The following is a 56,266-nucleotide window of genomic DNA, read 5'->3' on the forward strand; positions in this document are numbered from 1 at the left end:
GCGGCGGGCGACGACGGCGCGGCGGGCGAGACCGCCGCCGACGCGACGGGCGCCCCCGATTCTGCCCACTCCCCCCGAACTGCGGCCGCGCCGGATGCTCCCGGCGCGCCCGCTCACCACGTTCACCATCCACCCCGGGAGCGCGAATGAGCCGCGTGACTTTGCGCGACGTCGCCGAGCGCGCCGGCGTGTCGACCGCGGCGATCAGTCAGGCGCTCAACGACCGCGGCAACCTGCGCCCCGAAACGCGTGAGCGCATCAAGGCGATCGCCGCCGAGCTCGGCTACTCCCCCAACAAGCACGCCGCGGCGCTCCGCAGCGGCCGCACCATGTCGATCGGGTTCGTCATGCCCGCCGACCTCGACGACGAGGCCGCCAAGAGCTGGGCGTTCGCGCACAACCTGCAGCTGAACGCGCTCGTGCGCGCATCGGCCGAGCACGGCTTCACCGTGACGGTGCTGCCCGCTTCGCGCCCCGACCTGCTCGCCACCGCGCAGCTCGACGCCCTCTACCTCGCCGACGCCCGCACCGGCAAAGATCTGCTGCGCGCCGCCGCCGCGCGCGGCCTGCCCGTGATCGCTCGCGACCTGTACGTCGACGTCGACCGCGCCCTCAGCATCCGCACCGGCTACGACGCGGCGCTGCGCGCCTCGCTCGAACACCTCGCGTCGTCGGGGGCGCAGCGCGTCGCACTGCTCGTCGACGAGGGCGACCACCCGCGCGACGAGATCGCCCGCGCCGGCTACTCGGCGTGGTCGACCGTGCACGCCGTCGAACCGCTCGTCTTCGAGGTCGATGCGGCGCATCGCACGCTGGCCCGCCGCGTACGCGATGCGTTGGATGCCGGGGCCGACGCGCTCCTCGCCTTCTGCGAAGACGGCCCCGAGGTCTACCTGCAGCTCGAGGCGATGCCCCTCGTCATCCCCCGCGATGTGCAACTGGTCGCGCTGTGCGCGACCGACTGCGCGCTCAACGACCGCCTCGGCGTCACGCACGTGTGCGTGCATCCCGAGCTCGCCGCCGACGCCGTTTTCCCCTCGCTCGGCGCCCTCGTGCCCGGCCCCGGCGGCGACCCCCTCGTCATCGACCTGCCCTGGGAGCTGGTGCGCGGCTCGACGACCCGCTGACGGAGGCCGGTGCCGTCGCCCCGTTCTAGGATGGCGGGATGCCTTCGCTCGGTGAACTCGTCGCGCCGCGGCGCCTCGGCACGAGCTTCCGGTGGCTGCTCGGCTCGTCGTGGACGAGCAATCTGGGCGACGGCATCGCCCTGTCGGCCGCGCCGCTGCTGATCGCCTCGATGACGTCGTCGCCGGTTCTCGTCGCGGCGGGCGCGATGATGCAGTACCTCCCCTGGCTGCTGTTCGGCCTGTTCGCAGGCTCGGTCGTCGATCACCACGACCGTCGCCGACTCGTGATGATCGCCAACGGGTCGCGCGCCGTCGTCGTCGCCGCGCTCGTGGTGTTCCTCGTGACCGGGCACGCCACGGTCGTGATCGTGCTGGCCACGGCATTCGTCTACGGCACGGCCGAGGTGTTCGCCGACACGGCCGGGTCGACCCTGCTGCCCATGCTCGTGCGCCCCGCCGATCTCGGCATCGGCAACGCGCGCCTGCAGGCCGGATACCTCGTGGCGAACCAGCTCGCCGGGCCGCCGCTGGGCGCCTTCCTCTTCGCGATCGGGTCGTTCTGGCCGTTCCTCGTGCAGATCCTCTGCGTGAGCCTCGCCGTCGTGCTCATCTCGCGGATCGCGCGCACCCCGGTGCCCGAACGCGACGCGGCGGCAGACGCCGCGTCGGTGCCCACGAGCACGCATCCGATCCGCGAAGGACTGCGGTGGCTACGGCACAACCCGCCGGTGCGCACCCTGGTGCTCATCATTCTGGTGTTCAACGTGACGTGGGCGGCGCCGTGGAGCATCCTCGTGCTCTACGCCACCGAGCACTTGGGCATGGGCCCCGTCGGCTACGGGGCGCTCACGACGGCCTCCGCGCTCGGAGGCCTCGTCGGCATCGCGGCCTTCGGCTGGCTAGAGAAGCACGTCTCGTTCTCGACGCTCATGCGCGTGTGTTTGACGCTCGAGGTGCTCATGCACCTGGCCTTCGCCCTGACGACGGCTCCCGCGATCGCCTTCGCGATCATGTTCGGCTTCGGCGCGTACGCCTTCGTGTGGGGCACGATCTCGACCACTGTGCGCCAACGGCTCGTGCCGATGCATCTGCAGGGGCGCATCGCATCGGTGAACATGGTCGGCGTCTTCGGCGGGCTCGTGATCGGTCAGGCGCTCGGCGGCGTCATCGCGCAGACGTGGGGCCTCACGGCGCCCTGGTGGTTCGCCTTCGGCGGGTCGCTCGTGACCCTCGTGATCGTGTGGCGCTCGCTCTCGCTCATCGCCGCCGCGAAACCCGTGCTCGACACCGCCGACGATCCCGACCCCTCCCTCGGCGACCACGAGACCGCCTGACAGCCGGGCATCCTGCCCCGCGCGCGCCGCCGGGATGCCTCGCGTCCCCCGGATGCCTCGCGCCCGCGCCTCGCACACCCGCGGAGATCCGCACAACTGCGGACCCACGGCGCGCGCCGATCCGCAGAACCGCAGATCTCCGCCACAGCGCACGCCCCGATTCCGCCGCCGACGCCCGCGCGGGCGCCGGAGAAGATGGATGCCACACCGAGCAACTCCCCGAGGCGCCACCCCGCCCCGGGCTCAGTCCTCGAACGCTCCGTAGACGTCGAGGGTGTTCGCGGCGAGCTGGGCGCAGAACGCGTCGAGGTCGATGCCGAGCTCCGCGGCCATGAACCGCACGGTCACCGGCACGAGGTAGGGCGCGTTCGGGCGGCCTCGGAACGGCGTGGGCGTCAGGAACGGGGCATCCGTCTCGACGAGAATCCGCTCGAGGGGGGTGACCGCGAGCGCGTCGCGCAGATTCTGCGCGTTCTTGAACGTGACGTTGCCCGCAAAGCTCAGCCAATAACCGCGATCGGCGGCCACACGCGCCATCGCCTCGTCGCCCGAGAAGCAGTGGAACACCGTCCGGTCGGGCGCACCCACGCGTGCGAGGGTCTCGAGCACCTCGTCATGGGCGTCGCGATCGTGGATCTGCATCGCGATGTCGTGCTTCTTCGCGAGGGCGATGTGCGCCTCGAAGCTGAAGAACTGCGCCGGCAGGCCGTCGCCCTCGGTGCGGAAGAAGTCGAGCCCGGTCTCGCCGATCGCGCGCACGCGCGGCTGCGCCGCGAGCTCGTCGATCACCGCGATCGCCTCGTCGAGCATTCCCTGCGCGGCATATACCGGCGCCTCGTTGGGATGGATCGCCACCGCGGCGAGCACGCGGGGGTGGGATGCCGCGGCCCAGGCCGACCAGCGACTCGACTCGATGTCACCGCCGGCCTGCACGACGCCCGTGACCCCGACCTCGCCGGCGCGCAGCAGCTGCTCGTCGAGAGACATCCCGTCGCCGTCCTCGATCTCGAGATGGCAGTGGTTGTCGTAGACCGCGACGGGCAGCGGCTCGGGTGACGCCGGATACGACACGTCGCGTGCACCCTTCTCGCGCTGCCGCACGTACTGCGACGGATCGGTCACTGCTCGACGCGGGGGAAGAGCGGCGCGAGACCGTTGACGCTCGATCCGGCGGCGAGCTGGCCCCAGCTGCCGGCATCGCGCAGCGGCTGGTCCTGCAGACGACCCGCGTGGCCGAGCGCGACCCAGAGCTTCTCGGTCGCTTCGGGCATGAACGGGCTCAGCAGCACGGCGAGGGCGCGGAGCCCCTCGGCGGCGGTGTAGAGCACCGTGCCCAGGCGCGCGCGCTGCGCGTCGTCTTTGGCGAGCGCCCACGGCTCGTTGTCGGTGATGTAGCCGTTGAGGGCATCGACGATCGTCCAGATCGCCGCGATCGCCTCGTCGGGCCGGAATCGCTCCATCGCCGCATCGGCGTTGGCCGCGGCATCCGCCACCGTCTTCTGAATCCGCAGGTCGCCGTCGGTGTAGGTGGATGCCGGGGGCACGATCCCCTCGAAGTACTTCTCGATCATCGCGGTCGTCCGCGACGCGAGATTGCCGAAGCCGTTGGCGAGCTCGGCCTGGTAGCGCGCCGACAGGTCTTCCCACGAGAACGAGCCGTCCTGACCGAACGCGATCGCCGACAGGAAGTAGAAGCGGTAGGCATCCGACCCGAACACGTCGGTGATCTCGGTGGGCGCGATGCCGGTGAGCTTCGACTTCGACATCTTCTCGCCGCCGACCAGCAGCCAGCCGTGTGCGAACACGCCGCGGGGCACGTCGAGTCCGGCGGCCATGAGCATGGCCGGCCAGATGACGGCGTGGAAGCGCAGGATGTCCTTTCCGACCACGTGGAAAGCCGGCCAACGGCGCTCGAACTGGGCCGGGTCGGTGCCGAAACCGACGGCCGTCGCATAGTTCAGCAGGGCGTCCACCCACACGTAGATGACGTGCGACGGGTCCCACGGCACGGTGATGCCCCAGTCGAACGCCGAGCGCGAGATCGAGAGGTCTTTGAGCCCCGACCGCACGAACGAGACGACCTCGTTGCGCGCCGATTCGGGCCGCACGAAGTCGGGCTCGGTCTTGTAGAGCTCGAGCAGCCGGTCTTGGAACTCGCTGAGCTTGAAGAAGTAGTTCTTCTCCTGCAGCAGCTCGAGGGGCTTCGAGTGGATCGCGCAGACCTTGAGACCTTCGAACGCGCCCGTGCCGTCGACGATCTCGGCTTCGGGTTTGAACTCCTCGCAGCCCACGCAGTACAGCGCCTCGTACTCGCCCGCGTAGATGTAGCCGCGGTCGTAGAGCGTCTGCACGAACTGCTGCACGCGCTCCTCGTGGCGCGGCTGCGTCGTGCGGATGAAGTCGTCGTTGGCGACGTCGAGCGTCTCGAGCAGCGGGAACCACGACTCGGTCACGAGCTTGTCGACCCACTCCTGCGGCGTCACGCCGTTGGCGGCGGCGGCGCGGAGCATCTTCTGGCCGTGCTCGTCGGTGCCGGTGAGCATCCAGGTGTCGTCACCCGACTGGCGGTGCCACCGGGCGAGCGCATCGACGGCCACCGTCGTGTACCCGTGGCCGATGTGCGGCAGATCGCTCGGGTAGTAGATCGGGGTCGTGATGTAGAAGGACTGACCGGTGCTCACCCGTCGATTCTAGTTGGGGCTCCGGAACTCGATCGGCGTGTGACGGCGCTCAAGCGCTCTCGCGCACGACGAGGCTCGTCGGCAGCACGACGGGCTCGCGGGGTGTGCCATTGATGATGTCGAGCACCATGTCGACCATCGTCGAGCTGATCTGCGACCAGGGCTGGCGCACCGTGGTGAGCGGAGGGCGGTGGGTCTCGGCGAGCCCCGAGTCGTCGAAGCCCGCGACGGCGACGTCCTCGGGCACGCGGCGCCCGGCACGGCGAAGGGCCTCGATCGCGCCGACGGCCATCACGTCGCTCGCCGCGAAGACCGCGTCGATGTCGGGTGCGCGTTCGAGCAGGCGCTCCATCGCGGCGTCGCCGCTCGCCGCCTCGTAGCTGCCTGTTTCGACGAGCTCCGGGTCGAAACGATCGCCGAGCTCCTCTCGGAACCCTTCCAGACGCAGACGTCCGCCCGGCGTGTCGAGGGGTCCGGTGATGAGCGCGATCCGGCGGTGTCCACGCTCGATGAGATGACGCGTCATCGTCCGCGCCGCCTCGATCTCGTCGATGGCGACGTGCGGCACGACGACATCGCCCTGCTGGGGAATCCCCGAGCACACGGTCGGAACACCGGTGGCGACGAGCGTGGCAAGGAGCGAGTCGGATGCGTGCGACGACACCAGCAGCACACCGTCGACGTGTCCCGCGCTCACGTACCGCTCGACGCTGAGCTGCTCCTGCGCGGTGTCGGCGATGAGCAGCACGAGCGTCATCGACCGCTCGGCGAGCGCCGCCGTCGCGCCGCGGAGAAGGAGCGCGAACGTCGGGTCGGAGAAGAGGAGTTGCTGCGACTCGGTCAACAAGAACGCGAGCGAGTTCGATTTGCCCGTCGCGAGGGTGCGTGCCGCGTGGTTGGCGGTGTACCCCGTGGTGCGGATCGCCTCTTCGACGGCGGCGCGCGCTTCGGGAGAAACCCAGTGCCCGCCGTTGATGACCCGAGAGACCGTGCCGTGCGACACGCCCGCGACCGCCGCCACGTCGCGGATCGTGGGTTTTCTCGCACTGCCGATCGAGCTCACGACAGCCGACTATACCCTCCGCTACGGCGTGCTATCTTGGTCAGACCACAAAACCTGTGACCGGTCACAGTTCGATAACGAACACCTCACCGACGGGCTCACGGAGCGCACAATGGCACTGCGCGCGTTCAGCGCGGTGACAGCACCAGGCGACGGGGCCGACGCACGATCGGCCTCACGCCGCAATGAAGAGAGGCACACCGATGAAGGTGAAGAAGAAGGGCATGCTCGCCACGGGCATGGTCGTCGCGGCGAGCATCCTCGCCCTGGCGGGCTGCTCGAGCAGCGGGACGACGGCCACGCCGACCGACGACGGCACCGCCGCAAGCGGAACGCTGACCGTCTGGGTCGACGCCGACCGCGCCCGCGCGCTCGAAGACGTCGCGAAGACGTTCGAGCAGGAGAAGGGCGTCAAGGTCAACCTGGTCGTCAAGGACTACGGCAAGATCCGCGACGAGTTCACGGCGCAGGTTCCCTCCGGCAAGGGCCCCGACATCACGATCGGCGGCCACGACTGGATCGGCGCGTTCGTCAAGGACGGCATCGTCGCCCCCGTCGAGCTCGGCGACAAGTCCGCCGACTTCGAGAAGGTCGCCGTCGAGGCGGTCACCTACGACGGCAAGACCTATGGACTGCCGTACGCGATCGAGAACATCGCCATCCTCCGCAACACCGCGCTGGCGTCGTCGACCCCGGCCACCTACGACGAGATGATCGCCGCCGGCCGTGCCGCGGGCACCGAGTACCCGTTCGTCGTGGGCCTCGACCCCCAGGCATCCGACCCCTACCACCTCTACCCGTTCCAGACCTCCTTCGGGAGCTCGGTCTTCGCTCGCAACGCCGACGGCTCGTACGACGCGTCGAAGCTGACGATCGGTGACGAGTCCGGCCAGGGCTTCGCCGCGTGGCTCACCGCGCAGGGCGACACCGGCACGAAGGTGCTGAACCTCAACCTGTCGGGCGACCTCGCCAAAGAGGCCTTCAACGCCGGAAAGTCGCCGTACTTCCTGACGGGTCCGTGGAACGTCGCCGACGCTCAGAAGGCCGGCATCGACGTCTCCGTCGATGCCATCCCGAGCGCGGGCGGGCAGACGGCCCAGCCGTTCGCCGGCGTGCAGGCGTTCTTCCTGTCGGCCAAGAGCAACAACGCGCTCATCGCCAACGAGTTCCTCGTGAACTACATCGCGACCGCCGACGTGCAGACGAAGCTGTTCGAGGCGGGCGGGCGTCCGCCCGCGCTGACCGAGTCGTTCAAGGCGGCGCAGTCCGACCCGATCGTCGCCGGTTTCGCGGCCGTCGGCCAGAACGCCGTGCCGATGCCGAGCATCCCCGAGATGGGTTCGGTGTGGGATGACTGGGGCAAGACCGAGGCCGCGCTCATCAAGGGCTCGTCCGACCCGGCCGGTGACTGGGTCAAGATGGCTGATTCCATCCAGGCGAAGCTCGGCTGACCCTGACCGGGGGCGGCGTCCCTTGCGGACGCCGCCCCTCCTCTTGCATTCTTTCCCCAGGCCCGCGGCAGCCCCGCGCCCCCTCATCCGATAGGAGTCGACGATGACCGGCCCCACGCTCGACATCGAGCGCCCCCATATCACTGCTGAAGAGCGCGCCGCCCGACGCAAGCGCAAGCGTGCCGAGGCCTGGGCCGAAGCCGCCGGAGCGGGGTGGAAGGTCTGGCTCGTCAAGATCGTCTGCCTCGGCATCATCGACGCGATGGGGATCTACGCGATCCTCGTCCTCATCGGCAGCGGCTTCCTCGTGCCGCTGCTGATCGCCGCCGCGATCCTCCTCATCAACGTCATCTATCTGAAGCCAGGACTCCTGCCGGCGAAGTACCTCACCCCCGGCCTCGTCTTCCTCTTCGTCTTCCAGATCTTCGTGGTGCTCTTCTGCATCTACATCGCGTTCACCAACTACAGGTCGGGCCACGTCTCGACGAAGGACGACGCCGTCAACGCGCTGCTCATCCAGAACCAGCAGCGCGTCGACGACTCCCCCACCTACCCGCTCTCGATCGTCGAGCAGAACGGCTCCTACTTCTTCCTCGTGACCGATCCCGACGGCGACGCGCTCGTCGGCGGCGCGGATCGGCCGCTCGAGCCGGCTGACGACGCGCAGTTCAGCGGAGACCGGGCCATCTCGCTCCCGGGCTACACCACCCTGAACTTCGCGCAGATCGTCGCCAACCAGTCGGCCATCACCGCGCTGGCCGTCCCGTTCTCCGACGATCCGAACGACGGCACCCTGCAGACCCGCGACGGGTCGGTCGCCTACCAATACACCTCGACCCTCGCCTGGGATGCGACGGCCGACACCATGACGAACACCGAGACGGGTGTCGTCTACAAAGACAACGGCAACGGCTCGTTCGTGTCGGATGACGGACAGACCCTTGCGACGGGATGGCAGGTGTGGGTCGGCCTCGACAACTTCGTCCGCGCCTTCACCACCGAGTCCATCCGCGGTCCGTTCATCGCGGTGACGATCTGGACGTTCGCTTTCGCGATCCTGTCGGTCGCGACCACTTTCGCCCTCGGCCTCTTCCTCGCGATCGTCTTCAACGACCCCCGCATGAAGAGCAAGAAGTACTACCGCGTGGTGATGATCCTCCCCTACGCGTTCCCCGCGTTCCTGTCGGCACTCGTCTGGGCGGGCATGTTCAACCAGGACTTCGGGTTCATCAACCAGACGCTGCTCGGCGGGGCATCCATCCCCTGGCTGCAGGACCCGTTCCTCGCGAAGGTCTCGATCCTCATCGTGAACCTGTGGCTCGGGTACCCGTACATGTTCCTCGTCACCACGGGAGCGATCCAATCGATCCCCGAAGACATCCAAGAGGCGGGCAAGGTCGACGGCGCGGGCGTGTGGCAGATCTTCCGCTACATCAAGTTCCCGCTGTTGCTCGTGGCCGTCGCACCGCTGCTGATCTCGTCGTTCGCGTTCAACTTCAACAACTTCAACCTGATCTACATGCTCACCGGCGGCGGACCCCGCATTCCCGACGCGTCGATCAACGTCGGGCACAGCGACATCTTGATCTCGATGGTCTACAAGGTCGCGTTCGTGGGAGCCGAGCGCGATTACGGTCTGGCGAGCGCCTTCTCGATCATCATCTTCGTGCTGGTCGCCGTCATCTCGTACCTGAGCTTCCGCCAGACCAAGGTCCTCGAGGAGTTGAACTGACATGAGCATCCAAGAAGCGGTTCCCGCGGCATCCGTCGCGTCCTCGTCCGGCGACGGCGGCAGCACCGGCAAGAAGTGGGGCGACGCCGGCGTCCCCGGCGCCAAAGAGCCGCGCCGGCCCTTCGGCCGCTGGTTCCGCGAGACGGGATGGCGGCACCTGGTCGGCATCGTCATGATCGTCTTCTCGGCGTTCCCGCTCGTGTACGTGCTGTCGGCCTCCCTCAACCCCGGGGGCACCCTGCTGACGGCCAACAGCCTGTTCTCGAACTTCGACATCGGCAGCTACATCGCGCTGTTCCAAGACCCGCTCCGGCCCTACGGGGCGTGGTTCGTCAACTCGATCTTCATCGGGCTCACCACGTCGTTCTTCACGGTGGTGCTCTGCGCCCTGGCCGCCTATGCGTTCTCGCGGATGCGTTTCCGTGGCCGGCGCGCGGGGCTTCTGACGCTGTTGCTCGTGCAGATGTTCCCGCAGCTGCTCGCGGTCGTGGCGATCTTCCTGCTGATGTCGGCGATCAGCGACGTGTTCCCGGCGCTGGGTCTGAACTCCCAGATCGGCCTCATCATGGTCTACCTCGGTGGCGCGCTGGGTGTGAACACGTTCCTCATGTACGGGTTCTTCAACACCGTCCCGGCATCGATCGACGAGGCCGCGAAGATCGACGGCGCCGGTCACGCGCGCATTTTCTTCACGATCATCCTGCGCCTGGTCGCCCCCGTCCTGGCCGTGATCGGCCTCCTCTCATTCATCGGCACGATGAACGACTTCCTCATCGCGTCGGTCATCTTGGTCGACCCCGAGAAGCAGACGCTCGCCGTCGGGCTCTACCAGTTCGTCTCGCAAGAGACCGCGCGCAACTGGAGCGTCTTCGCCGCCGGTGCGGTCCTCGCCGCGATCCTGCCGATGGCGCTGTTCCTGTCGCTCCAGCGGTTCATCGTCGGCGGACTGACGGCGGGTTCGGTGAAGTGACCCACTGAGCGCGCCGTGGCCACATCGGATGGCACTCGGTAGACTGACAACACAACTGAGGGGCTCTGTCACGCGCTCGCGTGCAACCACGTCGCATCTCGCCGACGTCGGAGTCGGTACCCAACCGGAGGTCCTCATGATGGATGCCGCACGCCGCCCGCACCACGACGGCTCGCCCCTGTACGTCTCGCACTCTGCACCCGCCCTCGGCGACGAGGTCGCCGTACGACTTCGCGTGCCGGAGGGCTACGACGCGGTGGGGCGGGTGCTCGTCCGCTCCAACCCCGACCACGAACCGGTCTGGGTCGAGGCCTCACGCGACGGCGCGGCCGACGGATGGGAGTGGTGGACCGCGCACATCGTCGTCGCGAACCCTCGGCACGGCTACCGTTTCCATCTGGTGCTCGCCGACGGACGGGTGGAGATCCTCAACCAGGGCGGCCTCACCGATGTCGACGCCCTCGACGGGCAGGACTTCGCCCTCGTCGCCGAGAATCCGCCGCCGGCATGGATGGACGACACCGTCCTCTATCAGATCTTCCCCGACCGGTTCGCCCGCTCACAGGCCGCCGATGCGCGACCCGCGCCGCACTGGGCGATCCCCGCGGCATGGGACGAACCGCTCGACCCGGTGCACCCGGGGCGCGGGCGCCAGTTCTACGGCGGCGATCTCGACGGCGCCGCCGAGAAGCTCGACCATCTCTCCGACCTCGGGGTCACGGCGCTGTACCACACGCCGATCTTCCCGGCGGAGTCCAACCACCGGTACGACGCCTCGCGTTTCGACGCCGTCGATCCGCTCGTCGGCGGAGACGACGCCTACCTCCGCCTGATCGAGGCGTCGCACGCGCGCGGCATCCGCATCATCGGCGACCTCACGACCAACCACTCGGGCATCGCGCACGACTGGTTCCGTGCCGCTGTCGGGCACCCCGAGGCGCCGGAGAGCGCGTTCTACTACTTTCACGACGAGGCGAACGAGACCTACGAGACGTGGCTCGACGCCGACACCCTGCCGAAGTTCGACTGGTCGAGCGCCGAGCTTCGCCGCCGCTTCATCGAGGGCCCGGACTCCGTCGTCGCGCAGTGGCTGCGTGCCCCGTACGGAATCGACGGCTGGCGGATCGACGTCGCGAACATGACCGGCCGGCTCGGCCGAGTCGATCTGAACGCCGAGGTACGGCAGACGCTTCGCCGCACCATGATCGACGTGAACCCCGACACGCTCCTGCTCGCCGAGTCGACCAACGACGCGGCATCCGATCTGCAGGGCGACGCCTGGCACGGCGGCATGACCTACCCGGCGTTCACCCGCGGCGTGTGGGCGTGGCTGGCCGACCCGCGGCGCATCCCGCACTACGGGTTCCACGGCGAGCTGAGCGACGACATGTGGTTCTTCGGGCTGCCGACGGGTATGCCGCGATACAGCGCACGCCAGTTCGTCGAGCAGTTCCAACGCTTCACCAGCCAGATCCCGTGGCGAGTGCAGCGCGGCACGATGTCGGCGCTCGACACGCACGACACGGCACGCTTCGCGACGTACGCCTCGCCCGGCGCGGTGCCGGTGGCGCTCGGGCTGTCGATGACTCTCCCCGGCATTCCCGTGGTCTATGCCGGGGATGAGTTCGGGCTCGAGGGCGTGGACGGCGAGATGAGCCGCACGCCGATGCCGTGGGATCGCATGGCCGAGCCCGAGATCGCAGCGCGCATCGCGCTCTACCGCGAACTCATCGCGCTGCGCCGCACGCACCCTGCACTGTCGACCGGCGGGCTGCGCTGGCTGCACGTCGACGACGCCGGTGTCGTGTTCGTACGTGAGAGCGCGGCCGAGAGCGTGCTCGTCGTCGCGACGCGCGGCGGTGTGGATGCCCGGGTCGAGGCCCCTCTCATCGTCGGTGCCGCCGCGGCGAAGCGCCTCTACGGCGACGCGGCGCTCGACGTCGACGCGGACGGAGCGGTGCGCGTCCGCGCCGAGGGGACGTCGTTCGCCGCCTTCGCCCTGCCCGGCGTCACCGCACCGCCGATCTCTGCGGCCTCACCGGCTCTCGAAGAGATCGACCCCGAGGCGTTCGTCCAATTGGGGGCACCGCCCGAGTGACCGCGCCGCGCCGCGCTCAGCGCGCGGCGAGCGCCGCCTGGTAGAGCTCGCGCGAGCTGAGCCCGGTCTGCGCGGCGACTTCGGCCGCGGCATCCTTCAGGCGCGTGCCCGCTGCGACGAGCGCCTGCACCTGCGCGAGGGCGTCGCCTCGCGACACCTCGCGCTCGGGGGCGCCGCCGACGACGACCACGATCTCGCCGCGCACCCCGTCTTCGGCCCAGGCGGCGAGGTCGCCGAGGCCGCCCCGCACGACCTCTTCGTGCAGTTTGGTCAGCTCGCGGCAGACGGCGGCGGGGCGACCGGGGCCGAAGGCATCCGCCATCGCGGCGAGCGTCTCGGCGAGGCGCGACGGGGCTTCGAAGAACACCATCGTGCGCGCTTCACCCGAAAGCCCCGCGAGCGCGCGGCGGCGGTCGCCGGTCTTGCGGGGCAGGAACCCCTCGAACGTGAACCGGTCGGTCGGCAGTCCCGCAACGGCGAGCGCGGTCACGACGGCGCTCGGTCCCGGGATCGCCGTGACGGTCACGTCTTCCGCCGCGGCGAGCGCGACGAGCGCGTAGCCGGGGTCGCTGACGGTCGGCATGCCGGCGTCGCTCAGCACGAGCAGGTCTTCGTCACGCGCGCGCGCGACGAGCTCGGCGGCACGCTGGCGCTCGTTGTGATCGTGCAGCGCGACGAGCTTCGGCCGGTTGGCGACCCCGAGGGCCTGCAGCAACCGCTGCGCCGTGCGGGTGTCTTCGGCGGCGATGACGGTGGCGGCTTCGAGCGCCGCGATGAGGCGCGCCGACGCGTCGCCGAGGTTCCCGATGGGCGTCGCGGCGAGGATGATCACCGCCCCAGCATAGGCTGGTGCCCGTGACCACGACGGAGGTGCCGCTGCTGCCGGCCACGAGCGACGGGCGACCGTCGCGTTACGACGCGTGGCGCACGCGCGTCGCCGGCGATCCGCGCCTGCAGCGGCTGTACAGCTGCCTCGCGCCGCTGCTGATCACCGTGCTCGCCGCCGTGCTGCGCCTGTGGAACCTGGGGCATCCGCACGCCCTCGTCTTCGACGAGACGTATTACGTGAAGGATGCCTGGAGTCAGTGGAACCTCGGCTACGCCGCGACGTGGCCCGAGGGCGCCGACGCGAGGTTCGCGGCCGGCGAGACCGACATCTTCACGACGACCGCGAGCTTCGTCGTGCACCCGCCGCTCGGCAAGTACCTGATCGGCGTGGGCATGTGGTTGTTCGGCCCCGACAACTCGTTCGGCTGGCGCATTTCGACCGCCCTCGCGGGCACGGCCCTCGTGCTGGTGCTGTTCCTGCTGGCCAAGACGCTGACGAACTCGACGGTGTTCGCGAGTGTCGCGGCGTTCCTGCTCGCGATCGACGGACTCGGCATCGTGATGAGCCGCGTGGCCCTGCTCGACGTCTTCCTCGCCCTGTTCATCCTGCTGGCGTTCTGGTTCGTCGCACTCGACCGGGCGCGCATGCTCGATCGGCTCGCGGCGCGCACGGCGCGGCGGGAGCGCACGGCCGCCGACGGCGGGGTCGAGCCGCCGATGTGGGGCGCGATCATCTGGAACCGGCCCTGGATCGTCGCGGCGGGAGCGGCGGCGGGAGCGGCGACCGCGGTCAAGTGGTCGGGCGTGTGGGTGCTCGCCGCGATCGGCCTCTACCTCGTCGTCACCGACGCGCTCGAGCGTCGACGGCTCGGCGTCGTGTTCTGGCCGACCGACGCGGTGCGTCAGGGACTGGCATCCTTCGTGCTGCTCGTGCCGGTCGCGTTCGTCGTCTACCTCGCCTCGTGGACGGGGTGGCTGCTCAGCGACGGCGGCTACGACCGGCACGCCGCCGACGCGAACCCCGCGACGGGCTTCTTCTCGTGGGTCCCGCTCAGCCTGCAGAGCCTCTGGAAGTACCACGAGACCATCTATCACTCGATGACCGGCATGACCTCGCCGCACAGCTACGCGAGCCCCGCCTGGCAGTGGGCGCTGCTGCTGCGCCCCACCTCGATGTACGCGCAGGCCACGCAGGGCGGCCAGTCGGGGTGCACGGGCGGCGACGCCGGATGCCTCGACATCCTTTACAGCATGCCGAACCCGCTGCTCTGGTATGCGAGCATCGCCGCAGCGATTCACCTGGTTTACCGCTTCACGCTCGAGCGCGACTGGCGGCAGGCGCTCGTCCTCGTCGGCATCGCCGCGACGTGGCTGCCCTGGTTCGCGTACCCCGAGCGGACGATCTTCCAGTTCTACACGATCGCGATCTGGCCGTTCCTCCTGCTCGCGCTCACCTTCGCGCTACAGGCGGTGAGCGGGCCCGCGCATGCGAGTGCGACCCGCCGGCGCACCGGCCGGCGGGTCGTGCTGGTCTTCCTCGGCGTCGCGGTCGTGCTGTCGATCTTCTGGTACCCGCTGTGGTCGGGCATGCAGGTGCCGTACGAGTTCTACCGCCTGCACAACTGGATGCAGGGCTGGGTCTGACCGGCCCGACGCGCGACATGGGGAGTTCTCCCCATCGCCGCCTCACGCCCGCTCCCCTATGTTGATTCCGACGAGGAGGAACGATGTCCGACCTGAAGATCGACGTCGCAGAACTCACCGCGAGCGCGTCGCGCGCCGAACGCATCGCGGGTGACTTCACGACCGCCGAGCGCATCGCCGACGAGACCGCCGGTTATACCGGGCACGACGGGCTCGCCGGCAAGGTGCGTGACTTCGGCGGCAAGTGGGACATCGCGCGCCACAAGCTCGAAGAGAATCTGACGACCATCGCCGACTATCTGCGCGCCGTGGTCGACACCTTCGACGATCTCGACACCGACCTCGCCGCGTCGCTCGAGCAGTCGAAACTCGGCGACGGAGCCATGAACAGAGAGATCGACGCGGCGATCGCAGCGCACCCCGCGACCTCTCCGGCCACGCCCGCGCCTGTGCCCTCCCCCACTCCCGGCCCCGCCCCCACCCCGCCGTCCTCGAACGGAGGCGACCACTGATGGCTCTTCCCGGAAACCCGACCGCGCTCGCCGAGCGCGCCTCGACGTACCAGGCATCCGCGAGCCGCATCCAGCGTGCCGCCGACGACCTGCGTGCCCTCGCCTACACGAGCACCGCGAAGTCGTTGGATGCCGTCCGCGAGCGCAGCGGCGACGTCGCAGGCACCCTCGACGAGGCCTACGGGCGCTACTCCGGCACCGCGACGGCGCTCGTCGAATATGCCGCTGTCCTGCGCGACGCGCACCGCCGCGCCGACGCCGCCGACCAGACCGAAGAGACCGCCGAGAGCTATGCGGGGCAGGCCGACACACGCGTGACCGCACTCACGCGTCACGTCCGCAGCCTCGAAGACGCCGCGGCGCCCGTCGGCACGATCGAGGCCGCCGAGCGCGACCTCGCCGACGCGCAGCGCGCGGCGCGCCGCTACGACACGGCAGCCACCACCGCCCGCGACGACCACGAGGCGGCGCGGCGTGACATGGAGGCGGCCGCGCAGCGCGCCATGGCGCTCATCGACAGCGCGATCGACGCGACTAACGAAAGCTGGCTCGACCACGTCGGCAACTTCTTCGCGGGCGTCGGCTCGTGGCTCGCCGACCTCGGAAAGTGGGTGGGCGATTTCCTGCAGGATCTCTGGGACGAGCTGCAGCGCCTCGTCTCCACCGTGCTCGCCATTCTCGGCACGGTGCTGATCCTCGTCCTCGTCTACGCCCTGCTGTCGATGATCCCGGTCATCGGGCCGCTGATCGCCGCGCTCGTCGTCGGCATCCTCGCCGGGTTCCTGCTCGCGAGCATCCTCTCCGACGTGCTGAAGCCCACGCCGAAGGTCTCGGAGTACACCCGGTCGGATGCCGAGCAGGACACGTACCTCGGCCAGCCCGCCGATCTCGCCACCGCGTTGAAGGACGCGGGATACGTCGACTCGCTCGGCCACATCTACACGTACGGACCCGACGGGAAGGTGACGGACGACAACGCGAACGAGTCGGTCATCGGCGTCACGAAGGTCGTCGATGCGGATGGAACCGTGCGGTGGCGGGTCGCGTTGCCCAGCACGCAGGAATGGCTGTCGCGCTTCAACGGCGATCAGGGCGCCACGAACGATCTCGACAGCAACCTCGCTCTCATGATGACCCCGTCGCTGCGCTCCCAGTACGAGCGCGCAATCCTTGAGGCGATGAAGCAGGCCGGCGTCGGCGCGGACGACCCGGTGATGCTCGTGGGCTTCAGCCAGGGCGGCATCGTGGCGGGCCACATGGCCGCCTACAACTCCGACTACAACTGGGACGCGGTCGTCGTGGCCGGCGCGCCCATCGACAGCATGCCGATCCCCTCGTCGACCACGGTCGTCTCGGTGCAGCATGACTGGGACCCCGTGCCACGGCTGGATACCATCATCGCCGTCGGAACGGGCGGCTACTCCTTCGGCGACAAGCCGAACTGGACCACGATCCACGAGGCCTCGCCCCTCGCCTCCAAGGGCCTGGAGGGCATCCACTACGCCCCCGCCTACAACCAGACACTGCAGTCGAACATCGATCAGGTGCCCGCCACCGATCGCGCGGACCTCGATCGGTACTTCATTGGCGACCCCCATGCGTATGGTTATGAGCAGAGCTACTACTCCTGGCAGGAGAACTGACGTGACCGCCCCGTTCGTCGCCCCCCGCATCATCGCCGTCGCCGCCGCCGTCATCCTGGGTGCCGCGCTCGTCGCCTGCACGCCCACCGCCGCACCGTCGACCCCGACGCCGACCAACACGGAGAGCACCGTGCACGCATTCCAGCCCGTCTACGACGCCGTCGCCGCCTCGGACCCGCGCGTCGAACGCGTGAGCAGCGTGTCCTTCAGCCAGTCCGGAGCGGCCCGTCAGCTGACGGTCGTGATCCGCGTCACCGGAGACGAGCCGGTCACCACCGACACACTCGTTGCCGTTCTCACCGCGATCCGAGATTCGGCGGGCGGATCCGCCGACATGCTGCAGCTCATCGCCCGGGACGCCGACGACCCCGATCGGCTCCTCGATCTCGAACCGGCGATCGCGGGGCTGCCGAGCGGAGTCTCGGCGCTGCGGATCGACGGCGCGCTGGTGGTCCCGTTCGACGACCTGAATCAACTCGGAGGATGACCCCTCACGATGTGCCCGAGCTCGCGTTCCGCCTGATCGGAACGTGGTGGCCGGTCGACCTCGAATCCGACGAAGCGGCGAGCGCTTCGGCATCCGCCGTCGCCCGCGGCACGCTCGGAACCCGCGACCAAGAGGCGACGGCGCGCAGGCGGCTGCGCGACGACCTCGTGGTCGCCGCGCGGACCGCGCGCGAGGCACGGGCGCGCCTGATGCTCCTGCAGACCGAACTCGCCCCCGGTGAGCCGATGTCGGCGACGCTCACCTTGTACGACGACGACCGCGTGCGGATGAGTCCCGCCATCGGCACATCACCGGATCGCGTGCTCGCCGTCCTCGAGGAGAGCCTGCCGACCATCGCCCCCGATCTTGCGCCCACCGCCGTCCGGCGCCCCTTCACGGACGGCGAGGTGGTGCGCGTGCACCGCGTCGACGAGGTGATCGAGGTCGAGGCCGGCCAGGAGTTCACACAGCGCCGTCTCGTCGCACAGTACTGGTATCCGCGGCCCGACTCCAAGCACCTGGTCCTCGCGGTGCTCTCGACTCCCCTCGGCGACATCCCGCACACTCTGCTGTCCTACTTCGACGCCATCGTCGAGGTCTCCCGCTTCATCGAACCCATCGTCGCGGACTGAGCCCGCGCGGTGACGATCGTTCCGGGATGCGGTGGCGATCGCGCAGTCGCGTCTCGTCGCAGTGTTCGCCGGCATGGCTTGACGCGCGCAGACCTCGACAAGCTGTGAGGATGCCCCGACTCCCCGGCGCCCACTGACGGCGGCCTTGATCGCAGAACTCCTCCTCGCACCGCTCACCATGTCGACCGCCGAGGTCGAGGACGGCGCGGAGCTCCCCGAGTGCCGACTCGTCCCGCAGTACTGGTACCCCCAGCTCGACACGAAGAGGCTCGCTCTCGTCGTGCTCGCCATGCCGTTCGGCGACATCCCGGACAGGCTCACGTCGTACGTCGACGCGATCGTCGAGATCTCGCGCTTCGTCGCGCCCGCGACGCGCTCCTCCTGCGGCCGGCGATACGATGGAGGGCTATGCCTTCCCCCGAACCCGTGATCTCCTACCCGCCGGAGCTGCCCGTCAGCGCCGCGCGCGAAGAGATCGCGCGCGCGATCGAGGGGCATCAAGTCGTGATCGTCGCGGGGGCGACCGGGTCGGGCAAGACCACGCAGCTCCCGAAGATCTGTCTCGAGCTCGGCCGCACGAAGATCGCGCACACTCAGCCGCGCCGCATCGCCGCCCGTACGATCGCCGAACGTATCGCGCACGAGCTCGAGGTTCCCCTCGGGGGCGCCGTCGGTTACAAGGTGCGCTTCACCGATCAGGTCTCCGCCGACACCAAGGTCGCGCTCGTGACCGATGGCATCCTGCTCAACGAGATCCACCGCGACCGGTTGCTGCGGCGCTACGACACGATCATCGTCGACGAGGCGCACGAGCGGTCGCTGAACATCGATTTCCTCCTCGGCTACCTCGCCCGCATCCTCCCCGAGCGCCCCGACCTGAAGGTCATCATCACGTCGGCGACGATCGACCCCGAGAGTTTCGCGAAGCACTTCGCGGATGCCGCGGGCACACCGGCGCCGATCGTCGAGGTCTCGGGGCGCACCTTTCCGGTCGAGATCCGCTACCGCTCCCCCGTCGACGGCGCCGCCGAGGAGGGCGAGAGCGACGACGTCGACACCCTCCTCTCGGCGCTCCGCGAACTCGACCGCGAGTCGGACGGCGACGTGCTCGTCTTCCTCCCCGGTGAGGCCGAGATCCACGACGCGATGGATGCCGTGCGCGGCATGTACGCGAAAGACGCCCGGCCGACCGAGGTGCTGCCGCTCTACGGCCGCCTCTCGGCGGCAGAACAGCACCGCGTGTTCGAGCCCCCGCGCATCGCGGGCGTCCGCCGCCGCGTGATCCTGGCGACGAACGTCGCCGAGACGAGCCTCACCGTCCCGGGCATCCGTTACGTCGTCGATGCGGGCACGGCGCGCATCTCGCGCTACAGCGTGCGCTCGAAGGTGCAGCGGCTGCCGATCGAGCCCGTGTCACAGGCATCCGCACAGCAGCGCGCCGGGCGCGCGGGCCGCACCTCCGACGGCATCGCGATCCGCCTGTACAGCGAAGAAGACTTCTCTGCGCGGCACGAGTACACCGAGCCCGAGATCCTGCGCACCTCGCTCGCCTCGGTCATTCTGCAGATGCTCGCACTGGGCTTCGGCGACATCGAGGATTTCCCGTTCCTCACGAAACCCGACAGCCGCGGAGTGAAAGCCGCGTTCGAGCTTCTCACCGAACTGCGCGCCGTGACCTCCGCGCGCAGGCTGACGAAGATCGGGCGCGAGATCGCCCGCCTGCCGATCGATCCCCGCTTCGCACGCATGCTGGTCGAGGCCCGCCGGCTCGATGTGACCGAACCGGTGCTCGCGATCGTGTCGGGGCTGTCGATCCAAGACGTGCGAGAACGTCCGTCTGCCGAGGACGGCGCCGCGCGCGAGCAGGCCGAGCGGATGCACGCGCGGTTCGCCGACCCGACGAGCGACTTTCTCACTCTGCTGAACCTCTGGAATCATCTGCAGACCGCGCAGCGCGAACTCGGCTCGAGCGCGTTCCGGCGGCTGTGCCGCGCGGAGTTCCTCAACTATGTACGTGTGCGGGAATGGTTCGATGTGCACCGCCAACTGCGCCAGTTGACGGGGGCGAAAGGTTCGCCGAAGCAAGCCGATGACGCGCCCACCGCCGACCCGGCCCTCGTGCACCGTGCGATGCTCGCGGGCCTGCTCTCGCACATCGGCATCCTCGACACGCGGTCGCTCGCTGCGGCAGCCCGCGGCAAGACCGGGCCCGACAAGAAGCGCAAGCAGCTCGCGTCGTACCGCGGCGCGCGCGGCGCGACGTTCGCGATCTTCCCCGGGTCGGCGTTGCGCAAGGCCTCGCCCGACGCCGTCATGGCGGCCGAACTCGTCGAGACCTCGCGCCTCTACGCCCGCACCGTCGCCGCGATCGATCCGGCGTGGGCCGAAGAGCTCGCCGGAGACCTCGCGCACCGGCAGCTGAGCGATCCGCACTGGTCGAAGGATGCCGGGGCCGCCGTCGCGGCCGAGAAGGTGACCCTCTTCGGCGTCGAGATCATCCCGCGCCGGCGGGTGCAGCTCGCCCGCATCGACCAGCCGCTCGCGCGCGAGCTGTTCCTGCGCCACGCCCTTGTCGACGGCGAGTGGAACACGGCGCACCTCGACAAGAAGCTCACCGCGTTCGAGCGTCGCAACCTCGAACTGCGCCGCCGCCTCGAGAAGGTCGAAGAGCGCGAGCGCCGCCGAGACATCCTCGTGGGCGACGAGGCGGTGTTCGCCTTCTACGACGCCCGCGTGCCCGACGACGTGTTCGACGTGCGCTCGTTCGAGCGGTGGTGGCGCGAGGCATCCACCCGCACCCCACGCCTGCTCGACATGACCGAGAGCGACCTCAAAGACGACGCCGGGCGCTCCGACGACCGTGCGTTCCCGGGCCGGTGGGAACAGGGCGACCAAGTGCTCTCGCTCTCGTATCGGTTCGAGCCGGGAGACCCCGAAGACGGCGTCAGCGTGATCGTGCCGCTGCCGTTGCTCGCCGGGCTGCGGCCCGACGGCTTCGACTGGCAGGTGCCGGGGCTGCGGGCAGAACTCATCACGGCGCTGCTGCGTGCGCTGCCGAAGGCGATCCGTCGTCACGTCGTGCCTGCGGCCGACTGGGCGGCGACGCTCGGCGACGAACTCACCGGCGACGGCCCCGAACACCATCGCGGGCTTCCCGCACTGGCCCTGCGCGACGCACTCGCCCGACGCATCCAGCGGGTCGCGAACCAGCCCGTGACCGCCGCCGACTTCGAGGTCGAACGCGTGCCCGCGCACCTGCTCATGACGTTCCGCGCCGTCGACCACCGCGGGCGCACCGTCGGCACCTCGCGCGACCTCGTCGACCTGCAGCAGCGGCTCGCCGGGCGGGCTCGCGAACAGGTCGCCCGCTCGTTGACCCGCGCGACGCCCGGCGGGGGCGTCGGGGTGGCTCGTCCCACAAATGGTCGTTCGGAGGGCGCGGAAGCGACCCATTCTGGGACAACGCCCGCCCCAAATGGGACAACCCCCGGGCAGGGCGGCGCGGCGGCGCTCGCGGAGCGGTCGGGCATCACGTCGTGGGATCTCGGCACGCTCCCCGAGGTCGTCGACACGCGGGTCGCCGGGGGCGTCGTGCGCGGCTACCCGGCGCTGGTCGATGAGAAGGATGCCGTGGCGCTGCGCATCGAGTCGACGCCCGAGCGCGCGTCACGGCTCACCCACGCGGGCGTCCGCCGCCTGCTGCTGCTCGCCGTGCCCTCGCCGAGCGCGTACGTGCTCGAGCACCTCACCGCCGCCGAGAAGCTTTCGCTCGCCACCTCTCCCTACCCCTCGGCGAAAGCCCTGATCGAAGACGCCCGGGTCGCGGTCGCCGACGCGGTGATGGCGCGCGTCGCACCGACGGGCGTGCGCACCCCCGAGCAGTTCGCCGCGGTGCGCGATGCCCTGTCGGCCGCCGTCGTCGACGACCTGTTCGCGGCGGTGTCGCTGACCGCCCGCATCCTCACCGCGCACCGCGACGTCGAATGCGCGGTGAAGGCGCAGAACTCCATGACCCTGCTCGCCGCGCTCGGCGACGTGAAAACGCAGCTCGCCGGGCTCGTGTTCCCCGGTTTCGTGGCCCGTACGGGGCTCGCCCGGCTCGCGCACCTCCCCCGCTATCTGCAGGGCGCGCTCGTGCGCGTGCAGACCCTCGCCGACAGTCCCGGCCGAGACCGCCAGCGCCTCACCGAGTTCGAGCGTGCCGCGGCGCTATACACGGATGCCGGGGGCACGACGCCTCTCGCCCCCGATGCCCCCGCTGAACTCTCGCACGCCCGCTGGCTGCTCGAAGAGCTGCGCGTCAGTCTCTTCGCCCAGCAGCTCGGCACCGCCGAGCCGGTCTCGCTGCAGCGCATCACCAAGGCCCTCGCCGCCCGCGGCTGACCTCGGCTCACCCCCACCCCGCGCCCACCGGGCGGGCATAGTCTGAGACGCACCATGAGCACCGCGATCGCGTACACCGAACTCGGAGGGCCGGAGGTCCTCACCGTCATCGACATCGACGTCGATGTGCCGGCGCCCGGCCCGGGCGAGGTCGCCGTGCGGGTCGAGGCCGCCGGCGTCAATCCGCTCGATCTGAAGCTGCGCTCAGGCCTCCGCGTGTCGCCGCCGATCACGCAGCCGCGGCGCGTGGGGTCGGATGCCGCGGGTGTCGTCACCGCCGTCGGCGACGGCGTCGAGGGCTATCGCCCCGGTGATGCGGTGATCGTGTGGGGCGCGCACGGCGCGTACGCGACCGATCTCATCGTGCCGTCGGCGCATGTCGTCCGCCGCCCCGAGGGAGTGAGCGCGGCGCAGGGCGCTGCCCTCGGCATCCCGATCGGCACGGCCTATCAGACGGTGCGCTCGCTCGCGATCGGCGCCGACGACACGGTGCTCGTCCATGCCGCCTCGGGCGCGGTGGGGCAGGCGGTCGTGCAGTTCGCGCGGTTGTACGGCGCGACCGTGCTCGGCACGACGAGCGATCGCCGCGCAGACCGCGTGCGCGAGCTGGGCGCGACGCCGCTCCCCTACGGTGCCGACGTCGTCGAGCGGGTGCGCGAGCTCGCGCCGCAGGGGGTGACCGTCGCGATCGACCTCGTCGGCACCGACGAGGCCCTCGAGCAGTCGATCGCACTTGTGGCCGACAAGAGCCGCATCGCGACGCTCGTGCGCGGTGCGGATGCCTCAGGGCTCGGCATCCGTGCCTTCAGCGGCGGCAGCCCCGAGCCCCTCACAGGTCAGCAGCAGGCGTGGCGCGCCGAGGCGATCCCGGTCGCGGCCGCGCTCATCGCGCGGGGAGCCTTCTCGGTCGAGCTCGGCCCCGAGCTGCCCCTCGCCGACGCCGCCGAGGCGCACCGCCTGGTCGAGGCCGGCGCCGACGGCAAGGTCGTGCTCATCCCCTGACGCGGGGCATCCCCGACCCCGGGCATCCCCCGGTCAGCTCGCCGAAACCAGCGCCCGGTAGAAGCCGATGCCGCGCAGCCACACGTCGACGCGGATGCGCTCGTTGTGCGAGTGCAGCCCGTCACGCTCTTCGCGCGTGAGGTGGAACGGGGTGAAGCGGTACACGTGCCCGCTGATCGCCGTGAACCACCGGCTGTCGCTCGCGCCCAGCTGGATGTAGGGGGTCGTCACGATCTCGTCGCCCAGCGCGTCGCGCACGGCGCCGGCGATGCGCCGCCACGGCTCGCCGCGCCACGGCGACACCGGCGAGGGGTCTGAGCCGTGCCGCACCTCGATCTGCATCTCGGGGTCGGCGATCACACGGCGCACCCGCTCGGCGGCCCCCGCGACGGTGTCACCGGTCAGCAGGCGGATGTTCACCGAGGCGCGGGCCGTCGTCGCGAGCACGTTCTCACCCGGCGCCCCCGACAGCTCGGTCGCGACGGCCGTGGTGCGCACCATCGCGTTGGTCTCGGCGCCCAGACGCGGCAGCACGGCGGCGAGCACGGGACCGGTGAGACCGAGGTGACCGAAGACCCAGCGCAGCGGCTGCGGGGTGTGCGGGGCGAGGGTGGCGAACATGGCGCGCACGGGCGGCGCGATGCGGGTGGGGAACGGATGCCTGTGCAGCCGGTCGATCGCCCGCGCGAGCCGCGCCGTCGCGGGCATCGCCGGCGGTGTCGAGGCGTGCCCGCCGGTCTCGCGCGCGGTGAGGAGCACGGTCATGACGCCGCGCTCGGCCACCCCGATCATCGCCGTCGGCACGGTCACTCCGGGCACGGCCCCATCGACGACGGCGCCGCCCTCGTCGATGACGAGCCCCGGGCGCACGCCCCGCTCGGTCAGCAGCGCGACGATCGCCTGGGCTCCCTCGCCCGCCGTCTCCTCGTTGTGACCGAACGACAGGTACACGTCGTGTGCGGGCGCGAAGCCCTCCGCGACGAGCTGCTCGACGGCTTCGAGAATGGCGACGAGCGCCCCCTTGTCGTCGATCGCGCCGCGGGCGTGGATCGCCGCGTCAGCGCCCTCGCCGACGATCTCGGCGGCGAACGGAGGGTGATCCCACTCCTCGTCGACGACCGGCACGACGTCGAGGTGCGCCATGAGCACGAGCGGGTCGGATGCCTGTGCCCCGGGCCACCGGTAGAGCAGCGAATGCCCGTCGACGACCTCGCGCTCGAGCGTTTCGTGGGTGTGCGGGTAGAGCCTGACGAGCGCGGCGAGGAAGTCGTCGAACGGCTGCCAGTCGATCTCGGACTCGTCGGTGCGGGAGACGGTCGGAATCTGCAGCAGTTCGCGAAAGCGGGCGATCGCGGCGTCGTCGGTCGGAGTCACCCCACGAGCCTAGCCCCGCGGGCGATCCGCCCCCGGCGACCGCGAAGGTGCGGCGGCTAGGCTCGACGCATGACCGACATCCGCTGGGGCATCCTCGCGACGGGCGGGATCGCACACGCCTTCACCGCCGATCTCCGCACCGCCGGCCTCGACGTCGCCGCCGTCGGGTCGCGCCGCATCGAGGCAGCGCGCGCCTTCGCCGAGCAGTACGACATCCCGCACGCGCACGGCTCGTACGACGAGCTCGTCGCCGACCCCGACGTCGACATCGTCTACGTGGCATCCCCGCACAGCCACCACCTCGAACACGCGACGCTCGCCCTCGAAGCGGGCAAGCACGTGCTCATCGAGAAGGCGGTCACCCTCGACGCCGACGAGGCGCGCGCGCTCCGCGACCTCGCCGCCGCGCGGGGCCTGCTCGTCATGGAGGCGATGTGGACGCGGTATCTGCCGCACATGGTGCGCATCCGCGAGATCGTCGCCGCGGGCACGCTCGGCGAGGTGCGGATCGTCTCGGCCGACCACACCCAGCGCCTCCCCAGCGATCCGAGCCACCGGCTCAACGCGCTCGAACTCGGCGGCGGAGCGCTGCTCGACCTCGGCATCTACCCGGTCTCGTTCGCGGTCGACATCCTCGGGCCGATCGCCACGGCGCGCGCGGTGGGACGCCTGGCCGAGACCGGCGCCGACACCGAGGTCGCCATCGCCGCGGAGCACGCCGGCGGCGCCGTCTCGTCGCTCGCGGTGAGCTCCCGCGCGGCGGGCCCGAACACGGCGCACCTCGTGGGCACCGAGGCGCGCATCGACATCGACCGCGTCTGGTACACGCCCACGTCGTTCCGCGTCATCGCGTACGACGGCACCGTGATCGAGGAATACACGAGCGAGGTCGACGGCCGGGGCATGCAGTTCGAGGCGCTCTACGCCGAGCACCTGATCCGCGAGGGCCGCACCGACAGCGGCCTGCTGCCGTTCGACGAATCGATCGCGATCATGGCCACCCTCGACGACATCCGCGCCCAGCTGGGCGTGACCTACCCGAAAGAGCGCTGACATGCCCGACCCCCAGAACCCCCGCGTCGCGGTCTACCTCGACTTCGACAACATCGTGATGAGCTGGTACGACCGTGTGCACGGTCGTAACTCCTACTCCGCCGACCGGCAGAAGATCATCGCCAACCCCGATGCGCCCGAGATCGCGCAGAAGCTCAAAGACGCCACGATCGACGTGGGCGCGATCATCGACTACGCGGCCTCGTTCGGCACGCTCGTGCTCACGCGCGCCTACGCCGACTGGTCATCGCCGGTGAACGCCTTCTACCGCTCGCAACTGGTCGCGCGCGCCGTCGACCTCGTGCAGCTGTTCCCCGCCGCGGCCTACGCCAAGAACGGCGCCGACATCCGCCTCGCCGTCGACACCGTCGAAGACATGTTCCGCCTGCCCGATCTGACGCACGTCGTGATCGTCGCGGGCGACAGCGACTACGTGCCTCTCGCGCAGCGCTGCAAGCGTCTCGGCCGGTTCGTCGTGGGCGTCGGAGTGGCCGGCTCGACCGCCAAGTCGCTCGCCGCGGCGTGCGACCAGTTCGACTCGTACGACTCGCTGCCGGGGGTCGTACCGCCCGCCGCGGCACAGAAGAAGACGGATGCCACGGCCACCGTGACCACGACCGGCTCGCGCCGCCGCAAGAAGTCCGACGAGCCGCACCCGGCCCCCGAGGCCGAGCTGCTGCGCCGTGCGCTGATCCTCGAGCGGGAGCGCACCGACGACGAGTGGGTGCACCTGTCGGCGGTGAAGAACCTGCTCAAGCGCATGGACCCGTCGTTCAGCGAGAAGGCGCTCGGGCACCGCTCCTTCTCGGATTTCGTGAAAGCCCACCCCGACGTCGCCGACATCGATGAGTCGACGAACATCGTGCGCGTGCGTCTGCACACAGCGGAGCGCGCCCGAAGCTGATTTCCCGTGCAGTGATGCACATCTCGTGTGCAGAACTGGCCCTTGTACCTGAACCGCCTCTCAGGTAGCGTCGCTGACCGGCACCTCATCGGTGCCGTCCGCGCTCTACAAGGAGGTATCAGCGCATGGCTGACGTCACGTCCCCCGACGCGCCGGCGAAGACATCGGGTCTTCGCAAGGTCGTCACCGCATCGATGGCGGGAACCATCGTCGAATGGTACGAGTTCTTCCTCTACGCCACCGCCGCGACCCTTGTCTTCGGCTCGCTCATGTTCCCGCCGTCCGACGACCCCTACGCCGGCATCATCGCCGCGTTCATCACCTACGCGGTCGGGTTCGTCGCCCGCCCCCTCGGCGGCATCGTCTTCGGCCACTTCGGCGACAAGTACGGCCGCAAGAAGCTGCTCCAGGTCGCCATCATCCTCGTCGGTGTCGCGACGTTCCTGATGGGCTGCCTGCCGACCTTCCAGCAGGTGGGCTACCTCGCCCCGATCCTCCTCGTGCTGCTGCGCTTCGCGCAGGGCTTCGCCGTCGGCGGCGAGTGGGGCGGCGGCGTACTGCTGGTCGCCGAGCACTCCCCCGACAAGAGCCGCGGGTTCTGGTCGTCGTTCCCCCAGGCGGCGGTGCCGATCGGAAACCTCATCGCGACGATCGTGCTGCTCGTGCTCAGCCGCACCCTCTCGAACGACGACTTCCTCGCGTGGGGCTGGCGCGTCGCGTTCTGGCTGTCGGTCGTGATCGTCGCGGTCGGCTACTACATCCGCACCAAGATCACCGATGCGCCGATCTTCCTCGAGGTGCAGAAAGAGGTCGAGGCCAAAGACGAGGTCAGCTATGGCGTGTTCGAGGTGCTCAAGCGCTACCCCCGCGGCATCCTCACCGCGATGGGCCTGCGCTTCGCCGAGAACATCATGTACTACCTCGTGGTGACGTTCTCGATCGTGTACCTGCAGAAATACCTCGAGATGAACACCGGCGAGGTGCTCGGCATGATCGCCATCGCGCACGTCGTGCACATGATCGTGATCCCCCTCGTCGGGCGCCTCAGCGACCGCATCGGGCGCAAGCCCGTCTACGGCGTCGGAGCGATCGCCGCCGCCGCATGGGGCTTCGTGGCCTTCCCCATGTTCAACACGAAAGACCCCGTCATCATCGTGCTCGCGATCTGCCTGGGCCTCGTCATCCACTCGTTCATGTACGCGCCGCAGCCGGCGATCATGTCGGAGATGTTCCCGACCCGCATGCGCTACTCGGGCGTCTCGTTCGGCTACCAGGTCACGTCGATCATCGCGGGCTCGCTCGCCCCGATCATCGCCACCACGATCCTGTCCGAGACAGGATCCTGGGTTGGCATCGCGGTCTACCTTCTGATCGCCGCCGCGATCACCCTCGTCGCGGTGTTCTCGATGCGCGAGACGAAGGGCATCTCGCTGCGCGAGATCGACCGTGTCGACCGCGAGCGGGTGGCCGCCGAGACGGGCGCGGTGAAGGTGCCGACGCGGCGCTGACACAGCAGTGTTCGCAGAGCGAGGGATGGATGCCACCTGGCATCCATCCCTCGCCGTCGTTCGGGGCGCGAGCCGTTCAGTCGCGCGTCGACCAGAGCGCCCAGGCGACGAGGACCGGCTGGAAGAAGAGGCGCGCGATGCGCGCGCGGTCGCTGTCGAGCCCGAACGCCGCTCGCTGCCCGGCGGCCTGCGCGATGTTGCCCGGGAAGACCGCGACGAAGAACGCCGCGAGGATGGCGCCGATGCGCCGTCGCTCCTTCGGCAGCACCACGAGCGCCGCGCCCAGCATGATCTCGACCGCGCCCGACGCCATGACGACGCCGTCCTTGTCGATCGGCAGCACGTCGGTGACGAACTCGGGCACCTGGGCCTGGAAGTCCTTGCGCGCCCAGAACAGGTGGCTGAGCCCGGCGAACACCATTCCGCCGGCCAGCAGCCAGCGCGCGAACGTCTTCATAGGCGCCATCCTGCCGCGCGGCGACGCCGCCCGCGCCCCCTTGACACGCGCGCCTCGCGGCGGGCTGGCAGGCACCCGCCGTTCCGAGTGGCGCCCCGGGCACCCCTCTCTACGATTCGACCCGTGCCGGGGTGCCGCCCGGGCGGCGCCGGGACCGCCCGGTAGGCTGGGGCGCGTGAGCACCGGTGCAGCATCCCCGATCCGCCGCCTGCCCGACGGCACGGTGAAGCAGGTCGGCCCGCTCACGGGGACGCGCGTCTGGACGGTGCCCGGCCGCGCGAACCGCCCCATCGCCACCCCCCGCGAGGCGACCCGCACGCTCGCGCCCGGCGAATCGGACCGCCTGTGCGCCTTCTGCAGCGCGCGCTACCTCGAGACGACCCCCGAGAAGACGCGCCTCGTCGGCGCCGATCACCTCGAACTGCGTCACGTGCCCGCCGCCGAACTGTTCGACACCGTCGCCGAGTTCCGGCGTTTCGGCAATCTGTTCGAGATCGTGTCCGCGGAGTACTGGCGCGAGAACCATGGGTTCCGTCAGCCGTCGTGGGTCGTCGAATGGGCGCAGGAGTACCTCTCGACGCCCGAGGGCAAGGCGCACATCGAGACGCTCGCGGCGATCCGTGCCGCGGCCACGGACGACGACGTCTCCCTCGAAGAGGCGGCGCTCGACCTGCTCGGAGGGTCGCACGATGTGATCGTCGCCCGCCGGCACGTCGTCGACGGCGCCACGACCGACGACGAGCTCGCCTCGGCGGGAACGCTGACCCCCGACGAACACGCCGCGTACATCGCGTTCACGGTGCGCTCCCTCGCCGAGATCCAGGCCGCCCAGCCGAACGCGGCATACGTCGCAGTGTTCCAGAACTGGCTGCGCCCGGCCGGGGCGTCGTTCGAGCACCTGCACAAGCAGCTGGTCGCGATCGACGAGCACGGCCCGCAGGTCGATCACGAGCTGCGTCTGCTCTCGCACGAACGCGACCTGTACCAGCGCGAGATCGCGGATCTCGCCGTGTCTGAGCGACTGCTGGTCGCGGCGACCGACGGCGCCGTGGCGTTCGCCGGCATCGGCCACCGCTACCCCGCGTTCGAGGTGTACTCGACCTCCGAGGCGAACCTGCCGCAGGCGCACACGGATGCCGGGGTGCGCGCCGTCTCCGACCTGCTGCACGCCCTGCATGCCGCGACGGGCCCCCTCGTCCCGACGAACGAGGAATGGCACTATCGGCCCCCGGGCGCCCCGTGGCCGATGCCGTGGCGCGTCGTGCTGAAGTGGCGCATCTCGAATCCGGCGGGGTTCGAGGGCGGCACGAAGATCCACGTCAACACGATCGACCCGTGGGAGCTGCGCCGCCGCGCGGTCAAGCGGCTGACCCAGCTGCGCGCGGCGGGTCTCATCGCCCCCGGCATCCGCATCGGCGACGAGTGCGTGCCCGCCGACGCTCGCCTCCGCTATGCGGAGTCGGCGTGGGACGAGGATGCCGCGGCCGACGGCGCGTCCGCGCGCCCGGGCAGCCGGTGAGCTTCCCGTTCGACGCGCTGCGGCGCACACCGGACGTCGAGGGGCCGGGCCTTGTCGCGGTCGATGCCGCCGACCGGCTGATCTTGGACGAGTCAGCTTCGGCACGAGGCCGTTGCGGCGACGGTGAGCTCGTCGCGATCGGCGACTCCTACGGTGCGCTCGCCCTGGCCAGCGCGTGGGACGGCGGCCTCGGCGTGCGGGTGCATCAGGACGCCCTGAGCGGTGAGCGGGCGATCGTGGCGAACGCGGCACGGGTCGGACTGTCGGACCGGATCGCCGTGCACGAGACTCTGGGCGGCGCGACGGTGCGGGGCGCTCGCGTCGTGCTGCTGCGCCTGCCGCGCTCTCTCGACGCGCTCCGCGACATCGCGGGGCTCATCGCCGCACACGCCGCCCCCGACGTCGTCGTCTACGCCGGCGGCCGCATCAAGCACATGAGCATCGCGATGACCGCCGTGCTCGGCGAATTTTTCACGCGCGTGGATGTCACCCACGCCCGGCAGAAGTCGCGAGTCCTCGTCGCGAGCGGCCCGCACGACGGCCGCGATCCGCAGGCGGACGCCGCGCACGTGGACGGCGTCGACGTGCGCGGCTTCGCGGGCACGTTCGGCGGCGCGCGGCTCGACGCCGGCACACGGCTCCTGCTCGCGCAGCTGCCCGAAAGGCTTCCGGGCGGCAGCGTCGGCGATCCGTGGCTCGACCTCGCGTGCGGCAACGGTGTGATCGGCGCCTGGCTCGCACGGCGTCATCCCGAAGCGCACGTGTGGTCGTGCGATCAGTCCGCCGTCGCGGCCCTGTCGGCGCGAGCGACCATGACGGCGACCGGCGTCGCGGACCGGGTGCACGTCGTGCGCGCCGACGCGCTCGAGGGACGGGCGGATGCCTCGGCATCCCTCATCACGCTCAATCCCCCGTTCCACTCCGGCGCCGCCGTCACGGGCCGCATCGCCCCGCACCTGTTCGCGGACGCCGCCCGCGTGCTGCGTCCGGTTGGTGAACTGTGGTGCGTCTGGAACTCACCGCTCGGCTATCGCGGCGCGCTCGAACGCCTCGTCGGACCGACCCGCCAGGTGGCCCGCGACCCGCGGTTCACGGTCACCGTCTCGACGCGGCGCTGACGGGTGCGCTGACGGGCGCGCGGGTCACCGCTCGCGCGTCGACCAGAGCGCCCACGCGACGAGCACCGGTTGCAGGAACAGTCGCCCGAAGCGGCGCGCGTCGGTGTCGAGGCCGGGGGCGGAGGCCCCGGTGCGCCACTGGTGCACGTTGCCGGGGAAGACCGCGACGAAGAACGCCGCGACGGCGGCGCCGATCCGCCCGCGCTCGCGGGGCAGGGCGACGAGGGCCGCCGCGAGGACGATCTCGACGACGCCCGAGACGACGACGACCGTGTCCTTGTCGGTGCGCAGCAGGCGCGTCGCCCAGTCCGGGACGACGATCCGGAAGCCCCGGCGGAGCGTCGCCAGATGGGCGACGCCTGCAGCGGCGAGGAGAGCGGCGAGCGCCCAGCGGGTCAGCGTGCGGAGAGTGCGCACGGGTCAGACGATCCCGGCACGGATTCCGTCGAGCGAGGCGGCCACGTTCGGCAGACGCTGGGCGAGTGCCCCGTCGAGTTCGAAGAGGCGGTCGCGGGCGGCCTGCAGCACGTGCGCACCCTTCGGCGTGACGTGCAGGTCGCTCGCGGCTCCTGCATGCGCCGTGGCATCCTCGACGAGCCCCTCGTCGACGAGGGTGCGCACGGCCGTGTGCGCCGACTGCACCGTGATGTGCGAGCGACGGGCGAGCTCTGAGAACGAGATGCCGGGCTCTGCATAGATGTGCCCGAGCAGGCCGAACTTGCGGGTCGTGATGCCGAGGTCTTTCAGGATCGCCGACAGCTGGCCCTCCCACATCGCCGAGACCGCGAGCAGCGCGATCACGGGGCTGAAGCGGGGGGCGTCCTGGCTGCGGAGGGGTTCCTGATTCCGCAGGGCTTCCTGATTCATAGGCACATGCTATCGAGGGGGCGCCGAGCGGAGTGGAGCGCCGTACCGTGATTGCACTCCGGCGGACGGCCGGGCACGGCGCCCCGCGTCAGTGACTGCGGCCTGCTCAGCGGGTCCCGCCGGGAGGGCCGATGAGAAGGAGCACGGCGTACAGGGCCACCACCACGACGAGAAGTCCCCCGAACAGCACCCATGGGTGGCGCAGGAACCAGGCGAGCGGCCGGTCGTACCAGCGTGCATCCGGCGCCGAGGCATCCGGCGATGTCCGCCACTCCCCGTCGAGCAGTCCGCGCCGGTGTGCCCAGCGCTCGGCGGGGACCGTCGCGTAGGGCACGATCGCGCTGAGGAGGGCGAGCACGGTGGCGCCGACGCGCCACCGGTTGTTGAGCGCGACGAGCACGACGGTGGCGCCGTACGAGAGGAAGACGAACCCGTGGATGCCGCCGCCGATCGTGACGGCGGGCGCCCAGCCGGTCGCGGCGCGGACGATGAGGCCGGCGATCAGGAGGGTCCACGAGACGACCTCGGCGACCGCGAGCGCGCGGAAGAGCGTGACGGGGGAACGGAACATGCCTTCAGTCTATCTGAAGCTATCCGGGTTCCGAGTGCTGCGTTGTCGGAGCCTCGACATATCGTTGCCGCACGAGCGAAAGGCGGATGCGATGGATTGGAAGATCGAGCTCATCTTCGTCCCGGTCAGCGATGTCGACCGGGCCAAGGAGTTCTACACACGGATAGGCTTCCACGCCGATCACGACTCGACGCCGTACCCCGGTCTGCGGTTCGTGCAACTCACCCCTCCCGGGTCGGCATGCTCGATCGCGATCGGCACCGGGCTTCGCGACGACGTGCCGGCCGGGTCGCTCGACGCGATCCAGGTCGTGATCCCCGACGCCGACGCGGCGCTCGCACAGCTGCGAGAGGTCGGAGTCGAGGCGGAAGGTGTCGACGAGCAGAGCTGGGGCCGCTTCGTGACGTTCGCCCACCCCGACGGCAACACCTGGACGCTGCAGCAGCTTGTGCCGCAGGCCTGAGTGCGCGACGGGCTGAGGAACGACCGGAGAGCCCCCGACGAACGCTCGTTGCGAGCGACTCTTCGGAGGCTGTCTCCTGGGTGTCCGGGCCGTTCTCCCGCGTGTTTCCGGGGTTTCTTAGAAGTCCCAGTCGTCGTCTTCGGTCGCGACGGCCTTGCCGATGACGTACGACGAGCCCGAGCCGCTGAAGAAGTCGTGGTTCTCGTCGGCGTTCGGAGAGAGCGCCGACAGGATCGCGGGGTTCACGTTCGTGACGGTCGAGGGGAACATCGCCTCGTAGCCGAGGTTCATGAGCGCCTTGTTCGCGTTGTAGTGCAGGAACTTCTTGACGTCTTCGGTCAGACCGATGCCGTCGTAGAGGTCTTGCGTGTACTGCACCTCGTTGTCGTAGAGCTCGTAGAGCAGCGAGAACGTGTAGTCCTTCAGCTCGTCGCGCTCGGGCTGCGAAAACTTTTCGAGACCCTTCTGGAACTTGTAGCCGATGTAGTAGCCGTGCACGGCCTCGTCGCGGATGATGAGGCGGATGATGTCGGCCGTGTTCGTCAGCTTCGCCTTCGACGACCAGTGCAGCGGCAGGTAGAACCCCGAATAGAAGAGGAACGACTCGAGCAGGGTCGAGGCGACCTTGCGCTTGAGGGGTTCGTCGCCACGGTAGTAATCCATGACGATGTGCGCCTTCTTCTGCAGGTTCGGGTTCTCGACCGACCAGCGGAACGCGTCATCGATCTCGGGCGTCGAGGCGAGAGTCGAGAAGATCGACGAGTAGCTCTTCGCGTGCACCGATTCCATGAACGCGATGTTCGTGTACACCGCCTCTTCGTGCGGGGTGATCGCGTCGGGAATGAGCGAGACCGCGCCTACGGTGCCCTGAATCGTGTCGAGAAGCGTCAGCCCGGTGAACACGCGCATCGTCGTGGTCTGCTCTTCGGGGGTCAGCGTCGCCCACGACTGCACGTCGTTACTGAGCGGCACCTTCTCGGGCAGCCAGAAGTTGTTCACCAGACGGTTCCAGACCTCGAGGTCTTTGTCGTCTTGAATACGGTTCCAGTTGATCGCCTGCACGTGGTCGACGAGCTTGAGCGGTTCGGGAGTCATGTTCTTCAGTCCTTGGATCGAACGCCGGTCACAGCATGCAGCTGACGCACTGGTCGAGCTGGGTGCCCTCGAGCGCCATCTGCCGCAGGCGAATGTAGTAGATCGTCTTGATGCCCTTGCGCCACGCGTAGATCTGCGCCTTGTTGATGTCGCGGGTCGTGGCGGTGTCTTTGAAGAACAGCGTCAGCGACAGGCCCTGGTCGACGTGCTGCGTCGCCGCGGCGTAGGTGTCGATGACCTTCTCGTAGCCGATCTCGTACGCGTCTTCGTAGTACTCGAGGTTGTCGTTCGTCATGAACGGCGCCGGGTAGTAGACGCGGCCGATCTTGCCCTCTTTGCGGATCTCGATCTTCGACGCGATCGGGTGGATCGACGACGTCGAGTTGTTGATGTACGAGATCGAGCCGGTCGGAGGCACCGCCTGCAGGTTCTGGTTGTAGATGCCGTGCTGCTGGATGGATGCCTTGAGCTCGCGCCAGTCCTCCTGCGTGGGAATGTGGATTCCCGCGAAGAGCTCTTTCACCTTCTCGGTCTCGGGCTGCCACGCGGCATCCGTGTACTTGTCGAAGAACTCCCCCGACGCGTACGTCGAGTCTTCGAAACCGTCGAAGGCAGCGCCGCGCTCGATCGCGAGCCGGTTCGAGGCGCGCAGCGCGTGGAAGAGCACCGTGTAGAAGTAGATGTTCGTGAAGTCGATGCCCTCTTCGGAGCCGTAGTGCACGTGCTCGCGCGCCAGGTACCCGTGCAGGTTCATCTGCCCGAGGCCGATGGCGTGCGACCGGTCGTTGCCGTCTTCGATCGAGCGCACCGAGGCGATGTGGCTCTGCTCGCTGACCGCGGTGAGCCCGCGGATCGAGGTCTCGACGGTGCCGGCGAGGTCTTTGCCGTCCATCGCCAGGGCGATGTTCATCGACCCGAGGTTGCACGAGATGTCCTTGCCGATCTGGTCGTACGACAGGTCTTCGTTGTACGTCGTCGGCGTGTTCACCTGCAGGATCTCGCTGCACAGGTTCGACATGTTGATGCGGCCCTTGATCGGGTTGGCCTTGTTCACCGTGTCTTCGAACATGATGTACGGGTAGCCCGACTCGAACTGGATCTCGGCGAGGGTCTGGAAGAACTCGCGCGCGTTGATCTTCGTCTTCTTGATGCGCGCGTCGTCGACCATCTCGCGGTACTTCTCGGTGACCGAGATGTCACCGAAGGGAACCCCGTAGACCTTCTCGACGTCGTACGGCGAGAAGAGGTACATGTCTTCGCCGCCCCGGGCGAGCTCGAACGTGATGTCGGGGATGACGACACCGAGCGACAGCGTCTTGATGCGGATCTTCTCGTCGGCGTTCTCACGCTTGGTGTCGAGGAAGCGCAGGATGTCGGGGTGGTGCGCCGACAGGTACACCGCGCCCGCGCCCTGGCGCGCGCCGAGCTGGTTGGCGTAGCTGAAGCTGTCTTCGAGCAGCTTCATGACGGGGATGATGCCCGAGGACTGGTTCTCGATCTGCTTGATCGGAGCACCCGCCTCGCGGATGTTCGACAGCAGCAGGGCCACGCCGCCGCCGCGCTTGCTGAGCTGCAGCGCCGAGTTGATGCCGCGGGCGATCGACTCCATGTTGTCTTCGATGCGCAGCAGGAAGCAGCTGACGAGCTCGCCGCGCTGCGCCTTGCCGGTGTTGAGGAACGTCGGCGTCGCGGGCTGGAAGCGGCCCGAGATGATCTCATCGACGAGCTGCTCGGCGAGGCGCTGGTCGCCGTCGGCGAGGCCGAGCGCCGTCATCACGACGCGGTCTTCGAAGCGCTCGAGGTAGCGCTTGCCGTCGAACGTCTTCAGCGTGTAGCTCGTGTAGTACTTGAACGCGCCGAGGAACGTCTCGAAACGGAACTTCGCCGCGTACGCGCGGTCGTTGAGGCGCTGGATGAACTCGAACGGGTACTTCTCGAGCACCGCGCCCTCGTAGTACTCCTTCTCGACCAGGTAGTCGAGGCGCTCCTTGAGCGAGTGGAAGAAGACGGTGTTCTGGTTGACGTGCTGCAGGAAGTACTCCCGCGCGGCACGCTTGTCGGCGTCGAACTGGATCTGCCCGTCGTCGCCGTACAGGTTCAGCATGGCGTTCAGGGCGGTGTAGTCCAGCCCGTCGAATCGCGTATCGATTTTGAAGGTCGCCTCGGTCACTGCTGTGTCCACCATCGTTCCAATCCGTCGCTCACACGGGCGACGTCTTCAGGCGTGCCGAAAAGTTCGAGCCGATACAAGTGCGGCACGGTGCACTTGCGGCTGATGATGTCGCCGGCGACGCAGAAGTGTTCGCCGAAGTTGGTGTTGCCCGCAGAGATGACCCCGCGGATGAGGGATCGGTGCTTCTCGTCGTTGAGAAAGCGGATCACTTGTTTGGGGACGGCGCCCTTCTCGACGCCGCGCCCCTGGCCGCCCCCGTAGGTCGGGGTGACGAGCACGAACGGCTCGTCGACCACGATCGCGGGGTCGGCCGCCAGCAACGGGATGCGCATCGCCGGCAGGCCGAGCTTCTCGATGAAGCGCGCCGTGTTGCCCGATGTGCTGGAGAAGTAGACGAGCAGCGGCGCGCTCGTGGCGACCGCGCTCATCTCAGCTCACGCCAGCCGCGAGGCGAGCTCGTCGATCTTGTCGGGACGGAAGCCCGACCAGTGGTCTTCGTCGGTGACGACGACCGGCGCCTGCAGGTAGCCGAGCGACTTCACGTGCTCGAGCGCCGCGGGGTCTTCGGAGAGGTCGAGAACCTCGTAGTCGATGCCCTTCGAGTCCAGTGCCCGGTACGTCGCGTTGCACTGCACGCACGACGGCTTCGTGTAAACCGTGATCGCCATATCGATCCTTGTCTCCCCTCAAATCTCGCCCAGTTCCCCGGGCTTCCCGCCCAGGACTCCGGCAGTCCTTCGCCGGGAGTCCAATACTACATATGGGTGCCGACACTCGGAAGCACCACAAGGGGTAGTAGTTACATCCGTGTAGTTTTTCACCGCTCTCCCCAGGTACAACACATCTTGTCCACCGTTTCATCCACAGATCCGCCGCGTTCTCGACACCCGGAAAAGGCCTGAATCACGCGCCTTTCGCCCGCTCGGCGGGCATCCGTCCACAGATGCGACGCTAACGAGGGCCACCGACATCGGTTCGGCTGTGGAAACCGCGCTCCGGCGTGTCGCGGGCGTGTCGCGGTATGCCCGGCGGATGCCTGCGGCGCGCCCCACCGCGCGGTTGATACCGTTGTCAGGTGGCGGGATATCGGGAACTCCTGCGCACCCACGGGGTCGCGCGCATCATCGCCGCACAGTTGACGGCGCGCTTCCCGAACGGGATGACGAGCCTCGCCATCCTGCTGCACGTCGAGCAGCAGACCGGGTCGTACGGCGCGGCGGGCCTCGTGCTCGCGGCCGCCTCGATCGGCCAGGCCATCGCCGGGCCGGTGACGAGCCGGTGGATGGGCATCTGGGGCATGCGGCGCGTGCTCACCCTCACCACCGCCGTCTGCGCGGCCGCGATCCTCGTGATGGCGCTCGTGCCGATGGGCGTCGTCGGCTACATGGTTTGCGGCCTCATCGCGGGGCTGTCGACGCCGCCCGTGCAATCGGCCGTGCGCACGATCTACCCGAAGATCGTCAACGCGCGCCAGTTGACCGCACTCTTCTCGCTCGACGCGAGCCTGCAGGAGATCATCTGGATCCTCGCGCCCGTCGTCATCACCCTCGTCGCCACGCAGGTGGGCACTGTGCCGGCGCTGCTGCTGATCGTCGTCTTCCTCGTGGGCGGCGGCACGTGGTTCATCCTCTCCCCCGAAGTCGGCCGAGTGCGCATTCCGCGCAGCCGCCGCGGCTTCGGCCGGGTGCTGGGAAAGCCCGTCGTGGTGCTGGCCACCGTCATCGGCTTCCTGCTGATCGGTGCCTGCTCGGCGGTCGAGGCGGGCGTCGTCGCCACGTTCGGTCACGGCGGCCTCGAGGCGGGCCTCGTGCTGGCGGTCTTCTCGGTCGGCAGTCTCGCCGGTGGCCTCGCCTTCGGACACATCCCGATCGGCCCGTGGGCGATGGCGCGCCGCCTCACCGTCGTCGCGGTCGGTCTCGTGCTCGCGACCCTCTTCGTCGGCGACCTCTCCCCGCAGACCCCGTGGTGGGTGGGCGCGTGCCTCATCGTCGCCGGCGTGGGTGTCGCGCCCGCCCTCGCGGTGATGTTCGCGATGACCTCGGCATCCGTCAAGTTCAGCGAAACCGCCGAAGCGTACGGCTGGATCGGCACCGGCCAGCTGATCGGTGCGGCGCTCGGCTCGGCCGTCGCCGGTTTTCTCATCGACGGGGTCGGCCCGGCGGGCGCCTACGCCGCGGCGGCGGGCTTCGCGATGGTCGGCGCGCTCGTCTCGGTCGCGTTCGTGCGCGGCTTCCCCGACCTGCGCGGCCGCGACGCGAGCCCGATCCCCGACACCGAGCCGGTGCCGATCATCACCTGACGGCTCGATATCCTGGCCCCATGCCGACGCCGCTCACCCTCCCCCGACTGTCGTGGGGCGACCCGCACGCGACGAAACACGCCCTGCTCGTGCACGGCCTCGGTTCGAACGGCGCGCTGATGTGGCGGTACGGCACGTGGCTCGCGGATGCCGGGTGGCACGCCACCGCCGTCGACCTGCGCGGCCACGGCACAGCGCCGCGGGCGACCGACTACTCGATCGCCGCGTACGCGGCCGATCTCGTGCACACCGCGGCCCCCGACGGCGAACCGTGGGACCTCGTGATCGGGCACTCGCTCGGCGGCGCCGCCACCACCAGCGCGAGCGCGGCGGTGCCCGCGTGGAGTCGGCGCCTGGTGCTCGTCGACCCGGCGATCCACCTCGCCGACCACGATCGACAGGTTGTGCGGAACAGCCAGGAACGCTCGTTCGCCGACACGTCCGAGGCCGCGGTGCGCGCCGAGCACCCCACCTGGCACCCGAACGACAGCGAGCTGAAGGCGCTGTCGGCGCAGCAGGCGAGCAGGTGGGCGGTCGAGCAGACGAGCTCGCAGAACATGCCGTGGGACGTGCGCGCCGACGCGGCGCGGCTGACGGTGCCGACGCACATCATCGCGAGCGACCCGGCCGTCTACTCGATCTTCACCGGCGCGCTCGCCGACGAGGTGCGGCAGAACCCCGTCGTGTCGATGTCGGTCGTCACCGGTGCCGCGCATTCGCCGCACCGCGACCTGCCCGACGACACGATGCGTCACCTCGCCGCCGCGCTCGGCTGACCCGGACTGATCCCGTCTAGTGCCGTCGCGGCCCGACCACCGCGGGGCGAGGGGCGTCAGGCGATGCGGCGGAGCACGTGCAGCAGCGCGAGCGCGTAGGCATCCTCGGGCTGCGGGTGTTCGAACGACGCCGCCTCCCCCGCGAACACGATCTCGACGCGGTAGGTATCGGCGAGGCGCGCGAGCGAACGGAACGCGCCGCGCAAGAGCTCGCGCAGCTGGTCTTCGCGCGGCAGCCACAGCGCATCGTCGAGGGCGACCGAGTCAAGCGCCCACTCCGTCGTGCCGTTGAAGGCGAGGATCGTGCCGGTGGAGTACCGGCGCGGTTCGATCGTCATTTCGCTCACCGTGAAGACGTCGGCCTCGAACTCGGGTTCGTCGAGCTGGAAGCGGTCACCCGAGGCGGGGTACCAGCTGAGCCCCGCATCGCGCAGCGCCAGGGCCAGATCGGTCGAGATCATGCGTCCATCCTGCCCCGGGTGCGCGGCGCGCGGGCCAGGATGGAGAGGTGAGTGCTTTCGACCCCGCCGCCTACCTGCCCGACGACCTCCTGGAGCGCATCCGCTCGCGCGCAGCAGCCGTCGATGCCGAGAACCGCTTTCCCGACGAAGACCTCGCCGAGCTGACGGATGCCGGGTACCTCGCGATCCTCGTGCCGCGCGAGCGCGGCGGCGCGGGGCTCGGGCTCGCCGAGGCATCCGTGCTGCAGCAGCGGCTCGCGCAGGCCGCCCCGGCGACGGCGCTCGCGATCAACATGCATCTCGTCTGGACGGGCGTGGCGAAGGCGTTCAGCGACCGCGGCATTCCGGGACTCGAGTTCGTGCAGACCGGTGCCGCCGCCGGCGAGGTGTTCGCGTTCGGCATCAGCGAGGCGGGCAACGACCTCGTGCTCTTCGGCAGCGACACGGTGGCCGAGCCGCAGGCCGACGGCTCGTACTCGTTCACCGGTACGAAGATCTTCACGTCGCTCGCGCCGGTGTGGACCCAGCTCGGCCTGCACGGACTCGACACGACCTCGCCCGACGCCCCGCAGATGGTCTACGCGTTCGTGCCGCGGACGGGCGCCGTCGTCACCCGCGATGACTGGGACACGGTCGGCATGCGCGGCACCCAATCGCGCACGACCGAGCTGCACGGCGCCGTCGCGCCCGCCGATCGGGTCGTGCGGCGCCTCGCACCCGGGCCGAACCCCGACCCGATCGTGTTCGGCATCTTCAGCGTGTTCGAGATCCTCTTGGCATCCGTCTACACCGGTATCGCGCGGCGCGCGCTCGACCTCGCCGTCGAGACCGCGAAGGGGCGAACGTCGAAGAAGACAGGGCTCGCGTACAGCGACGACCCCGACATCCGCTGGCGCATCGCCGAGATGGCCCTCGCCTACGACGCGCTGCTCCCCCAGGTCGCGTCGCTCGCCGTCGACGTCGACGCGGCAGCGGATCACGGTGCGCTCTGGTTCGCGAAGCTGTCGGGCCTCAAGCACCGCGCCGTCGTCGCCGCGAAGCAGATCGTCGACGAGGCCATGCTCGTCGCGGGAGGGTCGAGCTACTTCACCCGCAGCGAGCTGAGCCGGCTCTACCGCGACGTGCTCGCCGGCATGTTCCACCCCTCCGACCCCGAGTCGGCCCACTCGACCGTCGCCGCCGCCTGGCTCGGGCCCGTCTCGGGCTGAGGGCGCTCCGTCGCGGACTGAGCGACCCTTTCGCACGCGCTGTCGATCCCTGTGCGCGCTGTCGAAACCTGCCGGCGCTGTCGAAGAATGCGCAGCGCGCGCAGGTTTCTGCCGCGCGCGCTGTCCCGGCCCAACCCCGCCCCAGCCCGCCCCGGCGTGACCCGGCATCGGTCGAATGCTGATTCTGGCTCGAGGATGCGCGCGCCCGACGCCGAGTGCCCGAACTGCAAGGGATCGTGACGGACACGCCGGGCACACGGGCATCCACCCGGCGTGTCGCGCACGAACCCTTGCAGTTGCGGCGGCGACACCACCCACAAAGCACAGCACACGCGACGGATGCCGAGGTCAGCGCGCCTCGAGGTCGTACGCCTTCAGCAGTTCGGCGACGGCCTGCTCGCGCTCGGCGCCGCCCTCGGCGAACATGTGCGCGACGTGGGTGCGCAGGTGGTTCTCGATGAGGAGCTTGTCGAGGGATGCCAGTGCCTTCTGCACCGCGCGGGACTGGGCGATGATGTCCATGCAGTAGTCCTCGTTCTCGATCATCTTCGCAAGCCCGCGCACCTGACCTTCGAGAATGCTCGTGCGGTGCAGGGCACGCTTCTTGATGTCGTCGATCACGCCTTGAGAATACGCCGCCGCGGCGGCGCGGCCCACTGCGCGAAACCCGCGTGCGAAACTTGCCGCATGGCCCGCACTCCCACCGAACTCCTCAGCCCCGCCGACCAGGAGCGGCGACGGTCGCTCCGGTTCATGAAGGGTGTGGCCCTCGGGGCGCTGGTGTTCATGGCGATCGTGTTCGTCATCGCCTTCGCCCTGCAAGACCGCTACCCGTGGCTCGGCTACGTGCGCGCGGCGGCGGAGGGCGGCATGGTGGGTGCCCTCGCCGACTGGTTCGCCGTGACGGCGCTGTTCCGCCACCCCCTCGGCATCCCGATCCCGCACACCGCGATCATCCCGAAGCGTAAAGACGAGATCGGGCGGAGCCTCGGCGAGTTCATCGAGACGAACTTCCTCGAGGGCTCGGTCGTGCGCTCGAAGCTCGAATCGACGAAGATCGCCGCGACGGCGGGCACGTGGCTGCGCCGCCCCGACAACGCCGAGCTCGTCGCGCGCGAGGCATCGGCGATGGCCACCGGCATCCTCAATGCCCTGAGCGACGACGAGGTGCAGGACCTCATCGGAGACCTCGCCCGTGAGCACCTGCTCGACCCGGAATGGGCGCCCACGCTCGGCGGCTGGCTCGAGCGCGTCGTGGATGCCGGGGCGCACCACGGCGCCGTCGACCTCGCCGTCGACAGCATCTCGACCTGGCTGCAGGCCAACCGCGACTCGTTCACGGGTCTCGTCTCGCGCCGACTGCCCTCGTGGGTGCCCTCGGTCGCGATGCGGCTCGTCGACGACACGGTCTATCACGAGGCGGTGAAGTTCGCCGCGGCGGTGCAGGCCGACCCCGAGCACCCCGCCCGGCACGCGATCGACCGCTACCTGACGCGCTTGTCCGAGAACCTGCAGCACGACCCGGCGACGATCGCCCGGCTCGAAGAGGCCAAGAGTGCCGTGTTCGACAGCCCGCGGGTGCGCGAGCTCGCCGCCGAGGCGTGGAACACCGCCAAGGCCGGACTGCTGCGGAGCCTCGCCGACCCCGAGAGCGCACTGCGACGCCGCATGAGCGCGGCGCTCATCGAGGTGGGTGACCGGCTCGCCACCGACACGGCCCTGCAGGAGCGCGTCGACACGCGCGTCGCCGATGCGGCGGTGTTCCTCGTCGACCGCTACCGTCACGACATCGCCTCGATCATCACCGACACCGTCGAGAAGTGGGACCCGGCCGAGACCACCGAGAAGATCGAGCTCATGGTGGGTCGCGATCTGCAGTACATCCGCCTCAACGGCACGATCGTGGGTGCCCTCGCCGGCCTCGCGATCTATGCGGTCGCGCAGGCCGTGGTCGCGGCGGCCTCGCTGGGGTGATCCGACACCGACCCATAGCTCGTGCGTGACGTAATCCTCGCCCCGCCGCAGCCCGCGGAGTACCGTGGAAACGTGAGCGACCAGCCCGGCGATCAGCTGCTGTTCACCTACGGCTCGCTGCAAGACGCCGAGGTGCAGCTCGACACGTTCGGGCGCCTGCTCGCCGGTGAGCGCGACGCCCTCCGCGGGTACACGATCGACTACGCCGAGATCGACGACGCCCGCGTCGCCGAAGTGTCGGGGCTGTCGGTGCATCCGATCCTTCGCCGCACCGGCAACGCGATCGACACCGTCGTCGGCACGGTCGTGCACATCACGAGCGACGAGTTGGATGCCGCGGACGAGTACGAGGTCTCGCTGTACCGTCGCGTGCGGGTACCGCTCGCGAGCGGCCGCGAGGCGTGGGTATACGTCGGATGAGCGCGCTCTCGCACGATCCGCTCTGGCCGCGCGCCGGTGGGTGGTCGGCGCCGGCAGAAGGCGACCGGACGGATGCCGTGGTGCTCGGCGCCCCCGCACATCGCACGTCGCTGTCACCGACCGGCGCCGACGCGACCCCGGCCGCCGTTCGTGAAGCGCTGCGCCGCTACAGCCCGACACTCATCGGTCCTCCCCCGGTCGACCTCTCCGAGGTGCTGTGCGTCGCCGATGCGGGCGACGTGGCCGACCCGGACGGGCCCGACGGCGAAGAACGGCTGCGCGCACGTGTCGGTGCGCTGACCGCGGCACCCGACCTCGTCGTCGTGCTCGGCGGCGACAACTCCGTGACGTATGCCTCCGCGCAGGGCGCGGGCGCCGGCGGGCTCATCACCCTCGACGCGCACTTCGATCTGCGCGACGGCGTGTCGAACGGCTCGCCCGTGCGGCGGCTCGTCGACGGCGGCCTCGACCCGAGGCGTGTCGTGCAGCTCGGTGTCGCCGACTTCGCGAACTCGGCCGCCTACGCGCGGCGCGCGGCCGACCTCGGCATCCGGGTGATCACTCTCGACGAGTTGCGCCGTCGCCCCGTCGACGACGTCGTGGCCGAAGCCGTCGAGATCGCCGGCGGCGCGGCGCCCGGCGCTGCGGCAGGCATCCATGTCGATATCGACGTCGACATCTGCGACCGGGCCGTCGCCCCCGGCTGCCCCGCGTCGGTGCCGGGCGGCCTGCAGGCGTGGGAGCTGCGCGCGCTCGTGCGTGCCCTCGCCACCGACCCGCGGGTGCGGAGCGCCGACATCGTCGAGGTCGACGCGACGGCCGATGCCCCCGACGGGCGGACGGTGCGCCTCGCCGCGCTGTGCGTGCTCGAACTGCTCGCGGGGCTCCACGCCCGAAAGGGGTCTCGATGACCACGCTCGTTCTCGTCCGCCACGCCAAGAGTGATTGGGGCAGCCCCTCGCTCGACGACCACGACCGCCCCCTGAACGCCCGCGGCATGCGCGACGCACCGGCCTCGGCTGCGCGCCTCGCCCAGACCGGGCTGCGCCTCGACGCGCTGCTGTCGTCGACGGCGCTGCGCGCCCGCACGACGGCGGGCTTCTTCGGCGCAGCGCTCGGGCTCGAACCCGAGCTCGACCCCGGCCTCTACGGTGCGCCCGCCTCGGCCCTGCTGGCGGCAGCCGCCGCGCGCGGCGTCGACGCCGTGATGGTGGTCGCGCACGACCCCGGAATGACGGTGCTCGCCGAGCGACTCTCGGGCGGCGGCATCGGGCACATGACGACGTGCGCCGTCGCGACCTTCCGCTGGGAGACCCCTGACTGGGATGTCGCGACCGCCGTCGACCCCGACGAGTGGAGCTTCGACACTCCCTGATCTCGAGGGCTCGTCTCGCGCGCGGGGCCCGGTTCAGCGCAGCGGCACGCCCCCGCGGTAGGCCTCGTGCACGAGCGGCACACCCGGGCGATAAGCGAGGTGCGTGCGCGTCGGCGCGTCGAGGATCACGAGATCGGCCCGCGCGCCCGCGCCGAGGTGGCCGACGTCGGAGCGCTCGAGCGCCCGTGCCCCGCCGGCCGTCGCGGCCCACACCGCTTCGGCGATGGTCATGCCCATCTCGCGCACGGCGAGGGCGATCATGAGCGGCATCGACGAGGTGAAGCTCGTGCCGGGGTTGCAGTCGCTCGCGAGGGCGACGGTGACCCCCGCGTCGAGCAGGCGGCGGGCGTCGGGGTACGGATGCCGCGTCGAGAACTCGACCCCCGGCAGCAGCGTCGCGACGGTGTCGCTGCCGGCGAGCGCGGCGACGTCGGCGTCGCTGAGGTAGGTGCAGTGGTCGACGGATGCCGCGCCGAGGGCGACCGCGAGGCGCACGCCCTCCCCCTCGCCGAGCTGGTTGCCGTGCACGCGGGGGCGGAGGCCCGCCACGATTCCGGCACGGAGCACGCGTTCGGACTCGGCGGGCGTGAAGGCGCCCGTCTCGCAGAAGACGTCGATCCAGCGCGCGTGCGGGCGCACGGCGTCGAGCATCGGTCCGGTCACGAGATCGAGGTAGGCCTCGCGGTCGTCGACGTACTCGGCGGGAACGACGTGCGCACCGAGGAACGTCACCTCGCCCGTGGCCTCGGCGGCGAGGCGCGCGAGCCGCGCTTCGCCGTCCACCGTGAGGTCATAGCCCGTCTTGATCTCGAACGTCGTCGTGCCCTGCGCGTGCAGCTCGGCGGTCAGCCGGCCGAGTCGGGCACGCAGCTCGTCGTCGCTCGCAGCCCGCGTCGCGGCGACCGTGCGACGGATGCCGCCCGCGGCATACGCAACCCCGGCCATCCTCGCCTCGAACTCGTCGGCCCGGTCGCCGCCGAACACGAGGTGCGTATGACTGTCAACGAACCCCGGCACGACGGCGCGCCCCCCGGCATCCACGACGCGCACCTCGCCGCGAGACACCGCCTGTGCGCCGAGACTCCGGTCCATCGCCGGTGTCTCGGCGCCCGACCGGTGTCTGGCGGGGGCGTCGGCGAGGGCGGCGGGGGCATCCGCCGCGCGGCCGGCCCAGGCGACGCGGCCGCCGCGGACGAGCAGGGCGGCGTCGCGGATGAGGCCGGTCGGGTCGGCCACGTCGTCGCCGAGGCCCACGGCGTTCGTCGTGAGCTCGCCGATGCCGGTGATGAGCAGATCGGTCACGGTGTGGCATCCATCATCGGCACCTGCAGTCCGCGCTCGCGCGCGACCTCGCGGGCGCGCGCGTAGCCGGCGTCGACGTGGCGCATGACCCCCGTGCCCGGATCGTTCGTGAGCACGCGCTCGATCTTCTCGGCGGCGAGCGGCGTGCCGTCGGCGACCGTGACCTGGCCCGCGTGGATCGAGCGACCGATGCCGACGCCCCCGCCGTGGTGGATCGACACCCACGACGCTCCTGACGCCGTGTTCAGCAGCGCGTTCAGCAGCGGCCAGTCGGCGATCGCGTCGGAGCCGTCGGCCATCGCCTCGGTCTCGCGGTACGGGCTCGCGACCGATCCCGCATCGAGGTGATCGCGGCCGATCACGATCGGGCCTTTCAGCTCGCCCGAGGCGACCATCTCGTTGAAGCGCAGCCCCGCGAGGTGGCGCTCCTTGTAGCCGAGCCAGCAGATGCGCGCCGGCAGACCCTCGAAGTGCACCGTCTCGCCCGCCTTCTCGAGCCAGCGGCGCAGCGGCGCGTCGTTCGGGAACAGTTCCGCCACCGCGCGGTCGGTCTTCGTGATGTCGTCGGGGTCTCCCGACAGCGCCACCCACCGGAACGGCCCGCGCCCCTCCGCGAACAGCGGCCGGATGTAGGCCGGCACGAACCCGGGGAACGCGAACGCGCGGTCGTAGCCGCCGAGCTCGGCCTCACGCCGGATCGAGTTGCCGTAGTCGAAGACGGCGGCCCCGGCATCCATGAAGCCGACCATCGCCTCGACGTGCGCGGCCATCGCGGCGCGCGCCCGCGCGGTGAAGGCGGTGGGGTCGGATGCCGCGGCATCCTTCCACTCGTCGACCGACACCCCGACCGGCAGATACGCGAGCGGGTCGTGCGCGCTCGTCTGGTCGGTGACGATGTCGACCTCGACCTCGCCCGCCCGCTGGCGGCGCAGGAGTTCGGGAAAGACCTCAGCGGCGTTGCCGACGACGCCGACGCTCCGCGCCTCACCCGCGGCCTTCGCGGCGCTCACCCGCGCGACGGCCGCATCGAGATCGGTCGTGTACTCGTCGAGGTAGCCGTGCGCGACGCGACGCGCGAGGCGTGATTCGTCGACGTCGACGATGAGCACCGTTCCCCCGTTCATCGTGACGGCGAGCGGCTGCGCCCCGCCCATGCCGCCCGCGCCGCCGGTGAGCGTGAGGGTTCCCGCAAGGTCGTCGCGACCGAGCGAGCGGGCCACGGCGGCGAAGGTCTCGTACGTGCCCTGCAGGATCCCCTGCGTGCCGATGTAGATCCACGACCCGGCCGTCATCTGGCCGTACATCGTGAGACCGAGCTCTTCGAGGCGGCGGAACTCGGGCCAGGTCGCCCAGTCGCCGACGAGATTCGAGTTGGCGATGAGCACGCGCGGAGCCCATTCGTGCGTGCGGAAGACACCCACCGGCTTGCCCGACTGCACGAGCAGGGTCTCGTCGGGCTCGAGCTCGTCGAGGGTGCGCACGATCGCGTCGTACGCCTGCCAGGACCGGGCCGCCCGCCCCGTGCCGCCGTAGACGACGAGGTCTTCGGGGTGCTCGGCGACCTCGGGGTCGAGGTTGTTCATGAGCATGCGCTTGGCCGCCTCGGCGCCCCAGCTCTTCGCGGTGCGCTCCGCGCCGCGTGGCGCGTGGATGGTACGGGTGTCGCTGGTCATGTCAGGTGCTCCTTTGCAGATCCTCTGGTGTGGGTTCAGCGGGCGGCGGCGTCCGCGGCGGCGGCGACCTGCCCCGACAGCACGAGGGCGGTCGTCGTCTCGATGTCGGGGCTCACGAAGCGGTCGGGCCCGGGCCCGGCGACCCCGGCGCTCCGCACGAGGTCCCGCACCGCCGCGGTGGCGGGGGCGGGCGCAAGCGGTGCGCGCAGGTCGAGGGCGCGGCATCCGGTCACGACCTCGATCGCGAGCACACGGGCGAGCCCGTCGATGCCGCGCCGAAGCTTTCGCGCAGCGGCCCACCCCATCGAGACGTGGTCTTCCTGCATCGCCGACGACGGAATCGAATCGACCGAGGCCGGCACCGCGAGGCGCTTGAGTTCCGAGACGATGCCCGCCGCGGCATATTGCGCGATCATGAGCCCCGAATCGACGCCGACCTCGTCGGCGAGGAACGGCGGCAGCCCGTTGCTGCGCGTGCGATCGAGCGCGCGGTCAGTGCGCCGCTCCGAGATGGATGCCACGTCGGCTACCGCGATCGCGAGAAAGTCGAGCACGTACGCGACCGGCGCGCCGTGGAAGTTCCCGTTCGATTCGACCCGCCCGTCCGAGGTCACGACCGGGTTGTCGACCGCTGACGCCAGCTCGCGGCTCGCGATCAGCGCGGCGTGGGTGACGGTGTCGCGCGCGGCGCCGTGCACCTGCGGCGAGCAGCGCAACGAGTAGGCATCCTGCACGCGGGTGCAGACGGCGGGGTCGCGGTGGCTCGCCACGATCTGCGATCCCGCGAGCAGGTCGCGCAGCCGCGCCGCGGAGTCGGCCTGCCCCACCTGCGGGCGAAGCGCCATCAGGTCTGCCGCGAACACCGCATCGGTGCCGAGCTGGCTCTCGACCGACAGCGCCGCCGCGACGTCGGCCGTGTCGAGGAGCACGCCGAGGTCGTGGATCGCGAGCAGCAGCATTCCGAGCATGCCGTCGGTGCCGTTGATGAGGGCGAGCCCCTCCTTCTCTTCGAGCACCAGCGGGGCGATACCCGCGGCGGCGAGCGCGTCGGAGGCATCCATCTCTTCGCCCTCGGCGGTGCGCACCTGCCCCTCGCCGAGCGCGGCGAGGGCGACGTGCGAGAGCGGCGCGAGGTCGCCCGAGCAGCCGAGCGACCCGTATTCGCGGACGATGGGCGTGATGCCGTCGTTGAGCATGGCGGTGTACGTATCGACGACGACGGGGCGGACGCCCGTGTGCCCGGTGGCGAGGGTCTGCAGGCGCAGCAGCATGAGCGCGCGGATGACCTCGCGCTCGACCTCGGCGCCGGTGCCCGCGGCGTGCGAGCGGATGAGGGATGCCTGCAGCTGGCGCCGCCGCTCGGGGGCGATGAAGGTCGTGGCGAGCGCTCCGAACCCGGTCGAGATGCCGTAGCGCGGTTCGGGATCGTCGGCGAGGCGCTCGACCAGCTCGCGGGCGGCGGCGACCCGTGCCTGGGCCGCCGCGGCGATCTCGACGCGGGCGCCACTGCGGGCGACGGCGACGACCTCTGCGGGCGTCAGCGGGCGGGCGCCGACGGTGATCGTGTCGATGGCGGGCAGCGTGGTCGGGAGGCTCATGCTCCGATTCCACCGCGGGCCAGGGGCGCAGGCCAGGCGTTGGTGGCAAGCTGTGTCTGTGATCCCAGACAGAGATGACCGCGGCCGTGCGGTGCTGCGCGCCGCGCCGAAGGCGCCGGGCTCAACGAGTGCCCCTGCCGCTCCGCAGGTTTCCACCGATATTGCGGGGCCCGCCGCACCCGCACCTTCCCTGCCGACCGCGTCCGCCGCCCCGCAGGTACCCGCGGCCGACCAGACGCTGCGCATCCTCGCCTTTCTCGCGCGCCAGCGCGGGCCCGTCGCGGCGCGGACGGTCGCCGATCAGCTGGGCATCCCGCGCTCGTCGGTGTACCACCTGCTCAGCGCGATGGCGGCGCACGGCTTCGTCGTGCACCTCGCGGCGGAGCGGCGCTGGGGGCTCGGCACCGCCGCATTCGAACTGGCGGGGGGCTATGCCCGCCAGCAGCCGCTCGCGCGGCTGGGGCGCCCGCTCGTGGCATCCCTCGCCGACCGCACCGGCGAGAGCGCGCACCTCGCGGTCATGACCGGTCGAGACGTCGTCTACATCGTCGAGGAACGCGCACCGCGCCGCCCGGCGCTGGTCTCGGATGTCGGGGTGCGACTGCCCGCGCATCTGACGGCCACCGGGAGGGCGATGCTCGCCGCGCTCCCCCGGGAACAGGTGCGGGCGCTCTACCCCGACGCGGGCGCGTTCGCCGACCGCACCGGGCGCGGACCGCAGACTCCCGGCGCCCTGCGCGAGACCCTCCGCGCGACGCGGGCCGAAGGCTTCGCGACCGAAGACAGCGAGGTCACGCTCGGCTTCCGCTCGGTCGGTGTCGCCGTGCGCGACCACGCGGGGTGGCCGGTCGCCGCGATCGCCGTCACGTGGCAGGGCGAGCCCGGCGCTGCCGCCGCCTTCGCCGCGACCGTCGCTCCGGCCGCGGCCGAGCTCGCTCGGCGCATCGGGTGACGGGCGGGCCTGCGGCTCAGTCGACGCGCATCACCGTGCCGCCGGTGAGGCGGACGAGTTCGTCGTAGGTGAGCGGGAAGACCGTGTGCGGAGTGCCGCCGGCTGCCCAGATCTCCGGGTAGGCGGCGAGCGCCTCGTCGACGATGGTCACGAGCGGAGCGGGATGGCCGGTCGGCGCGACGCCGCCGATCGCCTGTCCGGTGGCCTCGCGCACCTGATCGGGCGTCGCCCGCCGGATGGCGCCCCGGCCGAGCCGCTCGGCGAGGGCTGTCGTGTCGACGCGGTGGGCGCCGCTCGTCATCACGAGCAGTGGTGCGTCGTCCGACCAGAACACAAGGCTGTTGGCGATAGCACCGACCTCGACCCCGAGGGCTGACGCTGCGAGAGCGGCCGTCGACGCGGCATCCGGCAAGACGACGATCTCGCCGGCGATGCCCGCCGCGCGCAGCGCCTCGTGCACCAGACGGCTGCGGGCGGGAAGGTTCTCGGTCATGGCCCGAGCCTAGTGGCGGGTCTCGGCCGTGAGGCGTGTCGAAAACCTGCTCGTTGATGTAGAAGTGGAGTGTCAGCCGCGGCCGAGCCGTCAGAAGCCCCAACCTGCAGGGTTTCGTCACGGTCACGCCGTGCGAGCCCCGAATCCCTCCACTCGCGCGAGGCGCAATGCGCGCAGCGCGGCGGAGACGAGCTCCGGGTTCCACAGGATGTCTTCCGCGATGGGCCGAAGCGACGCGTAGCCCCTCGCGGCCAGCAGCAGATCGCGCCGGCGATCGCGCTTCTGCGAGACCCACCCGCGGTGGAACTCCTCGCTGTCGCACTCGACGACGAGCCACCCGTCGAGCACGAGATCGACACGGCCGACGCCGGCGATCTTCACCTGCAGCTCGACAGTGAAGCCGAGCGACAGCGCGATCAGGCGCATCAGCGACTCCGGACCTGATTCGGCGCGACCGTCGATGAGACGTCGCAGCACACGACGCCTCGGCGGCACTCGGGCGAAGATCTCATCGAGGTCGTCGACGGTGATGACGCCCTTGTGCAACGCCGAGTCGAGGGTCGCGATCGCAGCTCGTGGGGGCTGACAGGCCGCCGCTTGGGCGACCGCGTCGATCAGCGACACCGCGCTCGCTCGGGGATGGGGACTGCGGAGCAGCGGAGACCAGTGCCACACGGCCCCCTTCTTCTCGGTCCGGCGCTTGCTGACCGAGCGCTCGAAGTGCACGTGCACCGAGCGGGACTCGAGCACGAAAACGCCGAGAGCGGCGAGCACCGAGACGCACGCCGACCGTCCACCGAAACTCGACGCGAGGACGATGGCCGGTGGCGCCCCGGCCGCCAGGTAGGCGCCGCGGCGAACCGCGACGAGCACGCCGCCGGCCACCGCGCGGGAGATCTCACGCGCGGTCAGACCGTCCCGCCGCAGGTCGGAGGCGCGTCGCACGGGGTGCGGGCCCGCATCGGCGATGTCGGTCAGTCGGCGGGGATCGATCGGCTTCGGCATGCCGTTCATCTCAGACCCGCGGGCGGCACCGTGGGGCCTCGATCGACCGATCTGTGGACGTTCTCGGAGATCGGGCGGTTGGGGAGGACGCGATGAAGTCTTGCTGGGTGGGCACGATGACGGGCCGGAGAGCGGCGCGAGCGCACTCCTGCATCAGCCAGCAGGTTTTCATCACCGCACCCCCAGCTGAGCACCGAACCCGGCAACTCACCCCCCACCCGACCGCCCACCCCCGGGCCGCACCGCCCGGGTGGCACAATGGCTGACGACGCCGCAACGCCGCGGCGCTCACCGAGCACAGCCCACAAGGCCAGCCGAAAGAGAACGCGATGACGCACACCCTGCCCCTGCCCGATTTCACCCACGAACGCGTGGAGGTGACCACGGGCCCGCGCAGCGGCCTCGTCATCACCGTCGCGCTGCACTCCTCGGCCCTCGGGTCCGCCCTCGGCGGCGCACGCCTGTGGACCTACCCGCACTGGAGCGACGCCGTCGGTGACGCGCTGCGATTGTCTGCTGCGATGACCCTCAAGAACGCCGCCGCGGGGCTGGATGCCGGGGGTGGCAAATCGGTGATCTGCCTGCCTCCCGGGGTGACGCTCGACGCCGACCGGCGCCGCGCCGCGTTCCTCGACCTGGGCGACGCTGTGGAGCGGTTCGACGGCCGCTACCGCACGGCGGAGGACGTCGGCTCGACGACCGACGACATGCTGACCGTCAGCGAGCGCACGGCGCACGTGGTGGGTCTGCCCGATTCGGCGGGCGGCTCGGGCGAACCGGCCGGGCCGACGAGCCTCGGCGTCTACGAGTCGCTGCGCGCGACGCTCGATCGAGTGACCGGGTCGCCCGACGTCGACGGCCGCCGCATCACGATCTCGGGTCTCGGCCAGGTCGGCGGGCGGCTCGCGGTGCGCCTCGCCGCCGAGGGCGCCCGGCTGACGGTCACCGACGTCAACCCGGCCAAGCGCGCGCTCGCGGCCGATCTCGGCGCCGAGTGGGCCGAGCCCGGCACCGAGCACCTGATTGCGGCGGATCTGTTCGTGCCCGCCGGCATCGGCGGCGTGCTCGACGACGAGGTCATCGACGCCCTCGCGGCGCGCGCCGTCTGCGGCCCGGCGAACAACCCGCTCGCCGACCGGTCGGGCGCCGACCGGCTCGCGGCACGCGGCATCCTGTACGCCCCCGACTTCGTCGTGAACGCCGGCGGTGTGGTCTACCTCGACCTCGAGGCAAAGCAGCTGGGCACCCGCACCGAGATCATGGATCGCGTCGCCGGCATCGGCGACGCCGTGCGGTCCCTGTTCGACGATGCGGCGGCGCAGGGCATCACGCCGCTCGACGCGGCCGAGCAGCGCGCCGCGTCGCGCCTTCGCGAGGCATCCGCCGTCAGCGTCTGAGACGGCTCGCACGGCAGGTGCCGCGCGATCTGCGGACTCGGTTCCATCAACAGTGGAACCGAGTCCGCTGGGATGCGAGGATGGGGGAACCCGGCACCGCCGCCGGAACCGTGTCGTCGAAGGAGACAACCCGTGTTCACCAGCCCGTTCCCCGATGTCGAGATCCCCGCGACGAGCATCTACGACGACCTGTTCGGCGGTCTGACCGCCGAAGACGCCGCCCGCGTCGCGTTGATCGACCCCGCGACGGGCGCGGAGACGACGTACGGCGCCCTCAAGGCGCAGATCGACGCGTTCGCCGGCGCCCTCGCCGCGCGCGGGGTGGGCACCGACACCGTCGTCGGTCTGCTGTGCCCGAATGTTCCGGCGTTCGCGACGGTGTTCCACGGCATCCTGCGCGCGGGGGCGACCGTCACGACGCTGAACTCGCTCTACACGCCCGGTGAAATCCAGAAGCAGCTGACGGATGCCTCGGCCACCTGGTTCGTCACCGTGAGCCCGCTGCTTCCGCAGGCGAAGGCCGCCGCCGAGGCGGTCGGCATCGCCGACGACCACCTCATCGTGCTCGACGGCACCGACGAGACCGCGCCGGGGCACCCGAACCTGCGGGGGCTGCTGACCGAGGGCCGCCCGGCCCCCGAGGTGAGCTTCGACCCGGCGACGCACGTCGCCGTGCTGCCGTACTCGTCGGGCACCACGGGCATCCCCAAGGGCGTCATGCTCAGCCACCGCAATCTCGTCGCGAACGTCGCGCAGTGCCGCGTCAACATCGATCTGCGGAACACCGACCGGGTGCTCGCAGTGCTGCCGTTCTTCCACATCTACGGCATGACGGTGCTGCTGAACCTCGCGCTCAAGCAGCGCGCCGCGCTCGTGACCATGCCGCGGTTCGACCTGGTGCAGTTCCTCGAGAACATCCAGCGGTTCGGCTGCACGTACCTCTACATCGCGCCGCCGATCGCCGTCGCCCTCGCCAAGCACCCGATCGTCGACCAGTACGACATCTCGACGGTGCACACGATCTTCTCGGGGGCCGCGCCCCTCGACGGCGAGACCGGCGAGCTCGCCGCCCGGCGCCTGGGTGCCCGCATGATGCAGGGCTACGGCATGAGCGAACTGAGCCCCGTCTCGCACGCCATGCCGTACACCCGCGACGACATTCCGGTGAGCTCGGTGGGCACGATCCTGCCGAACATCACGTGCAAGCTCATCGACACCGAGACCGGCGAAGAGATCACCGAGATCGTCGAGGGCGGGCAGACCCGGCCGGGCGAGCTGTGGGTGAAGGGCCCGAACGTGATGCTCGGCTACCTGAACAAACCGGATGCCACGGCCGAGACCCTCGACGCCGACGGCTACCTGCACACGGGCGATGTCGCCGTCTACCACGAGGGCGGATACTTCTCGATCGTCGAGCGCGTGAAGGAGCTCATCAAGTACCACGGCTACCAGATCGCCCCCGCCGAGCTCGAGGCGCTGCTGCTCGGGCACCCGAAGGTGATGGATGCCGCGGTGATCGGCGTGCTCGACGACGAGCGGGAGGAGATCCCCAAGGCGTTCATCGTCGCGGCTCCCGATTCGGGGCTGACCGAAGACGAAGTGAAGGCGTTCGTCGCCGAGAACGTGGCTCCCTACAAGAAGGTGCGCCGCGTCGAGTTCGTCGACCAGATCCCCAAGTCGACGTCGGGCAAGATCCTGCGCAAAGACCTGCGCGCCCGCGAGGCGGCCGCCGCGAGCTGACCTCGGAGCAACGAAGAAACCCCCGCCTGAGCGGGGGTTTCTTCGTTGTGCGGTGCGGTGGTGGACCTAAGGAGATTCGAACTCCTGACCTCCTCGATGCGAACGAGGCGCGCTACCAACTGCGCCATAGGCCCGTGAACCGAGAACTAGGCTATCACGCCTCTTCGGCCTCTCGCGCACCGCAGCATGGAGGGATGACCTCACGCTTCCCTCCCCCCGCGTCGTCCGCCGCGTACGCCTCGGCACCTCCGCCGCCGACGAATCGACCCTGGTCGACGTGCACCTCGCGGACGGCCGGATCACCGGCATCCACCCCGCTTCCGCGATCGATGAGGACGCAGATGAGGACGCAGCGGAGCGCCCGGCCGGCGGCGTGATCGACGGGCGCGGGCGGCTCGCCCTGCCCGGTCTCGTCAACGCGCACGCGCACGTCGACAAGTCGTGGTGGGGCTTCCCTGGCAGGGGTACGGCGGCGAAGGCGGCACGGAGGGCCGCATCCGGCACGAGCGCGCCCGGCGTGACGAGCTCGGCATCGCATGGCAGTACGCGCGGGCGTCGGGCATCGTGCGCGACCACGATCTGCGCCGCGTGGTCGCGGTCGCGACGGGAGCCGCCGCGCCGTTCGCGGGGCTGCCGGAGGGGCGCCTCGAAGTGGGCGCCCGCGCCGACCTGGTGCTCGTCGACGCCGAGAACGCGATGGATGCACTCGTGCGCACTCCCCCGCGCGAGGTCGTCATCGCGGGCGGGCGCCTGCTCGTGGGGTGAGCCCGGGCGGGTTACTGCCCGCTGGCGCGGCGCTCGAGCAGCCGGCGCACGTGCGCTTCGATCGCCTCGTCGCCCGCCGCGGGGCCGCCGGCGAACTCGTCACCGCGTGCCTGCGACACGCTCGCGGCGCGCGCCTGGT

Annotated in this window: 51 protein-coding genes and 1 tRNA gene; 30 read left to right on the forward strand and 22 right to left on the reverse strand. The window is 70.3% G+C overall.

All coding sequences use genetic code 11. The features are described from left to right. The first annotated feature begins 146 nt into the window (after positions 1 to 146). Together G3N18_RS04790 and G3N18_RS04795 are read left to right on the forward strand one after the other, a co-directional pair. Positions 147 to 1,127 (forward strand): LacI family DNA-binding transcriptional regulator, encoded by a 981-nt coding sequence (locus tag G3N18_RS04790; RefSeq protein ID WP_196383168.1) that lies wholly within the window; start codon positions 147 to 149, stop codon positions 1,125 to 1,127. A 38-nt stretch (positions 1,128 to 1,165) separates the two neighbouring features. Then, complete coding sequence (locus tag G3N18_RS04795; RefSeq protein ID WP_196383169.1) at positions 1,166 to 2,461, forward strand: MFS transporter; 1,296 nt, start codon at positions 1,166 to 1,168, stop codon at positions 2,459 to 2,461. 243 nt (positions 2,462 to 2,704) lie between these two features. On the opposite strand, the gene G3N18_RS04800 is transcribed toward G3N18_RS04795, so the two are convergent. From G3N18_RS04800 to G3N18_RS04810, 3 genes are read right to left on the reverse strand one after another with little or no spacing between them, the layout of a single operon-like run. After that, positions 2,705 to 3,583 carry a TatD family hydrolase gene (locus G3N18_RS04800; RefSeq protein ID WP_196383170.1) on the reverse strand — a complete coding sequence of 293 codons (879 nt, stop codon included), beginning with the start codon at positions 3,581 to 3,583 and terminating at the stop codon, positions 2,705 to 2,707. Continuing rightward, positions 3,580 to 5,142: a methionine--tRNA ligase gene (gene metG, locus G3N18_RS04805; protein ID WP_196383171.1), complete on the reverse strand. Its 1,563-nt coding sequence runs from the start codon at positions 5,140 to 5,142 to the stop codon at positions 3,580 to 3,582. The genes G3N18_RS04800 and metG overlap by 4 nt, the downstream gene beginning before the upstream one ends. 49 nt (positions 5,143 to 5,191) lie before the next feature. After that, a complete protein-coding gene (locus G3N18_RS04810) occupies positions 5,192 to 6,205 on the reverse strand; it encodes a substrate-binding domain-containing protein (protein ID WP_196383172.1) in 1,014 nt (337 codons plus the stop codon). A 203-nt stretch (positions 6,206 to 6,408) separates the two neighbouring features. On the opposite strand from G3N18_RS04810, the gene G3N18_RS04815 reads away from it, so the two are divergent. The 4 genes from G3N18_RS04815 (at position 6,409) to G3N18_RS04830 (ending at position 12,456) form a co-directional block, all read left to right on the forward strand. Continuing rightward, positions 6,409 to 7,656, forward strand: a complete 1,248-nt coding sequence (locus tag G3N18_RS04815; protein WP_196383173.1) for a sugar ABC transporter substrate-binding protein — start codon at positions 6,409 to 6,411, stop codon at positions 7,654 to 7,656. A 103-nt stretch (positions 7,657 to 7,759) separates the two neighbouring features. Further along, positions 7,760 to 9,388, forward strand: coding sequence for an ABC transporter permease subunit (locus tag G3N18_RS04820; RefSeq protein ID WP_196383174.1), 1,629 nt, complete (start codon positions 7,760 to 7,762; stop codon positions 9,386 to 9,388). Position 9,389: 1 nt separating this feature from the next. Then, a complete protein-coding gene (locus G3N18_RS04825) occupies positions 9,390 to 10,358 on the forward strand; it encodes a sugar ABC transporter permease (RefSeq protein WP_230403892.1) in 969 nt (322 codons plus the stop codon). Positions 10,359 to 10,494: 136 nt separating this feature from the next. Beyond that, positions 10,495 to 12,456, forward strand: coding sequence for a glycoside hydrolase family 13 protein (locus G3N18_RS04830; RefSeq protein ID WP_196383175.1), 1,962 nt, complete (start codon positions 10,495 to 10,497; stop codon positions 12,454 to 12,456). A 16-nt stretch (positions 12,457 to 12,472) separates the two neighbouring features. On the opposite strand, the gene rsmI is transcribed toward G3N18_RS04830, so the two are convergent. Beyond that, positions 12,473 to 13,288 (reverse strand): 16S rRNA (cytidine(1402)-2'-O)-methyltransferase, encoded by an 816-nt coding sequence (gene rsmI, locus G3N18_RS04835; RefSeq protein WP_196383176.1) that lies wholly within the window; start codon positions 13,286 to 13,288, stop codon positions 12,473 to 12,475. A gap of 23 nt (positions 13,289 to 13,311) precedes the next feature. On the opposite strand from rsmI, the gene G3N18_RS04840 reads away from it, so the two are divergent. From G3N18_RS04840 to G3N18_RS04870, 7 genes are all read left to right on the forward strand, one after another. Further along, on the forward strand, positions 13,312 to 14,928 hold the full coding sequence (locus G3N18_RS04840) for a phospholipid carrier-dependent glycosyltransferase (protein ID WP_196383177.1): 1,617 nt from the start codon (positions 13,312 to 13,314) through the stop codon (positions 14,926 to 14,928). Positions 14,929 to 15,011: 83 nt separating this feature from the next. After that, positions 15,012 to 15,440, forward strand: a complete 429-nt coding sequence (locus G3N18_RS04845; protein WP_196383178.1) for a hypothetical protein — start codon at positions 15,012 to 15,014, stop codon at positions 15,438 to 15,440. After that, positions 15,440 to 17,083 (forward strand): EI24 domain-containing protein, encoded by a 1,644-nt coding sequence (locus tag G3N18_RS04850; RefSeq protein WP_196383179.1) that lies wholly within the window; start codon positions 15,440 to 15,442, stop codon positions 17,081 to 17,083. The genes G3N18_RS04845 and G3N18_RS04850 overlap by 1 nt, the downstream gene beginning before the upstream one ends. Before the next feature lies 1 nt (position 17,084). Continuing rightward, a complete protein-coding gene (locus G3N18_RS04855) occupies positions 17,085 to 17,570 on the forward strand; it encodes a hypothetical protein (RefSeq protein ID WP_196383180.1) in 486 nt (161 codons plus the stop codon). Next, on the forward strand, positions 17,567 to 18,202 hold the full coding sequence (locus tag G3N18_RS04860; protein WP_196383181.1) for a hypothetical protein: 636 nt from the start codon (positions 17,567 to 17,569) through the stop codon (positions 18,200 to 18,202). Before G3N18_RS04855 ends, G3N18_RS04860 begins: the two co-directional genes overlap by 4 nt. Before the next feature lie 219 nt (positions 18,203 to 18,421). After that, positions 18,422 to 22,585: an ATP-dependent RNA helicase HrpA gene (gene hrpA / locus G3N18_RS04865; protein ID WP_338038274.1), complete on the forward strand. Its 4,164-nt coding sequence runs from the start codon at positions 18,422 to 18,424 to the stop codon at positions 22,583 to 22,585. A gap of 54 nt (positions 22,586 to 22,639) precedes the next feature. Next, positions 22,640 to 23,587: a quinone oxidoreductase family protein gene (locus G3N18_RS04870; RefSeq protein WP_196383182.1), complete on the forward strand. Its 948-nt coding sequence runs from the start codon at positions 22,640 to 22,642 to the stop codon at positions 23,585 to 23,587. Between the two features lie 33 nt (positions 23,588 to 23,620). Here G3N18_RS04870 and G3N18_RS04875 read toward each other — a convergent pair whose 3' ends face one another. Beyond that, entirely contained in the window at positions 23,621 to 24,961 is a 1,341-nt protein-coding gene (locus tag G3N18_RS04875; protein ID WP_196383183.1) for a M20/M25/M40 family metallo-hydrolase, read from the reverse strand. A gap of 69 nt (positions 24,962 to 25,030) precedes the next feature. Between G3N18_RS04875 and G3N18_RS04880 the strand changes: the two genes are divergently transcribed. From G3N18_RS04880 to G3N18_RS04890, 3 genes are all read left to right on the forward strand, one after another. After that, a complete protein-coding gene (locus G3N18_RS04880) occupies positions 25,031 to 26,014 on the forward strand; it encodes a Gfo/Idh/MocA family protein (protein WP_196383184.1) in 984 nt (327 codons plus the stop codon). Position 26,015: 1 nt separating this feature from the next. Further along, positions 26,016 to 26,918, forward strand: coding sequence for an NYN domain-containing protein (locus G3N18_RS04885; RefSeq protein WP_196383185.1), 903 nt, complete (start codon positions 26,016 to 26,018; stop codon positions 26,916 to 26,918). Between the two features lie 125 nt (positions 26,919 to 27,043). Further along, on the forward strand, positions 27,044 to 28,426 hold the full coding sequence (locus tag G3N18_RS04890; RefSeq protein WP_196383186.1) for an MFS transporter: 1,383 nt from the start codon (positions 27,044 to 27,046) through the stop codon (positions 28,424 to 28,426). A 76-nt stretch (positions 28,427 to 28,502) separates the two neighbouring features. Here the strand turns inward: G3N18_RS04890 and G3N18_RS04895 are convergent, their stop codons facing one another. After that, positions 28,503 to 28,883 carry a DoxX family protein gene (locus tag G3N18_RS04895; RefSeq protein WP_196383187.1) on the reverse strand — a complete coding sequence of 127 codons (381 nt, stop codon included), beginning with the start codon at positions 28,881 to 28,883 and terminating at the stop codon, positions 28,503 to 28,505. Positions 28,884 to 29,058: 175 nt separating this feature from the next. Between G3N18_RS04895 and G3N18_RS04900 the strand changes: the two genes are divergently transcribed. Together G3N18_RS04900 and G3N18_RS04905 are read left to right on the forward strand one after the other, a co-directional pair. Next, positions 29,059 to 30,402, forward strand: a complete 1,344-nt coding sequence (locus tag G3N18_RS04900) for a DUF4921 family protein (RefSeq protein ID WP_196383188.1) — start codon at positions 29,059 to 29,061, stop codon at positions 30,400 to 30,402. After that, positions 30,399 to 31,520, forward strand: coding sequence for a methyltransferase (locus G3N18_RS04905; RefSeq protein WP_196383189.1), 1,122 nt, complete (start codon positions 30,399 to 30,401; stop codon positions 31,518 to 31,520). The genes G3N18_RS04900 and G3N18_RS04905 overlap by 4 nt, the downstream gene beginning before the upstream one ends. A gap of 24 nt (positions 31,521 to 31,544) precedes the next feature. Here the strand turns inward: G3N18_RS04905 and G3N18_RS04910 are convergent, their stop codons facing one another. From G3N18_RS04910 to G3N18_RS04920, 3 genes are all read right to left on the reverse strand, one after another. After that, positions 31,545 to 31,937, reverse strand: a complete 393-nt coding sequence (locus tag G3N18_RS04910; RefSeq protein ID WP_196383190.1) for a DoxX family protein — start codon at positions 31,935 to 31,937, stop codon at positions 31,545 to 31,547. A gap of 3 nt (positions 31,938 to 31,940) precedes the next feature. Next, a complete protein-coding gene (locus G3N18_RS04915; RefSeq protein WP_196383191.1) occupies positions 31,941 to 32,387 on the reverse strand; it encodes a MarR family winged helix-turn-helix transcriptional regulator in 447 nt (148 codons plus the stop codon). 106 nt (positions 32,388 to 32,493) lie between these two features. Beyond that, entirely contained in the window at positions 32,494 to 32,958 is a 465-nt protein-coding gene (locus G3N18_RS04920; RefSeq protein ID WP_196383192.1) for a DUF3817 domain-containing protein, read from the reverse strand. A gap of 91 nt (positions 32,959 to 33,049) precedes the next feature. Here G3N18_RS04920 and G3N18_RS04925 point away from each other — a divergent pair, with 91 nt between their 5' ends. Continuing rightward, positions 33,050 to 33,421, forward strand: coding sequence for a VOC family protein (locus G3N18_RS04925; RefSeq protein ID WP_196383193.1), 372 nt, complete (start codon positions 33,050 to 33,052; stop codon positions 33,419 to 33,421). Positions 33,422 to 33,538: 117 nt separating this feature from the next. Here the strand turns inward: G3N18_RS04925 and nrdF are convergent, their stop codons facing one another. Genes nrdF through nrdH form a run of 4 tightly spaced genes read right to left on the reverse strand, consistent with a single transcriptional unit; the run spans position 33,539 to position 37,357 of the window. Continuing rightward, positions 33,539 to 34,516, reverse strand: coding sequence for a class 1b ribonucleoside-diphosphate reductase subunit beta (gene nrdF / locus G3N18_RS04930; RefSeq protein WP_196383194.1), 978 nt, complete (start codon positions 34,514 to 34,516; stop codon positions 33,539 to 33,541). A 28-nt stretch (positions 34,517 to 34,544) separates the two neighbouring features. Next, positions 34,545 to 36,701 carry a class 1b ribonucleoside-diphosphate reductase subunit alpha gene (nrdE, locus tag G3N18_RS04935; RefSeq protein ID WP_196383195.1) on the reverse strand — a complete coding sequence of 719 codons (2,157 nt, stop codon included), beginning with the start codon at positions 36,699 to 36,701 and terminating at the stop codon, positions 34,545 to 34,547. Next, positions 36,683 to 37,117: a class Ib ribonucleoside-diphosphate reductase assembly flavoprotein NrdI gene (nrdI, locus tag G3N18_RS04940; RefSeq protein ID WP_196383196.1), complete on the reverse strand. Its 435-nt coding sequence runs from the start codon at positions 37,115 to 37,117 to the stop codon at positions 36,683 to 36,685. The genes nrdE and nrdI overlap by 19 nt, the downstream gene beginning before the upstream one ends. A gap of 6 nt (positions 37,118 to 37,123) precedes the next feature. After that, positions 37,124 to 37,357, reverse strand: coding sequence for a glutaredoxin-like protein NrdH (nrdH, locus tag G3N18_RS04945; RefSeq protein ID WP_005052310.1), 234 nt, complete (start codon positions 37,355 to 37,357; stop codon positions 37,124 to 37,126). Between the two features lie 407 nt (positions 37,358 to 37,764). Here nrdH and G3N18_RS04950 point away from each other — a divergent pair, with 407 nt between their 5' ends. Both G3N18_RS04950 and G3N18_RS04955 read left to right on the forward strand, forming a co-directional pair. Next, a complete protein-coding gene (locus tag G3N18_RS04950; RefSeq protein WP_196383197.1) occupies positions 37,765 to 38,988 on the forward strand; it encodes an MFS transporter in 1,224 nt (407 codons plus the stop codon). A gap of 20 nt (positions 38,989 to 39,008) precedes the next feature. After that, positions 39,009 to 39,764 (forward strand): alpha/beta fold hydrolase, encoded by a 756-nt coding sequence (locus G3N18_RS04955; protein WP_196383198.1) that lies wholly within the window; start codon positions 39,009 to 39,011, stop codon positions 39,762 to 39,764. 56 nt (positions 39,765 to 39,820) lie between these two features. On the opposite strand, the gene G3N18_RS04960 is transcribed toward G3N18_RS04955, so the two are convergent. Continuing rightward, the gene (locus tag G3N18_RS04960; RefSeq protein ID WP_196383199.1) at positions 39,821 to 40,225 is read right to left on the reverse strand and encodes a pilus assembly protein CpaE; all 405 of its coding nucleotides are present in this window, start codon (positions 40,223 to 40,225) and stop codon (positions 39,821 to 39,823) included. Positions 40,226 to 40,272: 47 nt separating this feature from the next. Between G3N18_RS04960 and G3N18_RS04965 the strand changes: the two genes are divergently transcribed. Next, positions 40,273 to 41,433, forward strand: coding sequence for an acyl-CoA dehydrogenase family protein (locus G3N18_RS04965; RefSeq protein ID WP_196383200.1), 1,161 nt, complete (start codon positions 40,273 to 40,275; stop codon positions 41,431 to 41,433). Positions 41,434 to 41,781: 348 nt separating this feature from the next. Here G3N18_RS04965 and G3N18_RS04970 read toward each other — a convergent pair whose 3' ends face one another. Then, positions 41,782 to 42,054: a metal-sensitive transcriptional regulator gene (locus G3N18_RS04970; protein WP_196383201.1), complete on the reverse strand. Its 273-nt coding sequence runs from the start codon at positions 42,052 to 42,054 to the stop codon at positions 41,782 to 41,784. Between the two features lie 66 nt (positions 42,055 to 42,120). Here G3N18_RS04970 and G3N18_RS04975 point away from each other — a divergent pair, with 66 nt between their 5' ends. From G3N18_RS04975 to G3N18_RS04990, 4 genes are all read left to right on the forward strand, one after another. Further along, positions 42,121 to 43,407: a DUF445 domain-containing protein gene (locus tag G3N18_RS04975; RefSeq protein ID WP_196383202.1), complete on the forward strand. Its 1,287-nt coding sequence runs from the start codon at positions 42,121 to 42,123 to the stop codon at positions 43,405 to 43,407. Positions 43,408 to 43,479: 72 nt separating this feature from the next. Next, on the forward strand, positions 43,480 to 43,827 hold the full coding sequence (locus G3N18_RS04980) for a gamma-glutamylcyclotransferase (RefSeq protein WP_196383203.1): 348 nt from the start codon (positions 43,480 to 43,482) through the stop codon (positions 43,825 to 43,827). Beyond that, positions 43,824 to 44,738, forward strand: a complete 915-nt coding sequence (locus G3N18_RS04985; protein ID WP_196383204.1) for an arginase family protein — start codon at positions 43,824 to 43,826, stop codon at positions 44,736 to 44,738. The genes G3N18_RS04980 and G3N18_RS04985 overlap by 4 nt, the downstream gene beginning before the upstream one ends. Next, complete coding sequence (locus G3N18_RS04990; RefSeq protein WP_196383205.1) at positions 44,735 to 45,202, forward strand: SixA phosphatase family protein; 468 nt, start codon at positions 44,735 to 44,737, stop codon at positions 45,200 to 45,202. The genes G3N18_RS04985 and G3N18_RS04990 overlap by 4 nt, the downstream gene beginning before the upstream one ends. 33 nt (positions 45,203 to 45,235) lie before the next feature. Here G3N18_RS04990 and hutI read toward each other — a convergent pair whose 3' ends face one another. Genes hutI through hutH form a run of 3 tightly spaced genes read right to left on the reverse strand, consistent with a single transcriptional unit; the run spans position 45,236 to position 49,775 of the window. Beyond that, positions 45,236 to 46,504, reverse strand: a complete 1,269-nt coding sequence (hutI, locus tag G3N18_RS04995) for an imidazolonepropionase (protein WP_196383206.1) — start codon at positions 46,502 to 46,504, stop codon at positions 45,236 to 45,238. Continuing rightward, on the reverse strand, positions 46,501 to 48,177 hold the full coding sequence (gene hutU / locus G3N18_RS05000) for a urocanate hydratase (RefSeq protein WP_196383207.1): 1,677 nt from the start codon (positions 48,175 to 48,177) through the stop codon (positions 46,501 to 46,503). The genes hutI and hutU overlap by 4 nt, the downstream gene beginning before the upstream one ends. Positions 48,178 to 48,212: 35 nt before the next feature. After that, positions 48,213 to 49,775: a histidine ammonia-lyase gene (gene hutH, locus G3N18_RS05005; RefSeq protein ID WP_196383208.1), complete on the reverse strand. Its 1,563-nt coding sequence runs from the start codon at positions 49,773 to 49,775 to the stop codon at positions 48,213 to 48,215. A gap of 160 nt (positions 49,776 to 49,935) precedes the next feature. Between hutH and G3N18_RS05010 the strand changes: the two genes are divergently transcribed. Continuing rightward, on the forward strand, positions 49,936 to 50,727 hold the full coding sequence (locus tag G3N18_RS05010; protein WP_420827080.1) for an IclR family transcriptional regulator: 792 nt from the start codon (positions 49,936 to 49,938) through the stop codon (positions 50,725 to 50,727). A gap of 16 nt (positions 50,728 to 50,743) precedes the next feature. On the opposite strand, the gene G3N18_RS05015 is transcribed toward G3N18_RS05010, so the two are convergent. Together G3N18_RS05015 and G3N18_RS05020 are read right to left on the reverse strand one after the other, a co-directional pair. Continuing rightward, a complete protein-coding gene (locus tag G3N18_RS05015) occupies positions 50,744 to 51,220 on the reverse strand; it encodes a YbaK/EbsC family protein (RefSeq protein ID WP_196383209.1) in 477 nt (158 codons plus the stop codon). 123 nt (positions 51,221 to 51,343) lie between these two features. Next, a complete protein-coding gene (locus tag G3N18_RS05020; RefSeq protein ID WP_230403893.1) occupies positions 51,344 to 52,225 on the reverse strand; it encodes a hypothetical protein in 882 nt (293 codons plus the stop codon). Positions 52,226 to 52,554: 329 nt separating this feature from the next. Here G3N18_RS05020 and G3N18_RS05025 point away from each other — a divergent pair, with 329 nt between their 5' ends. Beyond that, complete coding sequence (locus G3N18_RS05025) at positions 52,555 to 53,622, forward strand: Glu/Leu/Phe/Val dehydrogenase family protein (protein ID WP_196383210.1); 1,068 nt, start codon at positions 52,555 to 52,557, stop codon at positions 53,620 to 53,622. 132 nt (positions 53,623 to 53,754) lie between these two features. Beyond that, positions 53,755 to 55,362 (forward strand): AMP-binding protein, encoded by a 1,608-nt coding sequence (locus tag G3N18_RS05030; protein WP_338038281.1) that lies wholly within the window; start codon positions 53,755 to 53,757, stop codon positions 55,360 to 55,362. 58 nt (positions 55,363 to 55,420) lie between these two features. Here G3N18_RS05030 and G3N18_RS05035 read toward each other — a convergent pair. Both G3N18_RS05035 and G3N18_RS05040 read right to left on the reverse strand, forming a co-directional pair. Continuing rightward, positions 55,421 to 55,496 (reverse strand) — tRNA-Ala (locus tag G3N18_RS05035). Between the two features lie 20 nt (positions 55,497 to 55,516). Then, a complete protein-coding gene (locus G3N18_RS05040; protein ID WP_196383216.1) occupies positions 55,517 to 55,792 on the reverse strand; it encodes a hypothetical protein in 276 nt (91 codons plus the stop codon). Between the two features lie 14 nt (positions 55,793 to 55,806). On the opposite strand from G3N18_RS05040, the gene G3N18_RS05045 reads away from it, so the two are divergent. Beyond that, complete coding sequence (locus G3N18_RS05045) at positions 55,807 to 56,127, forward strand: amidohydrolase family protein (protein WP_230403897.1); 321 nt, start codon at positions 55,807 to 55,809, stop codon at positions 56,125 to 56,127. Positions 56,128 to 56,266: the final 139 nt, after the last annotated feature.

Origin of the sequence: Microbacterium paulum (assembly GCF_015707995.1) — a bacterium.
Classification (GTDB): domain Bacteria; phylum Actinomycetota; class Actinomycetes; order Actinomycetales; family Microbacteriaceae; genus Microbacterium; species Microbacterium paulum.

Bases quoted from the DNA above. Each gene is read 5' to 3' on its own strand.
- G3N18_RS04790 (WP_196383168.1), top strand. From the start codon at position 147: ATGAGCCGCGTGACTTTGCGCGACGTCGCCGAGCGCGCCGGCGTGTCG.
- G3N18_RS04795 (WP_196383169.1), top strand. From the start codon at position 1,166: ATGCCTTCGCTCGGTGAACTCGTCGCGCCGCGGCGCCTCGGCACGAGC.
- G3N18_RS04815 (WP_196383173.1), top strand. From the start codon at position 6,409: ATGAAGGTGAAGAAGAAGGGCATGCTCGCCACGGGCATGGTCGTCGCG.
- G3N18_RS04820 (WP_196383174.1), top strand. From the start codon at position 7,760: ATGACCGGCCCCACGCTCGACATCGAGCGCCCCCATATCACTGCTGAA.
- G3N18_RS04825 (WP_230403892.1), top strand. From the start codon at position 9,390: ATGAGCATCCAAGAAGCGGTTCCCGCGGCATCCGTCGCGTCCTCGTCC.
- G3N18_RS04830 (WP_196383175.1), top strand. From the start codon at position 10,495: ATGATGGATGCCGCACGCCGCCCGCACCACGACGGCTCGCCCCTGTAC.
- G3N18_RS04845 (WP_196383178.1), top strand. From the start codon at position 15,012: ATGTCCGACCTGAAGATCGACGTCGCAGAACTCACCGCGAGCGCGTCG.
- G3N18_RS04850 (WP_196383179.1), top strand. From the start codon at position 15,440: ATGGCTCTTCCCGGAAACCCGACCGCGCTCGCCGAGCGCGCCTCGACG.
- G3N18_RS04860 (WP_196383181.1), top strand. From the start codon at position 17,567: ATGACCCCTCACGATGTGCCCGAGCTCGCGTTCCGCCTGATCGGAACG.
- G3N18_RS04870 (WP_196383182.1), top strand. From the start codon at position 22,640: ATGAGCACCGCGATCGCGTACACCGAACTCGGAGGGCCGGAGGTCCTC.
- G3N18_RS04880 (WP_196383184.1), top strand. From the start codon at position 25,031: ATGACCGACATCCGCTGGGGCATCCTCGCGACGGGCGGGATCGCACAC.
- G3N18_RS04885 (WP_196383185.1), top strand. From the start codon at position 26,016: ATGCCCGACCCCCAGAACCCCCGCGTCGCGGTCTACCTCGACTTCGAC.
- G3N18_RS04890 (WP_196383186.1), top strand. From the start codon at position 27,044: ATGGCTGACGTCACGTCCCCCGACGCGCCGGCGAAGACATCGGGTCTT.
- G3N18_RS04895 (WP_196383187.1), bottom strand. From the start codon at position 28,883: ATGAAGACGTTCGCGCGCTGGCTGCTGGCCGGCGGAATGGTGTTCGCC.
- G3N18_RS04915 (WP_196383191.1), bottom strand. From the start codon at position 32,387: ATGAATCAGGAAGCCCTGCGGAATCAGGAACCCCTCCGCAGCCAGGAC.
- G3N18_RS04920 (WP_196383192.1), bottom strand. From the start codon at position 32,958: ATGTTCCGTTCCCCCGTCACGCTCTTCCGCGCGCTCGCGGTCGCCGAG.
- G3N18_RS04925 (WP_196383193.1), top strand. From the start codon at position 33,050: ATGGATTGGAAGATCGAGCTCATCTTCGTCCCGGTCAGCGATGTCGAC.
- nrdF (WP_196383194.1), bottom strand. From the start codon at position 34,516: ATGACTCCCGAACCGCTCAAGCTCGTCGACCACGTGCAGGCGATCAAC.
- nrdE (WP_196383195.1), bottom strand. From the start codon at position 36,701: ATGGTGGACACAGCAGTGACCGAGGCGACCTTCAAAATCGATACGCGA.
- nrdI (WP_196383196.1), bottom strand. From the start codon at position 37,117: ATGAGCGCGGTCGCCACGAGCGCGCCGCTGCTCGTCTACTTCTCCAGC.
- nrdH (WP_005052310.1), bottom strand. From the start codon at position 37,357: ATGGCGATCACGGTTTACACGAAGCCGTCGTGCGTGCAGTGCAACGCG.
- G3N18_RS04955 (WP_196383198.1), top strand. From the start codon at position 39,009: ATGCCGACGCCGCTCACCCTCCCCCGACTGTCGTGGGGCGACCCGCAC.
- G3N18_RS04960 (WP_196383199.1), bottom strand. From the start codon at position 40,225: ATGATCTCGACCGATCTGGCCCTGGCGCTGCGCGATGCGGGGCTCAGC.
- G3N18_RS04975 (WP_196383202.1), top strand. From the start codon at position 42,121: ATGGCCCGCACTCCCACCGAACTCCTCAGCCCCGCCGACCAGGAGCGG.
- G3N18_RS04985 (WP_196383204.1), top strand. From the start codon at position 43,824: ATGAGCGCGCTCTCGCACGATCCGCTCTGGCCGCGCGCCGGTGGGTGG.
- G3N18_RS04990 (WP_196383205.1), top strand. From the start codon at position 44,735: ATGACCACGCTCGTTCTCGTCCGCCACGCCAAGAGTGATTGGGGCAGC.
- hutU (WP_196383207.1), bottom strand. From the start codon at position 48,177: ATGACCAGCGACACCCGTACCATCCACGCGCCACGCGGCGCGGAGCGC.
- hutH (WP_196383208.1), bottom strand. From the start codon at position 49,775: ATGAGCCTCCCGACCACGCTGCCCGCCATCGACACGATCACCGTCGGC.
- G3N18_RS05015 (WP_196383209.1), bottom strand. From the start codon at position 51,220: ATGACCGAGAACCTTCCCGCCCGCAGCCGTCTGGTGCACGAGGCGCTG.
- G3N18_RS05020 (WP_230403893.1), bottom strand. From the start codon at position 52,225: ATGCCGAAGCCGATCGATCCCCGCCGACTGACCGACATCGCCGATGCG.
- G3N18_RS05025 (WP_196383210.1), top strand. From the start codon at position 52,555: ATGACGCACACCCTGCCCCTGCCCGATTTCACCCACGAACGCGTGGAG.